This window comes from Haemophilus sp. UMB1048, from assembly GCF_030218125.1.
GTDB lineage: Bacteria > Pseudomonadota > Gammaproteobacteria > Enterobacterales > Pasteurellaceae > Haemophilus_D.
In genome coordinates this window covers 115,344-173,014 of sequence record NZ_JASOPB010000002.1, presented here as the reverse complement: position 1 = coordinate 173,014, position 57,671 = coordinate 115,344, and the positions used below count along the sequence as shown (strand labels likewise).

48 protein-coding genes (2 of these 48 cut by a window edge) are annotated in these 57,671 nt (G+C 38.7%); 22 read left to right on the top strand and 26 right to left on the bottom strand.

The genetic code is table 11. The features are described 5' to 3' along the window. The 3 genes in view from nirK to gltS are tightly spaced (at most 36 nt apart) and all read left to right on the top strand, a layout consistent with a single transcriptional unit that may run on beyond the window. Positions 1 to 1,179 carry the 3' portion of a copper-containing nitrite reductase gene (gene nirK / locus QP437_RS02575; RefSeq protein ID WP_285266848.1) on the top strand. 15 nt of this gene lie to the left of the window's left edge, so the window shows 1,179 of its 1,194 coding nt (coding positions 16–1,194); its start codon lies off the left edge, out of view; its stop codon occupies positions 1,177 to 1,179. A 10-nt stretch (positions 1,180 to 1,189) separates the two neighbouring features. Beyond that, a complete protein-coding gene (gene parC / locus QP437_RS02570; RefSeq protein ID WP_285266847.1) occupies positions 1,190 to 3,445 on the top strand; it encodes a DNA topoisomerase IV subunit A in 2,256 nt (751 codons plus the stop codon). A gap of 36 nt (positions 3,446 to 3,481) precedes the next feature. Then, positions 3,482 to 4,696: a sodium/glutamate symporter gene (gltS, locus tag QP437_RS02565; RefSeq protein ID WP_285266846.1), complete on the top strand. Its 1,215-nt coding sequence runs from the start codon at positions 3,482 to 3,484 to the stop codon at positions 4,694 to 4,696. Positions 4,697 to 4,751: 55 nt separating this feature from the next. On the opposite strand, the gene folC is transcribed toward gltS, so the two are convergent. The 4 genes from folC to rplY all read right to left on the bottom strand — a co-directional run bounded on the left by folC (position 4,752) and on the right by rplY (position 8,202). Beyond that, complete coding sequence (gene folC / locus QP437_RS02560) at positions 4,752 to 6,056, bottom strand: bifunctional tetrahydrofolate synthase/dihydrofolate synthase (RefSeq protein ID WP_285266922.1); 1,305 nt, start codon at positions 6,054 to 6,056, stop codon at positions 4,752 to 4,754. Positions 6,057 to 6,060: 4 nt separating this feature from the next. Next, positions 6,061 to 6,951, bottom strand: coding sequence for an acetyl-CoA carboxylase, carboxyltransferase subunit beta (accD, locus tag QP437_RS02555; RefSeq protein ID WP_285266845.1), 891 nt, complete (start codon positions 6,949 to 6,951; stop codon positions 6,061 to 6,063). A 65-nt stretch (positions 6,952 to 7,016) separates the two neighbouring features. Then, complete coding sequence (gene truA / locus QP437_RS02550) at positions 7,017 to 7,811, bottom strand: tRNA pseudouridine(38-40) synthase TruA (RefSeq protein WP_070635227.1); 795 nt, start codon at positions 7,809 to 7,811, stop codon at positions 7,017 to 7,019. Between the two features lie 103 nt (positions 7,812 to 7,914). Then, positions 7,915 to 8,202, bottom strand: coding sequence for a 50S ribosomal protein L25 (gene rplY, locus QP437_RS02545; RefSeq protein WP_014065570.1), 288 nt, complete (start codon positions 8,200 to 8,202; stop codon positions 7,915 to 7,917). 226 nt (positions 8,203 to 8,428) lie between these two features. On the opposite strand from rplY, the gene QP437_RS02540 reads away from it, so the two are divergent. Beyond that, positions 8,429 to 9,037: a DedA family protein gene (locus tag QP437_RS02540; protein WP_285266844.1), complete on the top strand. Its 609-nt coding sequence runs from the start codon at positions 8,429 to 8,431 to the stop codon at positions 9,035 to 9,037. A gap of 68 nt (positions 9,038 to 9,105) precedes the next feature. Here QP437_RS02540 and QP437_RS02535 read toward each other — a convergent pair whose 3' ends face one another. Beyond that, positions 9,106 to 9,717 carry a riboflavin synthase subunit alpha gene (locus QP437_RS02535; protein ID WP_285266843.1) on the bottom strand — a complete coding sequence of 204 codons (612 nt, stop codon included), beginning with the start codon at positions 9,715 to 9,717 and terminating at the stop codon, positions 9,106 to 9,108. Positions 9,718 to 9,762: 45 nt separating this feature from the next. On the opposite strand from QP437_RS02535, the gene QP437_RS02530 reads away from it, so the two are divergent. Beyond that, positions 9,763 to 11,160: an MATE family efflux transporter gene (locus QP437_RS02530; protein WP_285266842.1), complete on the top strand. Its 1,398-nt coding sequence runs from the start codon at positions 9,763 to 9,765 to the stop codon at positions 11,158 to 11,160. A 43-nt stretch (positions 11,161 to 11,203) separates the two neighbouring features. Here the strand turns inward: QP437_RS02530 and rng are convergent, their stop codons facing one another. Beyond that, complete coding sequence (rng, locus tag QP437_RS02525; RefSeq protein WP_285266841.1) at positions 11,204 to 12,679, bottom strand: ribonuclease G; 1,476 nt, start codon at positions 12,677 to 12,679, stop codon at positions 11,204 to 11,206. 117 nt (positions 12,680 to 12,796) lie between these two features. On the opposite strand from rng, the gene putP reads away from it, so the two are divergent. From putP to QP437_RS02495, 6 genes are all read left to right on the top strand, one after another. Continuing rightward, entirely contained in the window at positions 12,797 to 14,311 is a 1,515-nt protein-coding gene (putP, locus tag QP437_RS02520; protein WP_285266840.1) for a sodium/proline symporter PutP, read from the top strand. Then, entirely contained in the window at positions 14,311 to 15,276 is a 966-nt protein-coding gene (gene cmoB, locus QP437_RS02515; RefSeq protein WP_285266839.1) for a tRNA 5-methoxyuridine(34)/uridine 5-oxyacetic acid(34) synthase CmoB, read from the top strand. Before putP ends, cmoB begins: the two co-directional genes overlap by 1 nt. A gap of 416 nt (positions 15,277 to 15,692) precedes the next feature. Then, the gene (locus QP437_RS02510; RefSeq protein WP_285266838.1) at positions 15,693 to 17,084 is read left to right on the top strand and encodes a glycosyltransferase; all 1,392 of its coding nucleotides are present in this window, start codon (positions 15,693 to 15,695) and stop codon (positions 17,082 to 17,084) included. Continuing rightward, a complete protein-coding gene (locus tag QP437_RS02505) occupies positions 17,084 to 18,283 on the top strand; it encodes a hypothetical protein (protein WP_285266837.1) in 1,200 nt (399 codons plus the stop codon). Before QP437_RS02510 ends, QP437_RS02505 begins: the two co-directional genes overlap by 1 nt. 276 nt (positions 18,284 to 18,559) lie before the next feature. After that, complete coding sequence (locus QP437_RS02500; RefSeq protein ID WP_285266836.1) at positions 18,560 to 19,372, top strand: hypothetical protein; 813 nt, start codon at positions 18,560 to 18,562, stop codon at positions 19,370 to 19,372. Between the two features lie 119 nt (positions 19,373 to 19,491). Continuing rightward, a complete protein-coding gene (locus QP437_RS02495) occupies positions 19,492 to 19,887 on the top strand; it encodes an ankyrin repeat domain-containing protein (protein WP_232086600.1) in 396 nt (131 codons plus the stop codon). Between the two features lie 53 nt (positions 19,888 to 19,940). On the opposite strand, the gene rlmM is transcribed toward QP437_RS02495, so the two are convergent. Together rlmM and QP437_RS02485 are read right to left on the bottom strand one after the other, a co-directional pair. Further along, positions 19,941 to 21,029 (bottom strand): 23S rRNA (cytidine(2498)-2'-O)-methyltransferase RlmM, encoded by a 1,089-nt coding sequence (gene rlmM / locus QP437_RS02490; RefSeq protein ID WP_285266835.1) that lies wholly within the window; start codon positions 21,027 to 21,029, stop codon positions 19,941 to 19,943. Further along, entirely contained in the window at positions 21,022 to 21,915 is an 894-nt protein-coding gene (locus QP437_RS02485; protein WP_285266834.1) for a transcriptional regulator GcvA, read from the bottom strand. The genes rlmM and QP437_RS02485 overlap by 8 nt, the downstream gene beginning before the upstream one ends. 489 nt (positions 21,916 to 22,404) lie before the next feature. Between QP437_RS02485 and QP437_RS02480 the strand changes: the two genes are divergently transcribed. The 4 genes from QP437_RS02480 (at position 22,405) to QP437_RS02465 (ending at position 27,091) form a co-directional block, all read left to right on the top strand. After that, positions 22,405 to 23,436, top strand: a complete 1,032-nt coding sequence (locus tag QP437_RS02480) for a branched-chain amino acid aminotransferase (protein WP_197542181.1) — start codon at positions 22,405 to 22,407, stop codon at positions 23,434 to 23,436. A gap of 267 nt (positions 23,437 to 23,703) precedes the next feature. After that, complete coding sequence (locus tag QP437_RS02475; protein ID WP_054418730.1) at positions 23,704 to 23,970, top strand: oxaloacetate decarboxylase subunit gamma; 267 nt, start codon at positions 23,704 to 23,706, stop codon at positions 23,968 to 23,970. 15 nt (positions 23,971 to 23,985) lie between these two features. Then, entirely contained in the window at positions 23,986 to 25,776 is a 1,791-nt protein-coding gene (oadA, locus tag QP437_RS02470) for a sodium-extruding oxaloacetate decarboxylase subunit alpha (protein WP_285266833.1), read from the top strand. A 10-nt stretch (positions 25,777 to 25,786) separates the two neighbouring features. After that, complete coding sequence (locus QP437_RS02465; RefSeq protein WP_049365974.1) at positions 25,787 to 27,091, top strand: sodium ion-translocating decarboxylase subunit beta; 1,305 nt, start codon at positions 25,787 to 25,789, stop codon at positions 27,089 to 27,091. Positions 27,092 to 27,184: 93 nt separating this feature from the next. On the opposite strand, the gene QP437_RS02460 is transcribed toward QP437_RS02465, so the two are convergent. From QP437_RS02460 to QP437_RS02445, 4 genes are all read right to left on the bottom strand, one after another. Next, the gene (locus QP437_RS02460) at positions 27,185 to 30,634 is read right to left on the bottom strand and encodes an acyl-[ACP]--phospholipid O-acyltransferase (protein WP_285266832.1); all 3,450 of its coding nucleotides are present in this window, start codon (positions 30,632 to 30,634) and stop codon (positions 27,185 to 27,187) included. Beyond that, a complete protein-coding gene (locus tag QP437_RS02455; protein WP_197555779.1) occupies positions 30,631 to 31,272 on the bottom strand; it encodes a MerR family transcriptional regulator in 642 nt (213 codons plus the stop codon). Before QP437_RS02455 ends, QP437_RS02460 begins: the two co-directional genes overlap by 4 nt. A 136-nt stretch (positions 31,273 to 31,408) precedes the next feature. After that, a complete protein-coding gene (locus tag QP437_RS02450; RefSeq protein WP_285266831.1) occupies positions 31,409 to 32,971 on the bottom strand; it encodes a peptide ABC transporter substrate-binding protein in 1,563 nt (520 codons plus the stop codon). Further along, positions 32,964 to 33,326, bottom strand: coding sequence for a YbaN family protein (locus QP437_RS02445; protein ID WP_049367535.1), 363 nt, complete (start codon positions 33,324 to 33,326; stop codon positions 32,964 to 32,966). Before QP437_RS02445 ends, QP437_RS02450 begins: the two co-directional genes overlap by 8 nt. A 230-nt stretch (positions 33,327 to 33,556) precedes the next feature. Here QP437_RS02445 and prlC point away from each other — a divergent pair, with 230 nt between their 5' ends. Continuing rightward, positions 33,557 to 35,596, top strand: a complete 2,040-nt coding sequence (gene prlC, locus QP437_RS02440) for an oligopeptidase A (protein ID WP_285266830.1) — start codon at positions 33,557 to 33,559, stop codon at positions 35,594 to 35,596. A gap of 115 nt (positions 35,597 to 35,711) precedes the next feature. On the opposite strand, the gene rpsO is transcribed toward prlC, so the two are convergent. From rpsO to QP437_RS02395, 9 genes are all read right to left on the bottom strand, one after another. After that, entirely contained in the window at positions 35,712 to 35,981 is a 270-nt protein-coding gene (gene rpsO / locus QP437_RS02435; protein ID WP_005628925.1) for a 30S ribosomal protein S15, read from the bottom strand. 132 nt (positions 35,982 to 36,113) lie between these two features. Beyond that, complete coding sequence (locus QP437_RS02430; protein ID WP_285266829.1) at positions 36,114 to 36,830, bottom strand: substrate-binding domain-containing protein; 717 nt, start codon at positions 36,828 to 36,830, stop codon at positions 36,114 to 36,116. Next, positions 36,823 to 37,611 (bottom strand): ABC transporter ATP-binding protein, encoded by a 789-nt coding sequence (locus QP437_RS02425; RefSeq protein ID WP_336620756.1) that lies wholly within the window; start codon positions 37,609 to 37,611, stop codon positions 36,823 to 36,825. The genes QP437_RS02430 and QP437_RS02425 overlap by 8 nt, the downstream gene beginning before the upstream one ends. Next, entirely contained in the window at positions 37,592 to 38,605 is a 1,014-nt protein-coding gene (locus QP437_RS02420) for an iron ABC transporter permease (protein ID WP_285266827.1), read from the bottom strand. Before QP437_RS02420 ends, QP437_RS02425 begins: the two co-directional genes overlap by 20 nt. Beyond that, positions 38,595 to 39,635, bottom strand: a complete 1,041-nt coding sequence (locus tag QP437_RS02415) for an ABC transporter substrate-binding protein (protein ID WP_285266826.1) — start codon at positions 39,633 to 39,635, stop codon at positions 38,595 to 38,597. The genes QP437_RS02420 and QP437_RS02415 overlap by 11 nt, the downstream gene beginning before the upstream one ends. Before the next feature lie 89 nt (positions 39,636 to 39,724). Next, positions 39,725 to 40,570, bottom strand: a complete 846-nt coding sequence (gene modD / locus QP437_RS02410) for a ModD protein (RefSeq protein WP_285266825.1) — start codon at positions 40,568 to 40,570, stop codon at positions 39,725 to 39,727. Between the two features lie 9 nt (positions 40,571 to 40,579). After that, positions 40,580 to 41,329 (bottom strand): ABC transporter ATP-binding protein, encoded by a 750-nt coding sequence (locus tag QP437_RS02405; RefSeq protein WP_285266824.1) that lies wholly within the window; start codon positions 41,327 to 41,329, stop codon positions 40,580 to 40,582. Continuing rightward, positions 41,326 to 42,339, bottom strand: a complete 1,014-nt coding sequence (locus QP437_RS02400) for an iron ABC transporter permease (protein ID WP_285266823.1) — start codon at positions 42,337 to 42,339, stop codon at positions 41,326 to 41,328. The genes QP437_RS02405 and QP437_RS02400 overlap by 4 nt, the downstream gene beginning before the upstream one ends. 2 nt (positions 42,340 to 42,341) lie before the next feature. After that, positions 42,342 to 43,340, bottom strand: coding sequence for an iron ABC transporter substrate-binding protein (locus QP437_RS02395; protein ID WP_285266822.1), 999 nt, complete (start codon positions 43,338 to 43,340; stop codon positions 42,342 to 42,344). 146 nt (positions 43,341 to 43,486) lie between these two features. Between QP437_RS02395 and QP437_RS02390 the strand changes: the two genes are divergently transcribed. Together QP437_RS02390 and QP437_RS02385 are read left to right on the top strand one after the other, a co-directional pair. Next, positions 43,487 to 44,002 (top strand): hypothetical protein, encoded by a 516-nt coding sequence (locus QP437_RS02390; protein WP_285266821.1) that lies wholly within the window; start codon positions 43,487 to 43,489, stop codon positions 44,000 to 44,002. Then, the gene (locus QP437_RS02385) at positions 43,971 to 45,959 is read left to right on the top strand and encodes a TonB-dependent siderophore receptor (RefSeq protein WP_285266820.1); all 1,989 of its coding nucleotides are present in this window, start codon (positions 43,971 to 43,973) and stop codon (positions 45,957 to 45,959) included. The genes QP437_RS02390 and QP437_RS02385 overlap by 32 nt, the downstream gene beginning before the upstream one ends. A 56-nt stretch (positions 45,960 to 46,015) precedes the next feature. Here QP437_RS02385 and hldE read toward each other — a convergent pair whose 3' ends face one another. Beyond that, positions 46,016 to 47,446, bottom strand: a complete 1,431-nt coding sequence (gene hldE, locus QP437_RS02380; RefSeq protein ID WP_285266819.1) for a bifunctional D-glycero-beta-D-manno-heptose-7-phosphate kinase/D-glycero-beta-D-manno-heptose 1-phosphate adenylyltransferase HldE — start codon at positions 47,444 to 47,446, stop codon at positions 46,016 to 46,018. Between the two features lie 97 nt (positions 47,447 to 47,543). On the opposite strand from hldE, the gene QP437_RS02375 reads away from it, so the two are divergent. The 4 genes from QP437_RS02375 to rnb all read left to right on the top strand — a co-directional run bounded on the left by QP437_RS02375 (position 47,544) and on the right by rnb (position 52,401). Continuing rightward, a complete protein-coding gene (locus QP437_RS02375; protein WP_285266818.1) occupies positions 47,544 to 48,479 on the top strand; it encodes a Kdo(2)-lipid IV(A) acyltransferase in 936 nt (311 codons plus the stop codon). A gap of 242 nt (positions 48,480 to 48,721) precedes the next feature. After that, complete coding sequence (locus tag QP437_RS02370) at positions 48,722 to 49,477, top strand: Nif3-like dinuclear metal center hexameric protein (RefSeq protein ID WP_285266817.1); 756 nt, start codon at positions 48,722 to 48,724, stop codon at positions 49,475 to 49,477. An 89-nt stretch (positions 49,478 to 49,566) separates the two neighbouring features. Continuing rightward, a complete protein-coding gene (locus QP437_RS02365) occupies positions 49,567 to 50,355 on the top strand; it encodes an SDR family oxidoreductase (RefSeq protein ID WP_285266816.1) in 789 nt (262 codons plus the stop codon). Positions 50,356 to 50,421: 66 nt separating this feature from the next. After that, complete coding sequence (rnb, locus tag QP437_RS02360) at positions 50,422 to 52,401, top strand: exoribonuclease II (RefSeq protein ID WP_285266815.1); 1,980 nt, start codon at positions 50,422 to 50,424, stop codon at positions 52,399 to 52,401. 202 nt (positions 52,402 to 52,603) lie between these two features. Here rnb and QP437_RS02355 read toward each other — a convergent pair whose 3' ends face one another. The 4 genes in view from QP437_RS02355 to malQ are tightly spaced (at most 10 nt apart) and all read right to left on the bottom strand, a layout consistent with a single transcriptional unit that may run on beyond the window. Next, the gene (locus QP437_RS02355) at positions 52,604 to 54,268 is read right to left on the bottom strand and encodes a PTS transporter subunit IIBC (protein ID WP_285266814.1); all 1,665 of its coding nucleotides are present in this window, start codon (positions 54,266 to 54,268) and stop codon (positions 52,604 to 52,606) included. A 10-nt stretch (positions 54,269 to 54,278) separates the two neighbouring features. Next, entirely contained in the window at positions 54,279 to 55,070 is a 792-nt protein-coding gene (locus tag QP437_RS02350) for an endonuclease/exonuclease/phosphatase family protein (protein ID WP_285266813.1), read from the bottom strand. 10 nt (positions 55,071 to 55,080) lie between these two features. Continuing rightward, positions 55,081 to 57,348, bottom strand: a complete 2,268-nt coding sequence (gene glgP / locus QP437_RS02345; RefSeq protein WP_336620757.1) for a glycogen/starch/alpha-glucan family phosphorylase — start codon at positions 57,346 to 57,348, stop codon at positions 55,081 to 55,083. Then, a protein-coding gene (gene malQ / locus QP437_RS02340; protein WP_285266811.1) for a 4-alpha-glucanotransferase crosses the window boundary here: on the bottom strand, positions 57,335 to 57,671 show its final stretch. Its footprint extends 1,184 nt past the window's final position; the window shows 337 of its 1,521 coding nt (coding positions 1,185–1,521); its start codon lies off the right edge, out of view; the stop codon is at positions 57,335 to 57,337. Before malQ ends, glgP begins: the two co-directional genes overlap by 14 nt.

Genomic DNA, 57,671 nt, shown 5'->3' with positions numbered 1-57,671 from the left:
CGAGATTTTTTTAAGAATAGTGCACTAGGCCTAGCAACAATTACATTGGGTGCAGGTTTAAGCCTTGTTCCTTCTGCTAAAGCAGAGGAAAAGCCCTCTAATACGGCAACCACTGCGGTTGAAAATTTACCAGAAATTGAAGCTGAACTGACGCTTGCGCCCAATGTGCCAAAACCGATTGAACGTAATCACCCTGCAAAAGTCGTGGTAAAACTGACCGCACTTGAGCAAATTATGGATTTAATGGATGGTGTGCAATTTAAATTCTGGACATTAAACGGTAGCGTGCCTGCGCCATTCATTCGTGTACGTGAAGGCGATATGGTGGAAGTGCAACTTTCCAACTCAGCGAGTTCAATGATGCCGCACAGTATCGATTTCCATGCTGCCGCTGTGCCAATGGGCGGTGCTATCGCGAGTGAAACGCCACCAACACACACATCAACCTTCCAATTTAGGGCATTACGCTCTGGCATTTATTTATACCATTGTGGCAGTCAGCCTGTTGATATTCACCTTGCTAAAGGGATGTATGGTTTAGTTTTAGTTGAGCCAAAAGAAGGCTTACCAAAAGTGGATCGTGAATTTTACATTATGCAAAGTGAATTCTATACAAAAGGTGAATTTGGCGATCCTGGCTTGCAGCCGTTTAGTATGAAAAAAGCTATTGATGAGCGCCCAGAATATGTCCTCTTCAACGGCAAAGTCGGCGCAACTATGGATGAAAATGCCTTAAAAGCAAAAACTGGCGAAACAATTCGCCTATTTGTAGGAAATGCGGGGCCGAATTTATGCTCTTCTTTCCACTTAATCGGTGCGGTATTTGACAATGTGTATGTAGAAGGCGGCACACTTGTTAATCACAATGTTCAAACGACCTTGATTCCATCTGGCAGTGCCACCATGGTAGAAACTCGAATTGATGTACCGGGTACTTATGTCTTTATGGATCATTCCATTTTCCGCGCTGTAAACAAAGGCACAATGGGACATATTGTGGTTGAAGGCGAAAAAAATCCAAATATTTATTCCGGCAAATTAAAAGACGAAGCCTTTAAAGAAGCCAATCCACAAAAACCGCAACCTGTTCCTTATGAAATAGACAGTCATAAAGGAATAGATATGGGACATTCTCCTCACGAACATTCAGATACAAATTCTGGTGCAACAAGAAAATAGATAGAAAAATATGAGCAATATTAACTACGAAGGCATCGAGCAGATGCCTCTTCGCACCTTTACAGAAAAGGCTTACCTTAATTATTCAATGTACGTCATTATGGATCGTGCATTGCCTTTTATTGGCGATGGCTTAAAGCCTGTTCAACGTCGTATTGTCTATGCGATGTCTGAACTGGGTTTAAATGCCGCGGCAAAATTTAAAAAGTCCGCGCGTACCGTCGGTGATGTGTTAGGTAAATTCCACCCACACGGTGACTCTGCCTGTTATGAAGCCATGGTATTAATGGCTCAGCCCTTTTCTTACCGTTATCCTTTGGTAGATGGGCAAGGAAACTGGGGGGCACCAGATGATCCTAAATCATTCGCGGCAATGCGTTATACCGAATCTCGCTTATCCAAAATCGCTGAAATTCTATTATCTGAATTAGGGCAAGGCACTGTTGATTTCCAACCAAACTTTGATGGCACCTTAGAAGAACCACAATATTTGCCTGCACGTTTGCCTCATATTCTGTTGAATGGCACCACCGGGATTGCCGTTGGTATGGCAACAGATATTCCACCACACAATATTAATGAAGTAGCAGATGCAGCTGTCCTGTTATTAGATAATCCAAAAGCAGGATTAGATGATGTACTTAATATCATTCAAGGCCCTGATTTCCCAACGGAAGCGGAAATTATTTCTCCTAAAGATGATATTCGTAAAATGTATGAAACCGGCCGTGGTTCTATCAAAATGCGGGCAACATGGCATAAAGAAGACGGTGAAATCATCATTAGTGCACTTCCTCATCAATCTTCACCATCAAAAATCATTGCGCAAATTGCTGAGCAAATGACAGCAAAAAAATTGCCAATGGTGGAAGATATTCGTGATGAAGCAGATTACGAAAATCCTGTGCGTATTGTGCTTGTACCACGTTCAAATCGCGTTGACACAGATGCCTTGATGGCGCATTTATTTGCGACGACTGATCTTGAAAAAAGCTATCGTGTGAATATGAATATGATCGGGCTTGATCATAAACCAGCCGTAAAAGGCTTACTTCAAGTTCTCACTGAGTGGCTGACATTCCGTCGCACAACAGTAACACGTCGCTTACAGCATCGTTTAGATAAGGTACTCGCTCGTTTACATATTTTAGATGGTTTGATGATTGCCTTCCTCAATATTGACGAAGTGATTGAGATTATTCGTACTGAAGACGAACCTAAACAAGTTTTAATGGCTCGTTTTAACTTAAGTGATGAACAGGCAGAAGCCATTTTAAACTTACGTTTGCGCCATTTAGCCAAATTAGAAGAACATCAATTACAAGCTGAAAAAGATAAACTCGAAGAAGAGCGGTCAAATTTAGAGTTAATTTTAGGATCGGAACGTCGCTTAAATACCTTGATCAAAAAAGAAATTCAAGAAGACGCGAAAAAATACGCCAGCCCTAGAATGTCTCAATTAGTTGAACGTGAAGAAGCAAAAGCGATTTCTGAAAGTGAAATGACTCCGGCTGAACCTGTTACCGTCATCTTATCTGAAATGGGCTGGGTACGCTGTGCAAAAGGTCATGACATTGATCCGGCAGGATTAAGCTATAAAGCAGGCGATAAATATCTGGCGCACGCTTGTGGTAAAAGCAATCAACCCGTAATCTTTATTGATAGTACAGGTCGTAGCTACGCTTTAGATCCATTAAGCTTGCCTTCTGCGCGTTCACAAGGTGAACCGCTCACCGGTAAACTTACATTACCGGCAGGTGCGACGATTGAACAGGTTATTATGGAACCTGAAAAACAAGAATTATTGATGGCATCAGATGCAGGATATGGTTTTATTTGCAAATTTGAAGATTTAATTGCACGTAATAAAGCTGGAAAAGCCTTGATTTCTTTGCCAGAAAATGCGAAAGTCTTGAAACCTGAGACACTTTCCGAGTCGGCCTCACTTCTTGTGTCCCTCACTTCAGCGGGTCGAATGCTGATTTTTCCGGTACGGGATTTACCGGCATTATCAAAAGGGAAAGGCAACAAAATCATCAGTATTCCAGCAGCGAATGCAAAAGCGCGGTCAGAATTATTGGTGAAATTGTTCTTAATTTCAGAGCAAGCTAGCCTTGAGTTCCATTCCGGTAAACGAAAAATCACATTAAAACCGGAAGATCTGCAAAAATTCCGTGCGGAACGCGGCAGAAAAGGCTCCCAATTACCACGTGGATTACATAGCAATGTTGATATTGTGGTAGTTGAACCCGAACACAACTCATAAGAACTCTCGAAACCAAACTAAATAGGAGGATATTTCGTGAATATTGTTTTTGATACCTATCAAACGCTTGCTTTAGCAAGCTTTGTATTATTACTTGGTTATTTTCTAGTAAAACGTATTCGCGTTTTACAAGCATTCAACATCCCTGAGCCTGTTGTTGGTGGCTTTATTGTGGCTATTGCATTAACCATTTTATACAAAGTAAACGGCACCTCATTTACCTTTGAGGAAAGCTTAAAAACATCGATGATGTTAGTATTCTTCTCATCTGTCGGTTTAAGTGCAAACTTTGCCCGCTTAGTTAAAGGCGGAAAACCATTAGTTATCTTCCTACTTGTCGCTGCCCTTCTCATTGTTTTCCAAAATGCCATCGGTATTTTAGGTACTCAATTATTAGGCATTGATCCTGCTTACGGTTTACTTGCAGGTTCTGTTACCTTAACGGGTGGTCATGGTACAGGTGCAGCTTGGGCAGAAACATTCACTAAAGAATTTAACCTACCTGCTGCAACAGAAATTGCCATGGCATGTGCCACATTCGGTTTAGTCTTCGGTGGTATCTTAGGTGGTCCAGTATCTCGTTATTTATTAAATCGTCAAAAACAAGGGGAGAACCCAGAGAATGATGAAGTAGATGACGTACAAGAGGCATTTGAACACCCGACTTACAAACGTAAAATAAATGCGCGCTCAATCATTGAGACCATCGCAATGCTTTCTTTATGTTTACTCATCGGTCAATACTTAGATGGCTTAACAAAAGGTACACAAATGCAATTACCGACATTCGTATGGTGTTTGTTTACTGGGGTAATTATTCGTAACAGCTTAACCAATTTATTCAAATTCCAAGTGGCTGATTCAGCGATTGATGTATTAGGTAGTGTAGGTTTATCTATCTTCTTAGCCATCGCCTTAATGTCTCTCAAACTTTGGGAATTGGTAGGTCTTGCAGCAGATGTACTCATTATCTTAGCGGTTCAAGTTGCCTTCATGGCTTTCTTCGCCATCTACGTCACATACCGTATTATGGGTAAAGATTATGATGCGATTGTATTAAGTGCGGGTCACTGTGGTTTTGGTCTCGGTGCAACACCAACAGCCGTTGCTAACATGCAAGCGATTACTAGCCGTTTCGGACCTTCTCACAAAGCGTTCTTAATCGTACCAATGGTAGGGGCATTCTTTATCGACTTATTAAATAATGGTATTTTAAAAATGTTCTTAAACCTTGTTAAATACCTTCACTAATAAAATATAAAAAGAAAGGCTGACATTTTGTCAGCCTTTTTACTTTGCAAACCCATTATGCTAAATATTCTAAAAATTCCCCTACGGTGTGGAAAGATCCAAATACCAGCACAATGTCATTTTTATCTGCATTTTTAACCGCACTTTGCACACCTTCAACTACAGAATCTTCAGAAACACTTTTTGCTGATGGGTAAACTGATGTTAATTTTGCATGTAAGTCATCACCCGATTGACCACGGTAGCCGCCTAATGTGGCACAATGCCATTGTTCGATAATTGGCGTAAGTTGGGTAAACACCGACTCGGCATCTTTATCTTTTAACATACCGCAAACGGCAATAATACGCCCTGAAATTTGTGTTTTAAGTGCGGTCAATTTTTCGGCTAAATATTTTGCTGCATGAGGATTATGCCCAACATCGATGATCACTTTTGGCAACTGTGAATAAGATACATTCAAGCGTTCTGCCAATTTTTCTAATTGATTACCTTTTAATTGTTGGAAACGACCCACTAATTCCACTTCAATTAATGAACGTTTAATGGTATCGACAGAAATATCAAAAGGCAGCTGTTCAACAGCAGCCAAAGCTGTTGCCGCATTAGCTAATGGAATTTGGCAAAACGGCAGATTTTCTAACCGCACTTTATTGCTCTGCCACATCCAAGTTTGCTCATTGGCTTTAAACGACCAAGTGACATCTCGGCGTGAAACGTGGCAATGTAATTTCTCCGCTTGTTCTAACATAGGCTGCGGAACATTGGGTTCGCCAATCACAACCGGTTTATTCGCGCGGAAAATCCCCGCTTTTTCAAAACCAATTTCTTCGCGAGTTGAACCTAGAAAATCTGTATGATCAATATCAATACTGGTGATAACTGCCAGATCATTATCGACAATATTGGTTGCATCTAAGCGTCCACCAAGCCCTACTTCTAAAATGACGACATCAAGCTTCGCTTGTTTGAATAAATGCAAAGCTGATAAGGTGCTAAATTCAAAATAAGTGAGGGACTGCGTTTTATGCTTTTCGATGAAATCAAAAGAAACGGTATGCATTTCATCTGGCAAGTCTTGATTTTGAATACGAACACGTTCGTTATAACGCAATAAATGAGGTGAGGAATACACACCCACACGCAAACCGTGATTTAACAAAATGGTTTCAAGCAAACGACAAGTCGTGCCTTTGCCATTTGTCCCCCCCACCGTGATCACATAAGGTGCGGGATTCAAAAGGTCCAATTCTTCTGCCACGGATTTAATGCGTTCTAGCCCTAAATCAATCGCTTTAAAGTGACTGTTTTCCAAATAAGAAAGCCACTCAGTGAGTGGCGAAGTGGCTTTTAAATTCATTGTATTACTCATGTTCAACAACTTCTACTTCAACAAAAGGTGAAGGTTGATTGGTGAGTTTGCTTAAAAGGTTTCCAAGGGTTGAACGCATTTCTGAACGCTTCACGATCATATCAATCGCCCCTTTCTCGAGTAAGAATTCACTACGTTGGAAGCCTTCTGGTAATTTTTCACGTACAGTTTGTTCGATAACACGTGGGCCTGCAAAACCGATTAATGCTTTTGGTTCAGCAATATTCACATCACCTAACATCGCAAAACTTGCAGATACCCCACCTAATGTTGGGTCAGTTAATACAGAAATAAACGGTACGCCTTTTTCACGCATTTTTGCTAATACTGCACTAGTTTTTGCCATTTGCATTAAGGAGAAAAGTGCTTCTTGCATACGTGCACCACCACTTGCAGAGAAACAAACAAACGGACAGTTTAATTCAATGGCTTTTTCTGCCGCTTTTACAAATTTTGAACCCACAACAGAGCCCATTGAACCGCCCATAAAACTGAAGTTAGATGCGGCAACGACTACAGGCATATTGTAAAGTGTACCTGTCATTGTGATTAACGCATCTTTTTCGCCCGTTTCTTTTTGAGCTGCAGAAATACGATCTTTATATTTTTTTAAATCTTTAAATTTAAGAATATCTTTTGGTTCTAAATCAGCCGACAATTCTTGGCTTGAACCCTCATCTAATAAAGCTAAAAGGCGCTCACGAGCATCAATGCGCATATGATGGCCGCATTTTGGGCAAACATGTAAATTACGTTTTACTTCTTCGCCGTAAAGGACTTGTTCGCAAGAGGTACATTTTGTCCAAACCCCTTCTGGCACGTTTGCTTTACGTGATGTAGCGGAAGAGGTTCCTTTGCTAAAAATTTTATCAATCCAGCTCATTTTTTACCTTTTTTATTAACTAGAAAAGTTTGCGTATTTAATCATAATTTAGCGAAATTTGCTAGTCAGATGAGATTATCTTCTAAAAACAACGGCCCTAAATTTTTCTGTGGAATCGCAAATTTTTCAGGGTAAATGACATTTACTAAATATAAGCCTTCGGGTTTCGCTGTTGGAGCGGCTAATTTACGATCTTTTTGCTCTAACAACCATTTCATCCACTCAACAGGTTGATTGCCTGCGCCGACTTCTATCAAGCTTCCCACAATATTGCGTACCATATGATGCACAAAAGCATTGGCTTGAATATCCACAATAATGTACTGCCCTTTTCGCACCACATTTAAATGATGTACATTTCGCCAAGGGGTATTTGATTGACACTGTGCCGCACGAAAAGAGGAAAAATCATTTTCGCCCAATAAAAACTGCCCCGCTTGGTGCATTTTCTTTTCATCTAAATCTAAATGGCAATGGGTAATTCCTTCCGGCAAAATGGCTGAACGCAATTTATTACAATATAAAATATAACGATAACGACGAGCTGTTGCCGAAAAACGGGCATGAAATTCATCATTCACCACCTTTGCCCAACTCACAGAAATATCATCAGGCAAATTCGCATTGGTACCAAATGCCCAAGCTTTTTCAGGACGAACTGCTGTGGTTTCAAAATGCACGACTTGCCCCGTGCCATGCACACCAGAGTCTGTTCTACCCGCACAAAACACTTCAATTTTTTCATTTGCCACGAAAGATAACGCTTTTTCTAATTCTTCTTGTACGCTACGCACTTTCTCTTGTCGCTGCCAGCCACAATACTGTTTTCCGTTATATTCAATGCCTAAGGCTATCTTCATTGGAAAATACTCCTAAAACGATTTCAAATTTGACCGCTCTTTGCCCGAAAAGAAAAAACACCAATAACTCATCATTATTGGTGTTCTTATCACAAGCTAAAAATTAAGCACGTTTGAAGTCAATGTGAACCAATTTTGGTTTGAATGGGTGACGTTGCATTGCTTGAACTTTCACTGCAACTTCTTTACCTTCAACCACTAAAGTGATTACATCGCTATAGAAAGAATCGTGAACTTGTGCGTTGTTTAATTCATCGTGATTTAAGATGATTGAAACAGGTGCTTCGCTGCCACCATAAATGATTGCAGGGATTTGACCGTTGTGACGCAGGCGGCGGCTCGCACCCTTACCTTGCGCTTGACGAACTTCAGCGTTAAATTTAAATGCCATTTTAATGTTCTCTTGATTAAAAGTTTAAAATAAAAAATTGCAGGCGACCCAGCAACTTTCCTAAATTTGCTCAAAGACAAACTTTGAGAGCGACGGATTATAAAATATTCAGCCCCACAATGCAAATTTACGCAGCAAATTTTTTCTAGGCTTTTCAGGGCAAAGCGATTAAAATAAGCCCCAATTTTTAATTAATTTTAACTAACTGATTGTAAGTGGGTTTCAAATGGAATTTCTTATCAGCTTTTTTACCGATTACGGTTATTGGGCGGTGCTATTTGTTCTTATTATTTGTGGCTTTGGTGTACCCATTCCAGAAGATATCACGCTCGTATCCGGTGGCGTAATTGCTGGTCTTTATCCTGAAAGTGTAAACTCCCATTTAATGTTATTAGTCAGTATGATCGGCGTACTTGCTGGTGACTCTTGTATGTATTGGCTTGGTCGCATTTACGGCACCCGAATTCTTCGTTTCCGCCCAATGCGCAAAGTGCTTACCTTACAACGCTTAAAAATGGTGCGTGAAAAATTTGCCCAATACGGCAACCGTGTTTTATTTGTGGCTCGTTTCCTTCCTGGATTACGCGCACCAATTTATATGGTTTCAGGCATTACCCGCCGCGTCAGTTACACACGCTTTGTATTAATTGATTTCTGTGCTGCCATTATTTCCGTACCAATTTGGGTTTATCTTGGCGAATTAGGTGCTAAAAACTTAGATTGGTTACACGAACAAATTCAAAAAGGTCAGCTTATAATTTATATCCTTGTTGGCGCATTAGCGGTTTTCTTATTCTGGAAATGGAAAAAATCGAAGAAATCTAAAGTTAACTAATCTCATACAATCCAATAAAAAGTGCGGTAAAAAACAACATTGTTTTCTACTGCACTTTTTTATTCTCATTAAGCTTTAGCTGCTAAATATCGCTCCACCGTATCCACAATCGCTTGTGTTTGCGGATCGATTTCGATATTTACTAAATCGCCAATTTGGCGCTTGCCGATCAAGGTTCTGTGTAAAGTTTCAGGAATTAAATTCACGCAGAATTCATCACCTTTCACTTCACCGATGGTAAGGCTTATGCCGTCAATCGCTATAAATCCTTTGGTGAGTATATATTTCATCACATCTTTGTTAGGTAATTTAAACCAAACCTGACGATTGTTTTCGCTTTCGATAATTTGTGAAACACTTGCGGTACAATAAACGTGGCCAGATAAAATATGCCCACCTATTTCTGCGCCCATTTGCATTGCACGTTCGATATTCACAAAATCCCCTGCTTTTAAGTTGCCAAGATTGGTGATGCGCAAGGTTTCCTGCATTAAGTCAAAGCTTACAAGATCATCATGAATTTCAGTCACTGTTAAGCACACGCCGTTATTCGCCACTGATGCACCGACATCTAAGCCTTTTCTCATTTCAGCTGGTAATTTTACGATCTGTGTTCTAAAATTATCGCTATCTTTAATTGCATGAATTTGGGCGATGCCCTGTACAATACCTGTAAACATTATTATTCCTTCATTAAAAATTTTTCCAATATTATAGCAAAATTTATGAATTCTCGTCTTTTTTCTCAATACCGTATTGATATTCAAAAACTTATCCGAATTGCAACACCTATCGGGCTTGCCCAGTTAGCACAAACAGGCATGGGTACCGTGGATGTGATTATGGCGGGGCGTGTGAGCTCGGCTGATGTAGGCGGTGTCGGTATTGGTGCCTCCATTTGGCTACCTTTGGTACTTTTCGGGCAGGGATTATTACTCGCCTTACCTCCAACAATTTCCTATTTAAACGGCTCAGGGCAGCGCCATCGCATTGCTCACCAAGTGAGACAAGGCCTTTGGATTTCATTTTTAGTGATGATTCCCCTTGCACTCATCATCTATCATAATGATTTCATATTACAGTTTATGAATATGGATGCCCATATGGCAGATGTGACGATGAATTATTTGCGTGCGATGGTGTGGGGATTACCTGCCTATTTATTGCTGATTAATTTCCGCTGTTTGAATGATGGTATTGCTAAGACCAAACCTGCAATGGTGATTACCTTCATGGGGTTAATGCTGAATATTCCGCTGAATTATATGTTTATTTACGGCAAATTTGGTGCACCTGCATTGGGTGGTGTCGGTTGTGGTGTGGCAACGGCTATTGTCAACTGGGCGATGGCAATCTTGATGATTACCTATTCTGCCAAAAACTATAACGAACGTAGTTTGAAAGTCTTTGAAAAGATTATTGAAAAGCCAGACATCAAAACACTGAAAAAATTGACCGCACTTGGCTTGCCGATCGCGATTGCACTATGTAGTGAAGTGTCACTATTTGCCTTGAGTAGTTTATTACTTTCCCCATTAGGCGCAGATGTGGTCGCGAGTCATCAAATTGCCTTAAACACCAGTGCCGTAGCCTTTATGTTCCCCATGTCTATTGCGATGGCGGCAACCATTTTAGTGGCGCAAGAGCTCGGTAATCACGCACCACAAAAAGCCAAAATCATGGCTCACGCCGCTATTATTCTTGGCTTGATCGCGGCAAGTGTATTGGCGTTGGTGATTTGGGTATTTAGTGCAGAAATCGCCGCATTAATTGTAGGCGATAATGCCACCGTTATTGCCCTTTCAGGCAGCTTATTAGCGATGGCGGCGATTTATCAATTTTCAGACTCAGTGCAAGTCGTTGTGAGCGGTATTTTACGTGGCTATAAAGACACTAAAATTATCCTTTATATCACGTTACTTGCTTATTGGGGCGTAGGTATCCCTGTTGGTTATATTCTTTCCCGCACGGATTGGATTATTCCAAGCATCGGCGCAAAAGGTTTCTGGGTAGCATTTATCATTGCCTTAACCATTGCCGCTGCTTTACTCTTTATGCGTATGCGAAAAATCCAATCACAACCTGATGAAGCCATTATTCAACAGTTAGAAAGATTGAAATAGTTAAAATAAAAAGTGCGGTCAATTTTGACCGCACTTTTGTCTTTTACATCACCACCACATCGAACTGTTCTTGGTTGTAGTACAGCTCTGTTTTAACTTGAACCTGTTTGCTGATGAACATTTCGATCTCTGGCAATAAACCGTGCGATTCTTCTTTGATTAAGTAATCCGCTACGGCTGGAGAGGCATAAACCACAAATTGTTCACTCGAGAATAAGTGGTTGACGCGAATGATCTCACGCATAATTTCATAACATACCGTTTCGACGGTTTTCACGCGTCCACGACCTTGACAAGTTGGGCATTCATCACACAAAACGTGCTCTAAACTTTCGCGAGTGCGTTTACGCGTCATTTCCACTAAACCAAGTTGAGTAAAACCATTTACATTCGTTTTTACTCGATCTTTTGATAGGGCTTCTTCCAAGGATTCAATCACTCGATTGCGATGATCATCGGTTTGCATATCAATAAAATCAATAATGATAATACCGCCTAAATTACGCAGTTGTAACTGCTGAGCAATGGCTTTAGTGGCTTCAATATTGGTGTTAAAAATCGTTTCATCTAAATTTCGATGGCCAACGAAAGCGCCTGTATTGATATCAATGGTCGTCATGGCTTCAGTTTGCTCAATAATGAGATAGCCGCCCGATTTTAAATTCACGCGTTTTTCAAGTGCATTTTGAATGCCTCGTTCTACGCCGTAAATATCAAAAATCGGCTGACTGCCTGTATAAAGCATTAATTTTTCACTTAACTCAGGCATAAATTCATCGGTAAATTCTTTCACTTCGTTAAAACAAAGTTTGGAATCGATATGAATTTTCTCTAAATTAGCACCGATAAAATCACGTAAAATACGCTGTGGTAATGCAGGCTCGCCATAAATTTTAGAACGGGTTGGATATTTGCCTTTACGCTCAAGCACTTTACGCCATAAACGTTTTAAAAATTCTGCATCTTGGCGTAATTCTTCTTCCGTTGCCCCTTCGGTGGCAGTACGAATAATAAAGCCGCCTAACTCATCACAAAAAGGCTCAACTAACGCTTTTAATCTTGCGCGTTCTTCTTCGCTTTCAATACGTTGCGATACACCAACATGGCTATTTTCTGGCATAAAGACGAGATAACGAGAAGGTAATGTAATATCCGTGGTTAATCTTGCGCCTTTGGTACCCAAAGGATCTTTTACCACTTGTACTACGATATCCTGTCCTTCGCGTACGAGTTCAGAAATGCTTTTTGCTCGGAATTGCTTTTGCTCGTTCACATCCACACATTCGGTATGTGAAACAATATCGGAAGCGTGTAAAAATGCGGCTTTTTCTAAACCGATATCCACAAATGCGGACTGCATCCCCGGTAAAACACGGGTTACTAGCCCTTTATAGATATTCCCCACGATACCACGTTTGGCTTGACGTTCAATATGAACTTCTTTTAAAACGCCCGTTTCCACCAACGCAACGCGGGTTTCATTGGGCGTAACATTCATTAATAATTCAACAGAATTCATTTTTTCGACCTTAGTTTTAATAATATAAGTCTATCGAAAAGGAAAATAGAATAATAGACCCAAATAAGGTAAAATGTGACCTTTCTCAAATTTTCATGACTTTTTTTGGGGTAGTTAATGTTTGGTTTAGACCCAACACTTATTACTTTTAGTATTTATATTTTCGGCATGATTTTAATCGGTGTCCTTGCTTATTATTACACAAACAACTTATCCGATTACATTTTAGGTGGCCGTAAACTCGGAAGTTTTGTGACAGCCATGTCTGCTGGCGCATCTGATATGTCAGGCTGGCTATTAATGGGCTTGCCAGGTGCAGTATATGTATCCGGTTTAGTAGAAGGTTGGATCGCCATTGGTTTAATCTTCGGGGCTTATTTTAACTGGCTACTCGTGGCTGGTCGTTTACGGATCTATACCGAATTTAACAACAATGCGCTCACATTACCGGAATATTTCCACCATCGCTTTGGCACATCACATAATCTCTTAAAAATTGTGTCTGCGACAATCATCTTGGCATTCTTCACTATTTATTGTGCTTCAGGTGTGGTTGCGGGTGCTAAATTATTCCAAAACCTATTTTCTGTCGAATACTCTACGGCGATTTGGTACGGTGCATTAGCGACGATTATTTATACCTTTATCGGTGGATTTTTAGCGGTGAGTTGGACTGATACCATTCAAGCTACTTTGATGATTTTTGCCTTAATTTTAACGCCACTCTTCATCTTTTTAAGCTTGGGCGATACATCACAATTTACTGAAGTACTCCATCAAGCTGAAATTGCTGCAAGTAAAGACCTCACCGATTTATTCACGGCAACCACACCATTAGGTTTATTAAGTTTAGCCGCTTGGGGGTTAGGTTATTTCGGCCAACCACATATTCTTGCTCGTTTTATGGCGGCTTATTCGGTGAAATCGTTAATCAAAGCACGCCGTATTAGTATGACGTGGATGGTGATTTGCTTAGTAGGTGCAATTAGTATCGGTTTCTTCGGTATCCCTTATTTCTTTGCGAATCCGGGTGTTGCAAGCGTAGTAAATAATGAACCGGAACAAGTATTTATTGAACTGGCTAAATTGCTCTTTAATCCATGGATTGCCGGTATTCTACTGTCTGCAATTTTAGCGGCTGTGATGAGTACACTTTCTGCACAATTATTAATTTCTTCAAGCTCTATCACTGAAGATTTTTATAAAGGTTTTATTCGTCCAAAAGCGTCAGAAAAAGAATTAGTATGGTTAGGCCGCGCGATGGTTTTAGTTATTGCCGCTATCGCCATTTGGATTGCTCAAGATGAAAAAAGCAAAGTATTAAAACTCGTTGAATTTGCGTGGGCAGGATTTGGTTCAGCATTTGGTCCTGTGGTGCTTTTCTCCTTATTCTGGAAACGTATGACTTCATCAGCGGCGATGGCGGGCATGGTTGTTGGCGCAGTGGTTGTCTTTGCTTGGAAATCCGTGATTCCTCAAACCAGTGAATGGTTTAATGTGTATGAGATGATCCCAGGATTCATCCTTGCTAGCCTGGCAATTATTGTGGTTTCTCTCCTTTCTGCCGAACCAGAAAATGAAGTTAAAGAAACCTTTGAGAAAGCCGAAAAAGCCTATAAGGAAGCAAAATAATGATTGATTTTCGTCCTTTTTATCAGCAAATTGCCACCGCCAATTTATCTGCTTGGCTAGAAACGTTGCCTTTGCAGTTAAAAGAATGGGAAAAACAAACCCATGGTGATTATGCAAAATGGTCAAAAATCGTAGATTTTCTCCCTGATTTGCAGGCAGATACTATTGATTTAAAAAATGCCGTGAAATCTGACCGCACTTCCCCACTTTCGGAAGGCGAAAAACAACGTATTATTCATCATTTGAAGCAATTGATGCCGTGGCGAAAAGGGCCTTATCATTTATTTGATATTCACGTGGATTGTGAATGGCGTTCTGATTTCAAATGGGATCGTGTTTTGCCTCATCTTGCACCATTAAAAGATCGTACTATTTTAGATGTAGGCTGTGGTAGTGGCTACCATATGTGGCGCATGGTTGGTGAAGGTGCAAAAATGGTGGTGGGTATAGATCCAACCGAACTTTTCCTTTGCCAATTTGAAGCCGTTCGAAAACTATTAAACAACGATCGTCGAGCCAACTTAATTCCATTAGGCATTGAAGAAATGCAACCACTTGCCGCATTTGATACCGTATTCTCAATGGGTGTGCTTTATCATCGTAAATCACCGCTCGATCACCTCACACAGCTAAAAAATCAATTAGTAAAAGGTGGCGAACTCGTCTTAGAAACCTTAGTAGTGGATGGCGATGTCAATACGGTATTAGTACCTTCAGATCGCTATGCAAAAATGAAGAACGTATATTTTATTCCTTCTGTTGCTGCGCTCATTAATTGGTTGGAAAAAGTCGGCTTTACTAATGTGCGTTGTGTGGATGTCGCCACCACAACATTAGAAGAACAGCGTAAAACTGATTGGTTAGAAAATGAAAGTTTGATTGATTTCTTAGATCCAAACGATCACAGTAAAACCATCGAAGGCTATCAGGCCCCAACTCGCGCTGTGATTTTAGCCAATAAATAATTGCTTAAATAAAAAGAAGTTTAATCTATTTGAAACCTCTATAGATAATAATTTTGTTAAATATACATAAAAATGATATGTTAATATAAAATACACAAATAAATAAAAGTAAAAGACACAAAAATATAATAAAGATAAAACAATTTAACCTAAAAATCTTTTCTAAACAAGTTGATATACCTTATCAAATACTACACTCTTAGTGACTGTAAGGCGAATGCCGAATCTTTAATGATATTACATTGATGAGTGATATTTATATCAATTCGTTAGTTAGTAATAATGGAAAATGTTTATAAGTAATACAAAAATACTTGATTTAACCAAATTCTAATAAGTTATTAATTACTTATCTTCATAATAACTTAACCCAAAGTAAAATAAATCTTGCTATTTCAGTCATTGCTAAAGAAAAAATGAAAAAACCACTTTTAGATAAAATAACTCAGCTAGTTGAAGTTGATAAGAAAATATCATTTAATTCTCAAAACCCTAATATTTATCGTCAACGAGCTTTATTATTACAGGAATTAGGTTGTAATTTTCTTGCTATGGACGACAATCGCATTTGTGCTTTATTGGAGAATAGAGAAGATATTGAATATTATAATCATCAATATCAATCTTTACTAACTGAAGAACAGTTTATAAAAAAATTTCAACAAGAAAATCATACTCATTATTATGAATTCTTATCCTATATTATTATGGCAGAAAAATTTCTATCAGCTGAGAAAATAGATCCTGTTCACTTTGACTTACTTGCTGGAAATTTACTTTGTCTTGGATTATTAAATTTATCATTACGTTGTAGTAATGATGCGATTAAATATCTCAAAAATTATCCAAAAGAACTCTCATCAGCATATTTAAACAAGGCATTATTATTAAATCTTGTTGGTGAATATAACGAAGGATGGAAATTATATGAGCATCGCTGGGAAACTAATTATGAATCCTTTGCCAATTCTCTACTTTCATCTTTCCCTAAATGGAATGGAGAGCAGTTAAAAAATAAAGATATTTTGCTAATCCGCTCGGAACAAGGCATTGGTGATAACATTCAATTTGTTCGCTATGCGATCTATCTAAAACATCAAGGTATAAATGTTTTAGTTTGGAATAATACATACATTGATGATTTTCTTTCCTTTAATCTTACTAGATATGGTATTCCAACAGTTAAACATGGGGATATGGTAAACTTTACTTATTGGGTCCCAATGATGAGTTTACCCTATTTCTGCGGTACTACATTGCAAAATATTCCGTTAAAAGATGCTTATTTAACAACATCTCCTGAATCAATAGAAAAATGGAAATCATACTTTCCAGTCACATTTAAAAGAAAAATAGGAGTCGTATGGCAAGGGGGACGAGGAGCACCTAATGATAAAATTCGTAGTATTCCATTAGAAATTTTCTCAAAGCTTTTTTCTGTTGACGCCGAATTTCATGTTTTGCAAAAAGATGTTAATGAGAAAGAAGTTAATTACCTTGCTAAATATAAAAATGTTCATCTTTGGCATTCTAAATTAGAAACTTTTTTTGATACAGCAGCTATCGCAAGCCAATTAGATTTAATTATTTGCGTAGATACTTCTGTTGCTCATCTTACCGCAGCACTGGGAATGCCAACATGGATTTTGATTAACTATAAACCAGATTTCCGTTGGCTGCTTTATCGAAATGATAGTGTTTGGTATAACAGTGTCAAATTATTCCGGCAAAATTTAAATTATGACTGGGAAAGTGTAGTACAAAATGTCATTTTTGCTTTAAATGAATTTATTACAGGTAAAAAATAATGAAGAAACTCATTCTTGTTGCATTAAATGATAATGATGATATTTGGTTTAATTGTTTTATCCCATTTACTATTACGCTTAAAAATACAAACTATGATGGAGAAATTGGCGTTATCTCTTATAACTTATCAGATAATAAAAAAGAAATACTAATTAAGAATCAAATACAGGTGTTTGAAGCCTTTAATATATGCCATAATTTATTACTAGATCGATTTATTTCAACATCAAAAATTGCAAAACACTATGACATTGTTGCTTTATATGATGTAGATATTTGGTTTCCTAAACACGATTTAACCTTATTTGAACAAATTCAAGACCCCTCATTATTGTATTGTTGTTATGACGTAATTATTCCGCCTTTTATATTAAGCTGCGTAAAAGATAAAACTGAGGTTAAAAGTAAATTAGATAATTTACTAACTAAACAAAATTATTATTGGCAAGCAGGACTTACCGTTGCACATCGTCAAGCTTGGATAAAGTATAGAGAATATATTCTTAACTATCTAAATAAAGGAAACTATCAGTTGGAATATGGTATTGATGCAACAATATTAAATTTATATTCAGCTGAAATAAATAATGTCTCTCTTCTAAATAAGAAATACAACTGCTTGCCGTTTTGGGGAATTAATATTGATAAAGTTAATTTCTTTCCACTTCGTGTTGATAATGAAGAAATTGAAGGTATTCATATTACTCGCTACCACAGAGAGACAAGCGATTTTTCATTCTTAAAAACAAACATCGACTTATATCTAGAAAAAGGAGAAAATTTCTTACCAGAGAAATCATCACTATATCATTATCAAAACTGTAATAATTTATTTCATAATATAAATAATAAACATGGTAATCCATTCTATTGTAATGAAATATTCTGTCATTCTTTTTCATATCAATGGCTCAATGAAAACTTGTTAACTATTGATGCTATTGATACTTTTGAAATGAAGTTGACATATACAGGGAAAGATCCTTGTCAAATAGCAATTGGTTATCAAGCTATTTTAAATAAACATCAGCCTGTTAAATTTAAAGTTTATCTAAATGGAAGAGACATTATGGCATTAAAAGACACAATGCTTCCTATTACAATTAATTTGAATGATGAATTAATAATACAATCTCTACATCTTAGAGAAGATTTTGGCATTAGGATTTTGTTAAGCCAAGTCAACTTTCCAAACTAACTAAATAAACTTATATAAGCAGCAATAGGCTTTAATAGCAATTATTAGTTTATCTCAATAACCACTGGGGAAATTAGCTATATCTTAGATTTAGAAAAGGTAAAAATGAAATAAAAATCTCTCTTTTACTAAGAAAAACATTTATATTTTATGTGATTTTAATAAATCTTAGGCCTTTATGTATTTGTTACATAATACCATTTTGACCGCTCTTTGCTTTTCTATTTAAGGCTGTTACTCTAAGCAATGATAAAGATAAATGTACTAGGAAATGACATGGTAAGCGAAAATTTTTCAAATTTTGATGCTTTTTTAGCATGTAAAAATTTATCAAAGACAGAGTTATTGAACAAAGTACTAAATTCTAATTCGGTTTTTCAATATGAAGCCGCCCGAAAACTACAATTTTTTCAGTATAATGAAATTAGAGATATAATTAAGGATATTCTTTTAGCCAGTCGATATAGCCGACACAGAGAAATTGCAGTTTTTATCTTGGGGCAAATACAGGTACAGCTTAATGATGTTGAACTAAATGAGATTTTATCTATATTAGTTTATTCTATTTGTCATGATAAAAGTATAAGTGTAAAGTCATCAGCAATATTTTCCTTGGGGCATCTATTTCGACATTATAATTTAGGAGAAAAAGCGTTTTACGAAATAGAAAAGGATATTAACTTAATTTGGGATATAAACAGATATTCTATCATTTTAGCTGTTGCATTTAGTTCTGCATACTTCCCCCACAGAAACTATATAAAAAAACACCTAATAAAAAACTTAAATAGCAAAAAATCAAAAGTTATTTCATGGATTTTATATTCATTAAGAGAAAAACACTATAAATCAAAATCAATTGAGCTATTATTAATTAACAGACTAAATCAAACCAATATAAATCCTTACATATATAATGAGATAATTGCATTCTTGATTTCAATTAACTCTGTGAAAGTTATACCTTATATTGAAAACATGCTATTAACTCAAAATAGAGTTGACAATGAAATTTATCTAGCACTTAAAAATAATTCATCAAAAAATCTTACAAAATTAAGAAAAATGATGCTAGAAAAATTTGAATAATCATTAATTAGTTGTGACCTCAACAAACTATCAAAATTACGAATAGCATTTACATTAAAACGATGAGTAAAGCAGGATTTATCCTACTTTGACCTGATTAGATAATTTAGAGAACAATTATGAATGACGATTTAACAAAACTTTTTTTAAAATATCAAGATCACCCAACTTTTTTCAGTTACTCGCCTATTACTTCTGTACATGATTTAGGATGCATGGGGGAAACATTATTAAACTTAGCAGTTAACTCTCAAAATAAAAAAGATGTTATCTTATTAATAGAAAATGGCGCAAACGTGAATCAACAAGGTGAGCTGAACTTTACTCCGATTCAAAATGCCTGTTTTTATGGAAATCTTGATATTATTGAAGTTCTTTTAGAGAATGGCGCCAAGCCAAACATAAAAAATGAATTCGGATATGATGCGTACCATTATGCAACAGAAGAACATCATGATAAAAAAAGATCTAAGGAAATAATGAGCTTACTAAAAAGTTATAAATATTATAGATAGCATTAAACTCAATATTAAACGGAGACTGTCCCAAATACCTAGGACTGTCTCTTCTATTTTAAGGCAATATGTACCGTAATCTCTTCGCGATCGTGATACAAATGCTTCGCCTGAATATCAAATTCCAGTTCTTTTTCTGCCAACATCACTGCAAGATTTTCTAGGCACAACATCACTTCTTGATAGCGTTTTTTCATTGGTAATTTCAAATTGAAAATAGTTTCTCGGCACCAGCCGTTAATCAACCATTTTCCAATTAAATTCGCAATTCGACTTGGTTGCTCCACCATATCACACACAAGCCAATCAATATGCTTACGTTTTGGTGGTTGGAATTTAAATCCATCTTCCGGACAGTGCTCAATTCTGCCGGTATCATGCAAACTTGCCGCCATTTTGCCGTGATCAACTGCATACACAAATAAACCACGTTTCACTAATTGATAGGTCCAGCCGCCAGGGCATGCACCGAGATCAACGCCCACCATATTTTCATTTAAGCGTTTACTTTCTTCATTTCGAGGAATAAAGGTTAAAATCGCTTCTTCCAATTTTAAAGTTGAACGGCTTGGCGCATCGGCTGGGAATTTCAAACGTGGTATCCCCATAAAATGGGTAGAGTTATTGCCAAGATAGGAATACCCTACATAGCAGCAATTCGGCTGAGTGAAAAAACAATGTAAAATCTGACCGCGCTTTGCATTCGGCTTACCTTGTAACCAACCTTGTTTTTTCAACGCTTGGCGTAACGGCACGGTAAATTTTCGGCAAAATGTCGAAAGCTCTTTGGCTTCATTGGTATCTGCTGTTTCGACAAATAGCTCTACCGCTTGCTTAAGATTAATATCTTCTGCAATGCGTTTATATTGAGCCAGAATTGGCGAGATACGATCTTGAGGATCGAGATTCTCTAAGAAATCTGACACAACGATCATTTGACGCGCAAAAATCAAGCGATTAAAAGGGATTTCTCGCGCTAAACGATCCGCATCACCCGGTTGATAACATTCAAAAATGACATAGCCGCTGTTTTCTACTACGCGAGCAAAACCAAATACACCACGCTCAGAGGCTCGGTCGGTAATTTCTGCAGCGACTTCTTTTTCAAAGCCAATTCGACAATATAAGGCTAATTTATTCATGTTTTCCTAATTTAATTGAATCTTTAATCCATTTTCTAAAGGCTTGAATTTGTTCATCATCTAAACGATCTAAATGATTGACCACATAGAATGATTTTGGATCCCGCAATTCGGCTGGTAACACAATTTGCAAATGACCGTTTTCAATTTCTTGCTGAGCCAAAATACGATTAGCTAACGCAATACCCTGCCCATGAACGGCCGCTTGCAATGCCATAAAGGTGTGGCTAAATAACGGGCCTTGCTGAATATTTAAATCATCTAATTTGAGATAATCCGCCATCGCTTGCCAGTTATCTCGGGTATGCGTGTGAATCAGCGTATGCTTTTTCAAATCATTAGGGTAACTTACTGGTATTTTCTCAAGCAATGAAGGCGCGGCCAAAATCACGAGGTTTTCTTCGCCCAAACGATCGACCTGTAAATTTTCCCAATCACCTTTTCCATAATAAATGGCAATATCAATTTCTTTATTCAATAAACCTTCATCTTGATCGACGCCCTTCAAGCGTACTTCAATTTCAGGATGTTGCTTATTAAAATCACTCAAATGAGGCACAAGCCATTGAATACCAAAGGTTTGTGGCACGCTAATTGCCAAATGTGGTTCAGCTTTAAGCGTTAATAAACGTTCAGTCGCTTCATTTAATTTTCGTAAAACTTTATTAATATCAACAAAGTAGGCTTTCCCAAATTCAGTCAATTCGAGCGAACGATTTTTACGTATAAAAAGATCGACACCTAAAAAATCTTCTAATAATTTTATTTGATGGCTCACTGCAGCCTGTGTCACAAAAAGCTCATCCGCTGCTTTTGTGAAGCTTAAATGTCGTGCAGCAGACTCGAAAGACTTCAATGAATTAAGGGGAGGCAAACGTTTATACATAATTCTTCCCAATGGCTAATTTTTAGTTTATAATGGTTAAGATTTATATCGGATTAGTTTTTTTAATGCATCAAATAAAAAAACATCATTTGTCCTTTCATGACCTTCTACCTACAATACCCCCATACTTAATGATTGGTAATTCCTTACAAGTTAATGAGTTTCAGACTTAAGTATGATGTTGTGTTTGCATATAGTTCGGTTCTCCGAACTGGAGTAACAATTAAGTTACTCATTTACTTCCTGTATATATTAAACCATTCTGGTTAAGCGCTGCTCATTTCGAGCGGCGTTTTTTTATTCCTGTCATTCTAGCATAAGCAAAATTTTATTTCCTAACCGAGTTCACAAATTTGAAAATCCACACAAAATTTTTGAAAAATCACAATATTTTTACGCTTAAATGTTTTCATGCTCCCCATTATGGTGTAGATTAATCAGCATTTTCATTCATAATTTATTTATACAAAAACGTATTAAGGAAGCAAAATGAAAGACTTAGACTGGAACAACCTTGGATTTAGTTATATCAAAACAGATTACCGTTTCATCGCACATTGGAAAGATGGAAAATGGGATGAAGGTAAACTGACCACTGATAATATGCTACATATCCACGAAGGCTCAACTGCAATTCACTACGGTCAACAATGCTTTGAAGGCTTAAAAGCCTATCGTTGTAAAGACGGTTCAATCAACTTATTCCGTCCAGATCAAAATGCAAAACGCATGCAACACACATCTGATCGCTTATTAATGCCACGAGTACCAACCGAATTATTTATCCGCGCTTGTAAAGAAGTGGTGAAAGCAAACCAAGAATGGTTAGGCCCTTACGGTTCTGGTGCAACGTTATATTTACGTCCTTTCCTATTTGGTACTGGTGAAAATATCGGTGTGAAAACTGCACCTGAATTTATTTTCTCTGTGTTCTGCTGCCCTGTTGGCGCATACTTCAAAGGTGGCTTAGCACCATCTAACTTCATTACTACTGATTACGACCGTGCAGCCCCTATGGGTACGGGTGGCGTAAAAGTGGGTGGTAACTATGCTGCAAGCTTACTTCCACATGAATTAGCGGCAGAAGCTGGCACACCAGAGCGTAAATTTGCAGATGCGATTTATCTTGATCCAAAAACTCACACGAAAATTGAAGAAGTGGGTGCGGCAAACTTCTTTGGTATTACCAAGGATAATAAATTTATCACTCCTGCATCTGAATCCATTTTACCAAGTATCACCAAATACTCTTTGCTTTACATTGCAAAAGAGCGTTTAGGTATGGAAGCTATCGAAGGTGATGTGTATATCGATCAACTTGATCAATTTGCAGAAGCGGGAGCTTGTGGTACTGCCGCTGTGATTACGCCAGTAGGCGGTATTCAACACAAAGGTAAATTCCACGTGTTCTATTCAGAAACTGAAGTGGGCCCTGTTACACGTAAACTTTACAATGAATTAACCGGTATTCAATTCGGTGATGTTGAAGCGCCAGAAGGCTGGATTGTAAAAGTAGAATAATCTCTTCCTTTCTATAAAAAAGTGAGACTCACGTAATTTAAGGACTGAGTTCTGTCATCTACAGAGCTTAGTCCTTTTAGTTTTACGCGTAGAGATATCCCTTATTAATAATATTTTGACTCAACAAAAATATCTTCCAAATTGACCGCACTTTTCCCCTTTTCTTGTGTGCCTATCGTTCAAATTATGATCTTCATCACAGTTTTATTTAAACAGAACGATTAGAATAAAATTGTCCATTTTTTCAAACAAATAAGGAAGAAAATGATGACTCCCTCAGAGCTTATAGGCGAAGGAATTAATCTGATGTTTTCAGGGATGGGTTTTGTGTTGGTCTTTTTGCTCATTTTAATTTGGGCAATTGGAGTGATGTCTAAACTTATCAATCGATTCTTTCCTGAACCACAACCCGAACCAAAAACTTCCCCAAATTCAACCGCACTTTCTGCGGCACCAACTGACGATTTTGAGCGTTTACGTCCTGTGATTGCAGCGGCTATCGCACACCATCGCCGTACCCAACAGTTCAAATAACATAAGGATTTTACTATGACTAAAAAAATTAAAATGACAGAACTGGTGCTTCGTGATGCCCACCAATCACTTTTCGCAACTCGCTTGCGTCTTGATGATATGTTGCCAATTGCTCATGAATTAGATGATATAGGCTATTGGTCATTGGAAGCTTGGGGCGGTGCTACATTTGATAGCTGTATTCGCTTCTTGGGTGAAGATCCGTGGGTTCGTTTGCGTGAATTGAAAAAAGCCTGTCCAAAAACCCCATTACAAATGTTATTACGTGGTCAAAACCTATTAGGCTATCGTCACTATGCTGATGACGTTGTAGAACGTTTCGTAGAACGTTGTGTAGCGAATGGTATGGATGTTTTCCGCGTATTCGATGCACTCAATGACCCGCGTAACATGAAAGCAGCGTTGCAAGCAGTACGTAAATTTGGTGGTCATGCTCAAGGGACATTAAGTTATACCACAAGCCCAGTTCATACGATGCAAACCTGGCTCGACACCACAGAACAATTACTTGAAATCGGTATCGACAGCTTGGTCATCAAAGACATGTCAGGTATTTTAAATCCAATGGCGGCGGCAGACTTAGTACGCGAAATCAAAAAACGTTTTGACGTAGAATTGCATTTACACTGCCACTCAACCACTGGTATGGCAGAAATGGCGTTATTAAAAGCGGTTGAAGCTGGTGTAGATGGTATTGATACGGCAATTTCTTCTATGTCAGGTACTTATGGTCACCCTGCAACTGAATCCCTAGTTGCCACCTTGCAAGGCACTGAGTGTGACACTGGTTTAGATATTCCTCGTTTGGAAAAAATTGCTGCCCATTTCCGTAATGTACGTAAAAAATACGCTAAATTTGAAGGTCAATTACGCGGTGTCGATAGCCGTATTTTAGTGGCACAAGTGCCAGGCGGCATGCTCACTAACTTGGAAAACCAATTAAAACAACAAAATGCGTCCGATAAATTAGATTTAGTATTAGAAGAAATCCCACGCGTACGCAAAGATTTGGGTTATATTCCTCTTGTTACACCAACCTCTCAAATTGTTGGTACACAATCGGTTATTAACGTACTTACAGGCGAACGCTACAAAACTATCGCCAAAGAAACGGCCGGTATTTTAAAAGGTGAATACGGTAAAACGCCTGCACCGGTAGATAGTGCGTTGCAAGCTCGCGTATTAGAAGGTGCTGCGCCAGTAACTGACCGTCCTGCCGATCACATTGCGCCTGAAATGGCGAAGATTGAAGCTGAAGTGGCTGAACAAGCTAAAGCGAAAGGCGTAAAATTGGCAGACAACGCCGTAGATGATGCTTTAATCGTGGCGCTCTTCCCTCAAATTGCATGGAAATTCTTAGAAAACCGCAATAATCCTGCTGCCTTTGAACCAGCCCCAACTGGCAATGAAAGTGTGGTGGAAAATAAACCAGTTTCTAAAGCTGCACCAAATGCTTCTGGCTCCGCTGTTTATACCGTGGAATTGGAAGGTAAAGCTTTTGTGGTGAAAGTAAGCGAAGGCGGTGATATTTCTCATGTCGCGACTACAGCTCCGCAAGCTGCGCCACAATCGGCTCCTGCTCCAGCAACGGGTGGTACACCAGTAACAGCGCCGATGGCGGGTAATATTTGGAAAGTTGTTGCAACAGAAGGTCAAACTGTAGCAGCTGGCGATGTATTATTCATTCTCGAAGCCATGAAAATGGAAACCGAAGTGAAAGCTGCACAAGCTGGTACCGTACGCGGCATTTGCGTCAAAGCTGGTGATGCTGTCGCGGTAGGTGATACCGTGATGACCTTAGCATAAGGAATGGTCTATGGAGAGTATTATTGCGTTAATTAAAGGGATGGGCATATTCCATCTGCAATGGGGGCAAGCAGTAATGATCGCTGTGAGCCTGCTGTTGCTGTGGCTTGCCATTTCGCGCAAATTTGAACCTTTGCTGTTGCTACCAATTGGTTTCGGCGGATTATTGTCAAATATCCCTGAAGCGGGTCTAGCTATGACAGCATTAGAGAATTTACTTCATCTCGGCTCACCAGAGCAAATTGCGGTAATCGCTGCACAGCTGGGTGTTTCACCCGATCTTGCTGCGATTAAAACAGCGATGACTTCCGCGCCAATATCCATGATAAATCAATTAGAAGCTTTGTCTGTGGATATGGGTTATAGCGCCGGTATTTTGGCATTGTTCTATAAAGTTGCAATTGGATACGGCATTGCACCATTGGTTATTTTTATGGGCGTGGGTGCTATGACAGACTTTGGCCCGTTATTAGCCAATCCAAAAACGTTGCTACTTGGTGCGGCTGCACAATTCGGTATTTTCGCTACCGTGCTCGGTGCGTTAGCCTTAAATTATTTCGGCATTATCGAATTTACGCTACCTCAAGCTGCGTCTATCGGTATTATCGGTGGTGCGGATGGTCCGACTGCGATTTATCTAACCAGTAAGCTGGCGCCTGAATTGCTTGGTGCTATTGCGGTGGCGGCTTATTCCTATATGGCGTTAGTACCGTTGATTCAACCGCCGATTATGAAAGCATTAACCACCGAAGAAGAACGCAAAATTCGCATGACACAGATGCGACATGTGAGTAATCGTGAAAAAGTCTTGTTCCCGGTGATTTTGCTGTTGCTCGTTGGTTTACTCCTACCGGATGCTGCCCCATTGCTCGGGATGTTCTGTTTCGGTAATCTCATGCGCGTAAGTGGCGTAGTTGAACGTTTAAGCGACACCACACAAAACGCCTTGATTAATATCGTAACCATTGTGCTTGGCTTGTCTGTGGGATCTAAACTTATCGCCGATAAATTCTTACAACCGCAAACGTTAGGCATTTTAATTCTTGGTGTAATTGCTTTCGGAATCGGTACAGGTAGCGGTGTATTAATGGCAAAATTGATGAATAAATTCAGCAAAAACAAAATTAACCCGCTTATTGGTTCTGCTGGTGTATCTGCCGTTCCTATGGCAGCTCGTGTTTCTAACAAAATCGGATTGGAAGCGGATAACCAAAACTTCCTCCTGATGCACGCGATGGGGCCGAACGTTGCTGGTGTAATTGGCTCGGCTATTGCTGCTGGGGTCATGTTAAAATATGTCGGTACGTTGATGTAAGGTGAAAGATGCTGAAAAACACCTAAATGAGGTTCATTAAAATAACAAAAAGAGCGGTCAAATTGACCGCTCTTTTATTTATTACGATTTTCTTTACTTAACCAAACTCATCGCTAAGTTCTTCGCCCCCTTGAAATCCACTTTACCACTTCCGAGCATCGGGATTTCATCCACTAAGAAGACTTGGCTTGGTAGCATAATCGGCGGTACATTTAATCCTTTAATACGTTCATTGATCTCATCTAAAGAAAGTGCAGATTTAATTAAAAGCACAATGGTCTCGCCTTTTTTATCATCGCTCAAGGCAACGGCAACAAATTGATTTTCTTCATCAAATACTTGTGAAAGTTTCTCTTCCACGCTGCCGAGACTGATCATTTCGCCGCCGACTTTAGCAAATCGAGAATAACGATCCACAATGGTAATAAAGCCGTTATGATCGATATGGCCTTTATCGCCAGTTTTGTAATAACGTACACCGTCAATTTCAACAATCACTTCTGCTGTTTTTTCTGGTGCATTCAAATAACCTTTCATGACTTGTCCACCACCAATCAAGATCAAACCATCTTCGCCAACTGGTAATTCCTGTAAGCTTTCTGGATCCACAATTTTGATAATGGTGCCCGGTAATGGCATACCTACCGTACCAGCTTGATTGAAGGTAAATTCTTGTAAGGTTTCCGGATCAAGTAAATTAGGCATATTGACACTAGCTACCGGTGCTGTTTCAGTTGCGCCATAACCTTCGTAAATTTCCAAGCCAAATTTAAGTTTGAAGGCTTCTTTTATATCCGCTTTCAATTTTTCGGCGCCCGCAATAACCATACGTACGTTTTGTAGCATTAACGGATGGAATTTCTTATTGCGTACATACAATCTAAAGAAAGTTGAAGTACCAAATAAAATACTCACCCGATGTCGAGCACACATTTTTCCTACTGTCGCCCCATCTGTCGGATCCGCTACACTTACCATTTTAATGCCTTCACACAATGGCAATAAAGTTGTCACTGTTAAGCCGAATGAGTGGAAAATGGGTAAGGAATTCAAAATCACATCATCTTTGTGGAAGTTTAATAATTCACCGATCTGTTTAATATTTGTCAGTAGGTTTTTATGGCTTAATTCAATGCCTTTTGGATCACCTTCACTACCACTACTGAATAAGATGGTTGCATTATCTTCCAAGCTTACATCTGCAAAGTAACGTAATTTAATCCACCATTGTGGCGCCAAAAACGCGGTTAAAAATGACCGCACTTTATTAGCCTTAGTGATCGATTTTCCTAAATTTTCCATAAAGAGGGCTTTATCAGCCACCACTTGGCTAAAGTCAAAACCTTTTGCGTTCAACTTATCCAAGAATTTTTCAGAGGTAATGACTTGTGAAATGTTGGCTTTTTTCAATGCTTTTTCCATCACTTCTGGGCTTAGCGTGTAGTTTAAATTTACCGGTACTTTGCCCATCACCATTAGGGTCATATTAATAATTGCCCCGATTGATGAACTTGGTAATAACACACCAATATTTTTTTCATTCCCTAAAGCAGTTTTTAAGGTTTTCACAAACATTAGCACTGCAGCAATAAATTTCAGGTTATTCAGTTTAGTGCCTTGCGCATCTACGGTAGCTTCTTTGAATAAATTCGATTTTGCTGAACTCAACCAATGATGCATCAGTGGTTTACGTTTACTCATGACTTTTTCCCATACAGAGAAAGAAAGTTCGAGTACTTTTTGCTTCATTGCTGTCGCATCAATAAAGCCATGAATTGGTTTACCAAATGCCACTAAAATTTCACGTTTTCCTTGGCGTTTAGTTAAATTCTTATAGAAAGAATCGGCACGGGAGAAGCTGCTGCCCCATAATCCACGTAAATAGAAAGGAACAGTCGTCACATTCTCTAAATCTTTTAATACGTGCTCAAAGCCTTTTTGGAACTCATTAATTTGACCGTTATAGCTGATATGGCCTTCTGGGAATAAAGCCACCACTTCGCCACGCGCTAAATATTCACGAATGGTTTCAATAGATTCTCGGCTTGAACCGCCACCAATTGGGATCACTTTGAAAATACGGAAGAACCAAGTGAGATACCATTTGTTGTAAATCGGACGATACATCACAAATTTAATCGCACGCGGGCTAGCCGCTTGTAACACTAACCAGTCAATCCAGCTAATATGGTTACCTAATAACAACACGCCACCACTTTGTGGAAGATTTTTTAAACCATCCACATGAAAACGGTAATTCGCTTTTAACGCAAAGAGCAAGAATAAACGCGTAAATAAATGTGGCACTTTCGACATGGTATATAAACTTGCAGCAAAACATGCCGCCGAAGTCACTAAGAATAAACCTTGAGTCGAAACATTAAGTTGTACAAAAACAATGCTTAATAGCAAAAAGACCACCATAAACACGTTTTGCACAAAGTTGTTACCTGCCATGATTTTGCCGCTGATTTTCTCAGGTGCGAAATACTGAATAGTCGCATTCAATGGCACGATCAATAAACCGCCAGAGAAACCAAAGACAAAAGAACAAAGAGCTAATACTACTCCACTTTGGGCTAGGGTTAAGAAGAATAACGACACACAAATACCCAGCGCACCAAGCGGAACAATACCTAACTCAATATGCAAACGAGAAGCGCGTCCTGCAAGATATGAACCAAGCGCAAGCCCTATGCCACTCACCGCAAGAATCGCTTGAATGACAATAGCATTATCTTCATTGAACATCGCTTTATAATGTGCAGGGAATGCCGCCACAATAATTTGTGACACGCCCCAAAACAGGCTTAATCCAATAACACTCAACCAAATATTTTGATCTGTTTTTAATGTGCGAACGTTATCTTTTAAATACCCTAAAGAAAGGTATTTTCTCATATCAAACTGACCTTCTGTATTTTCAGCTTCTTGCTTAAAGAATGGGATTTTAAACGCAAAATAGGCTTCGAGTGCACTCAGTAATACTAATGCTACACCTATCACCCAAACACTTTGTAATACTTCATTCGGATCATCTGATGCTACATAATGCGCTTCAAAGAAGAAAGAAAATGTAAAAGAACTAAATAGAATGGCCACAATAGTAAGCGCTTGAATGACACCGTTTGCCATACCGATATTTTCAGTGCCCACAATTGATTTAATAATGCTATATTTGGCCGGAGAATAGACCGCACTTTGCGCTGCCAAAATCAATGTCAGTACAAAGGAAATAGCAAACATCCCCGTCATATAACTCAATAAAACCCCAGCACTGATCACCACAGCCGCTAAACTGCTATAACGAATCACATTGGTGCGAGAAAATTTATCGTTAATAAATGCCGAAGGCGAAAATAAGAAAATAAATGGCAATAAAATCATCGCATTAATTAATGCCGTTAAAACAACCAAACTCTCACCAGAAAAACTTTTCAGCAACACATTTTGAATGGTAATTTTATGTGCCAAATCCACACTGGCATTAATAAAGGCAATGGCTAAATACGGTACAAAGCCAGCATATTTTAAGAGTTTCATTTCGCACTCTCCGCTTGATAAAGATTAAAGGTTTTCATATTCAAGAGATAAGGTTTTAACACCAACAATAAATCAAATAAATGTTTTAATTTTTCATCTTTTTGTTCGCTATTGGCTAATGCCGCTAAAGTCACATTCACCTCTTTTTCTGCTAACATTTTTGCTGCAGCTAAATAAGCTTTCACCACATCCATTTCAGCTTCATCACAACGAGCCAAGATCGCCAAAATATCACGTTCTTTTGCTGTAAAAATGCCTTCACGAGGATTCAATAAGCCTTCCGCTACCATGTCTTCGATTTGTTTAGTGGAAAGATGAAATTCTGCACATAATTGCTCAATGGTGAACACTTCATTTTCTGCCCCCATGATGATATCCAATAATCCAATAAGGCTTTCATAAGGATTATTCCAATCAAAATGAGGATGAGCAAAAAGTGCTTTAATTTGTGAAATCGTCGCATTGAAATTGCTTTGTAGATATTTAATAAAACTGAGCAACTCTACACAATATTCATCATAGAGATGAAAATTCGGTTTATCTTTTACTGGTTCTGGCAACAAACCTTCTTTCACATAGTACAGCACCGTAGATTTTGGCGTCTGACTAAGCTTAACCAAATCATTCATTTTTAACATAAGGATTTCCCTCTAGGTTGATTTGTTGTGTATTGTATCGTATAAAAATAAAAAGTAAATAGTGTTACTCTACGCTTTTATTGAATTTAATAAAAAAAGTTGTTCACCACATCCTGAACAACTTTCTTAATCAGCTTTAGCTTTCAACTTTTCGCCATAGATCCTTACTGTAAATGACACCCACTGGATTTTTCTTCGCTCCCATAATAGTTGGAGAAAGATAAACTGGCATGGTGTATTGGAAAAGCGGTAAAGCAAGGTTTTCCTGTTGGATCTTCTCACTTAATTTTAAGTAAATTTCTGACCGCTCTTTTTCATTTAAGCTTTTCAATGCTTGCTCAAAAAGTTGGTCATATTCCGCATTGGCATAGCCATTTTTATTATCAGGGCTTCTAGAATAGAACAACCCCAAGAATGCCATCGGATGATTAAAGTCCGCACACCAACCAGAACGAATGACTTGGAAATCACCTTTTTGACGTTTAGTCTGTAATGTTTGCCAACTGACTGGTTGTGCATCCACACGCAACATATCTGATTGCGTTAATTGCCCTACTAAACGTTGCGCGATATTTACATGCAATGGCGTCTCATCATAAAGCACATTTAAGTGTAGCGGATGCCTTTCATTAATTTTATTTTGAGCCAATAGCTGCTCGGCAACAACAGGCTCCCATCTTGAATCTTGTCCATTTAACATGGCTTTTGGTAAAAAATATGAACTCGGAATTGCCGCTGGAATTTCATTATTCACGATATTGGTGACAGAGACCAACGAAGCAATCGCCTTGCGCACATCGGCCTTAGCAACTTTAGGATCGTTGAGATTAAATTCATAAAAATAACTGCAAAGCTGTGGGAAATGTTGAAGGTCCGCGTGTACTTCTGGTACATCAAGCACCACATCAAAGTCAGATAATTTAGTGGCGATAAAAGGCAAATATTCTACACGCTCAAAAGCCACATTATTTTTCTGCCAATAATAGGGATTTTTAGTTAAGTGTATGCTTTTCACACTTTCGCTTTCGATCATATAAGCCCCGTTTGTCACTGGGTAATCTGGATCGCGATATTGAGGCACAAGGCTGATATGCGCCAACATTTCCGGTAAATAAGGCGTTGCTTTATCGAGCTCAATGCGTAAAGTGCGGTCATTTTCCGCATAAATTCCTAAGCTCCTAAAAGGTTTATTTTTTTCTAAAACGCCTTTCGCATTTTTTAGGTTGAGATAAGCCAAATAAGATCTTAATGGGCTATTTGATTGAGACAGTGCTTGCCAAGAAAGCATGACATCTTGGGCAACTAAGGGATCACCATTTGACCAACGAAGCCCTTCACGTAAGGTAAAGATCCAGGTTTTGTTGTCTTTTGTTTCCCAACTTTCTGCGATACCCGGCACGATTCTCCCTTCCGGATCATAAGCGGTTAAGCCTTCATACAAATCACGTAATAAGCCCTCTTGTTCTGGATAACGAACAGACCAAGGCTCAAAAGAAGGAGGATGAGTAAACGCCCGAGCCAGTAATGTACGATTCGGTTTTGAAGTATTCTCTTGTTTGATAGACTGGCTTTGTGTTGGTTGCTCTTCCGTTGCCGTATTTGTAGATTTAGGGCTGTTTAATTTATCACAAGCACTCAATCCAAAAACGATACCGAAAATGACCGCACTTTTAAGCCAATTAAGGAAAGAATTATCCATTTTTAACGTCTTCTGTTTTAATCCAAAAGAAAAAGAACCAATATTTTACCGCAATTAAAATGGCAATAATCGTTCGACCCACAACGCTTGGGGTAAAGTAAAAGCCAATTAAAAGCATTGTGGTTGAAAACGTTAGAATAGAAATTTTTGCTTTTTTCGTCAATGCACGACGTTCATTAAAGGATTTTAGGTGCTTTTGATAAAGCTTCGTCCCTAAAAACCATTGCTCTAAACGAGAAGAACCTTTCGCAAAAGAATAAAGTGTAAGCAGTAAAAAAGGTGTGGTCGGAAGAATAGGTAAAAAAATACCAATAACACCTAATATTAAAGAAATGCATCCAAGAGCAACATACATAGCCTTGGTTAAAGAAGTTTTTGGGAAAAACTTAAGTGAAACAACACCTACAACGATCGCAAGAGCAATGATGCCAGAAAAAATGATAATAGAAAAAAAGGAAGTGCCGTCCATCATAAATCCTAAATAAAAGTGATACGCAATTATCACTGATTTTTTAGATTTTTCAACCTTGATATTATAGAATTTGCCGCAATTTATTAAAGAAACTATTAGCAAAAGGAATATTTATGTCTAATCCATTACTTCATATTGAAGGCTTACCTTCGTTTTCTCAAATCAAACCGGAGCATATTCAACCAGCAATCCAAAAACTCATCGAAGAAAATCGTCAAGCCATTGAACAAGTTTTAAAACAACCGCACTTTACTTGGGAAAACTTTATTGAACCGCTTTCTGAAGCAGGCGAGCACTTAAGTCGTGCTTGGTCACCGATCTCCCATTTAAATTCAGTTAAAAACAGCCCTGAATTACGTGATGCGTACCAAGCTTGCTTACCACTACTTTCTGAATACAGCACCTGGGTTGGCCAACACGAAGGGTTATACAATGCCTATTTATCCTTAAAAAATAGCCCTGAATTTGCGACTTATTCCGTCGCACAAAAGAAAGCCATTGAAAATGCACTACGTGATTTTGAGCTTTCAGGTATCGGTTTATCCGAAGAAAAACAAAAACGTTATGGTGAGATTGTTACTCGCTTATCTGAATTAAGCTCACAATTTAGCAATAATGTACTCGATGCCACTATGGGCTGGGAAAAAGTCATTGAAGATGAAAGTGAATTAGCAGGTCTTCCTGAATCTGCATTACTTGCGGCAAAACAATCTGCAGAAAGTAAGGGCTTGAAAGGCTATCGCTTTACGTTAGAAATCCCAAGTTATTTACCCATTATGACCTATTGTGAAAATGCAGCATTACGCGAAGAAATGTATCGAGCTTATGCGACTCGCGCTTCTGATCAAGGTCCAAATGCCGGTAAATGGGATAATACGACGATTATTGAAGAAATCATGACGTTACGCGTGGAATTAGCTAAATTGCTAGGTTTTAATACCTATACTGAACGCTCACTTGCGACCAAAATGGCAGAAAATCCACAACAAGTGTTAGACTTCTTAAATAACCTTGCGGATCGTTCAAAAGCACAAGGTGAGAAAGAATTAGCTGAACTTAAAGCTTATTGTGAAAAAGAATTTGGTGTCACTGAACTTGCGCCTTGGGATATCAGTTTCTATTCCGAAAAACAAAAACAACATTTATATGCGATCAATGATGAAGAACTTCGTCCTTATTTCCCTGAAGATCGCGTTATTTCCGGCTTATTTGAATTAATTAAACGTATTTTTAATATTCGTGCAGTTGAACGTTTTGGTGTAGATACTTGGCACAAAGATGTGCGTTTCTTTGATTTAATTGATGAAACCGATGAAGTACGCGGCAGTTTCTATCTCGATCTTTATGCACGCGAAAATAAACGTGGCGGCGCATGGATGGATGATTGTATTGGTAGAAAACGCAATGTCGACGGTTCAATTCAAAAACCTGTTGCCTATTTAACTTGTAACTTCAATGCGCCTATTGGTGATAAACCTGCGCTATTCACCCATGATGAAGTCACGACTCTCTTCCACGAATTTGGTCATGGTATTCACCATATGCTCACCAAAGTTGATGTGCCAGATGTCGCGGGTATCAATGGTGTACCTTGGGATGCGGTAGAGCTTCCAAGTCAATTTATGGAAAACTGGTGTTGGGAAAAAGAAGCCCTTGATTTTATTTCGGGTCACTTTGAAACGCACGAACCATTGCCAGAAGAAAAATTAAATCAACTTCTCAAAGCGAAAAACTATCAAGCGGCAATGTTTGTGTTACGTCAGCTTGAATTTGGCTTGTTTGATTTTACCCTTCATCATATTTTTGAAGTGGGTAAAGCTAACCAAGTGCTTGATACCTTAAAAGCTGTGAAAGATAAAGTTGCCGTGATTAAAGGTGTTGAATGGGCAAGAGCGCCACATAGCTTTAGCCATATTTTTGCGGGCGGTTATGCGGCCGGTTATTACAGCTATTTATGGGCTGAAGTACTATCTGCTGATGCCTTCTCTCGTTTTGAAGAAGAAGGGATTTTCAATCCAGTTACGGGTAAATCCTTCTTAGATGAAATTCTCACTCGCGGTGGCTCTGAAGAACCAATGGTATTATTCAAACGCTTCCGTGGACGTGAACCTCAACTAGACGCATTGCTTCGTCATAAAGGTATTGCAAACTAATGAACTAAAAAAGAGCGGTCAAATTTTTGACCGTTTTTTTATTTTTTCTAATATGTAGAAAATAAAAAAGCCCTCGATAATCCGAAGGCTTTTATTTTTACTATCGTAATAAAAATTAGCGACGTAAACCTAAACGAGCGATAGTGCTTTGGTATAAAGCAAGATCAGTACGTTTTAAGTAGTCTAAAAGTTTACGACGACGAGAAACCATACGTAATAAACCACGACGACCATGGTGGTCTTTTTTGTGCTCAGCAAAGTGAGCTTGTAAGTGGTTGATTTGTGCAGTTAATAATGCGATTTGAACTTCAGAAGAACCAGTATCTTTCGCATCGCGACCAAATTCAGCAACGATTGCTGCTTTTTTTTCAGTACTTAGAGACATTTTTTACTCCTAAAAGGTAGTGTTATTAATACATCATTCGCCGATCTCTAACTCAGCGATGACAAGGAGCCTGAATTTTAACGATTGAATCCAATAAAAGCAAGGAATTATTACTCTGTTCCCCCTAAATGTTTAATCATTTTTAAATCCATTCTTACGAATAATCTCTTGCGCATGCTTGCTCAATAAAAATTGATACAATCGTTGCGTCAATTCGGTATCATTCAGCATAGCGAGGACATACTCTGCGCGAATATCATATTCGGATGGTAATGTATGACAAAGCATCCCCACATTTTCTAATCTTGTCTGGTAATGCGCATAGCCCAACATCATATCCGCATAATCGTTTTTCAAGAGATAATGTGAAGCCATTTCACCTGGCGGTATAACAACTTGATTTTCTGTTCCTCCAACTAATTTCAATGCCTTCGATTTTAACCTTTTACCTTGTTCTGGATAATCTTTTTCAATGAGGTCAAAAAGCTGCCAAGTATAATCACCGCAAGGATCACAAACCGGCGTTGACGTGACTAACCGATATTGTTCATCAAAAAGTAACTCAAGGGTATCTCGCTGAAATTCTGGCTTATTTTTTGTTGTTAGCATAAGTTGATTATAAGTGAGCACCTGTTGCTGAAAAACTCGACTCCCTAGTGCCGATACATTTTCTGAATTCGCACTAATAAAAACATCAGCTAACTCCCCTTCCATTATGCGCGTTTTCAACAAACCAGCAGGACCAAATATGCATTCAATTTCTACTTCATTACATTGCTTAAATGCACCAGTAATCTCCAATAAGGCATATCGAAAGCTTCCTGCGCTATAAATAGTGAGTTTATTCATCTCTCTTTCCTTCTAACAACACCTCATAAACTGGCACAAAATGGCTAAACTGTTGCTGTTGATATTGCGATTGTTCAACAATCATGGGTAAATGAAAGAGTGCGGTCAGATTCTCAGAAGTTAATATTTCATCCGTTTGCCCAAAGCGAATAAAATCTCGATTGATCAAAAGTGTTTTATCCGCAATCGCTAGTGCATGGTTAGGTTGATGCGTGGTGAAAATAATTCCCAAGCCGTGCTTTTTCGTTAATTGTCTTAAAAGTGATAACACAGCATCCTGATTGGCTAAATCAAGTGCTGAAGTTGGTTCATCCAACAGCATTAAACGACATTCGGATGCTATGGCACGCGCAATCAAGATCAACTGGCGCTGCCCTCCTGAAAGTGAAGAAAAATCTTGTTCAGCTAAATGTTGCAAGCCTAAATCCGTTAATGCCTGTAGAGCCACTTCAATATCTTTGGGTTTGGGCTTACTAAAGGTGGCAATATGGTTTGAACGCCCCATTAGCACAATATCCAATACCGAATAGGCAAAAGGTGCACTGAAAAATTGCGGGACAAAACCAATTGAGTCATTCAGCTGAATATTACCTTGTAAGGGGCGATGAATGCCAAGTAACAGATCTAACAAGGTACTTTTGCCACAACCATTTTGTCCTAAAATGGCAAGAATCTCTCCTTTCAGTAAAGCAAAATTGAGATGTTGAAAAAGCAGATTATTTTTTTCATAAGCAAATGCAAGCTCACTTACTTTAATCAAATCAGTCACGCATCGCTCCATTTCGTTTTAAACGATAAACTAATATACCAAACAGAGGTGCGCCAATAAGTGCGGTTAAAATACTGATTGGAATTTCATTATCAGTTAAGGCACGGGCGGCATTGTCCACCCACAGCATATAAATCGCGCCCACTAACATCGTACAAGGTAGTAAACGTTGGTGATTTGCACCAACCAACATTCGGCTAATATGTGGAATAATCAAACCTACCCAGCCAATGCTACCGCTAATTGCTACTTGGCACGCCACTAAAGTCCCGCTGAGCCCAATGACCAACCAACGTAATCGTCCGACTTTCACACCTAACGCTTTTGCCTCTTTATCCTCTAAAGAAAGTAAATTCAAGCGCCAACTCAGTTTTAACAACAATATTGAACAACAGACAAAAGGTATAAAGAAAAACAGCCATTTTTCCGTATTGGCGGTGGCAAAGCTGCCCATCAACCAAAACACAATACTAGGTAATTTTTCTTCGGTGTCGGAAACATACTGCAACAGACTCACTAATGCAGAAAATAGCCCACTTAAAATCATCCCGATTAAAATCAACATCAGTAAACTTCTTCGACCAAACTTTAAGCTAAACAAAAAAACGAGTACTAATGTACTTAAACCGAAAAAAATCGTACTGGCAAATAAGCCATACAGACTCAAACTAAAAAAAATGGCCAACGTGCCGCCAAATGCTGAACCTGAGGTAACACCAATAATATGCGGATCCACCAACGGATTACGAAAAATGCCCTGTAATGTGGCGCCGCTTAAGGCTAATCCGGCCCCCACACAAAGGGCAGATAAAATACGCGGTAAACGAACTTGGAAAATAACTTGCTGATGGATTGGATCAATAGGAAGTGCGGTCAATTCTGCCGTTAAAATTTGCAAAATCTGCTCTAGGGATAAAGCATAACGCCCGATTCCTAAAGAAATCAGGGCGCTAGCGACCAAGACAATGAACAATAAGCCCATCAATTTAGAATGTTTATTTACCATTGTTATACGGCTGACGATAGAATTTTAAATAATAGTCGTTCACCATTTTATCTAAATCGATATCTTGGAATTTTTGCGGATATAGCGATTTTGCTAACCAAACTTCACCTAATGCCAAAGCTTCTGGCATCGGATACCCCCACGCTTTCGCATATTCTGGCATTAAAAATACTTGGTTATTTTTCACTGCATCAATATTAGCCCAAGCCGCATCTTCTTTAATTTGTGATACCACTTTAGGATAACGATCTTGTACCAAAATCACTGCTGGATTCCACTCAAGCACATTTTCCATAGATACCTGTTTAAAGCCTTTCACTGTCGCCGCCGCGACGTTATAAGCACCTGCATGTTCCAACATTAAACCGGTATATTTACCCGAACCATAGGTATTTAAATCAGGGTTAGCCATATAAGTACGCACTCGTTTATCCGTAGGAATGACTCCCAAACGATCCGCCAACATTTTACGATTCGCAAATGCTGCTTTAACTAATTCTTTGCCTTGTTGTTCTTTTTCAAACACTTGAGCAATCAACTCAATACCTTGGGTTAAACCTTCGTTATAAGCGTTATCTTCATCGGCCAAGGTTGGATTAAGTTTATCTTTATCGCTGCCAGTTCGTAGAGAAATGGCAATCACCGGAATACCAGTATCAGCAATTTGCTTAATCATTTCTGGTGGTGCATAGTTGGTAACAAATACCACATCCGGTTTTAGTTCCAACAAACTTTCAATATTCACCGAATTCAAATCACCCGGCATAGCCATTTTTTCTAATTCCGGCGCTAAACGTACATAATTTTGCCCCAGTTGTTTTTTCCAATTTGATAACACTCCAACAATTTGTTTAGTGGCATCTAATTGCACGGCAATATTAAGGGTTTGATGCTGTAATACTACAGCACGCTGAATATGATCGGGAATCGTCACTTGACGATCCAATTGATCAGTTACAACACGAGCAGCTAATGCCGATGTGGAAAAAATGCCGAACAAAGCTGCAGCAAATAAACGATTAAATTTCATAAATTATCCTTAAAATGAAAACGGACCTTGATTATACAACAAAATATATAGCGATATATACAAAATAATCGATATTCTAATCAAAACGACTATGCTTTACTGATCACCACCTTAATATCCTCTGGCGCCGCATAATAAGGTGCAGAAGTGATAAACAAATTAATACCAAGCTTGGCATAATTCGCCACATTGTTTTTATTCACTCCACCCGCGACAGAAAGCGTAATATTTTTGTCTTGCGCATTGATGAGATCCAGGGCGGCTTTCACGTCTTCAACCGACCATTTATCTAGCTGAATAATATCGGGAGAGGCTGTAATCATTTGTTCGAATTGAGCAAAATTGTCTGCTTCGAGAGTAATCTTATTTTCTGGTGCTTCACGCTTTAAGGTTTCCACAAGATGCACCCAGTTATTCGGTTCAGCCAATAAATTACGGTGGTTAGTGAAAACCAATACAGTTTCACTCACGCCTTGACGATGGATATGTCCACCAGCAGCCAGCACCGCATTAGTCGCCAGTTTTCGGGTATTCGGGATACTTTTACGGGTACAAGCCACCACCGCATTCGGGTTAATGGCTTTGGCATTAGCAATCATCTCTGCCGTGTATTGTGCCACGCCACAAGACCATTCCAATACAAGCTGCACGACTTTCCATGCCTGCTGTAATTTGTCCGCAGAATCGACCGCACTTAGCAACACAGCACCTGCTTCAACTGATTCCCCTTCATTCACATAAATCTGTGGAGTAATGTCTAATTTTTTCAGTAATCGTTCTGCTACCGAAATCCCTGCCACTACACCGGCATTTTTACGTTTGAATTCAATTTTTGCTGGGACTTTTTCCACTCCTAATGCGCGCGTGGTTAAGTCTCCGCGATAAATATCTTCTAATAAAAGATCATCGAGTTCTTTGTCTGAAAAATAAATCATCGTTTGTCCTTAAATGTTGAGATGTTTTTGCAATTCCTGAACTGAAGTGCGGTAAATTTTGGCGAGGTTTTCAAGCGTCATTAATTCACTTTTCTCACCTTGTTGGAAACCAAATTCTTGATCGAGCATAGCAATATTCTCGGCTAAATAGGCCGCTTGTTGAGGGTTGTGAGTCGTAATCAGCAAGGCGATGTTTTGATGCTGTAGTTGCTTAATTTTTTCCAATACTCGAATTTGATTACCGAAATCAAGACTAGCTGTCGGTTCGTCCATAATCAATAATTTCGCCTGTTGAGCGATAGCTCGTGCAATGAGTACAAGTTGTTTTTCGCCACCACTAAGTTCGTGATAATAGCGTTTGGCAAGGTGCGTTATTTGTAATTCCTCTAAAGCCGCAAGGGCAAGATCTTTATCTTCAGCTTTCGGCGTTTGATACCATTTCAAATAAGCAGAACGCCCCATCAATACCATATCTTGCACAAGAAATGGGAAAAGTTGCGCATGTGCTTGCGGCACATAGGCAATTTCACGTGCTAATTCAGCGGCTGAATATGTAGCAAGCGGTCGATTTTGAAAGAGAATTTGCCCATTGAGTGCAGGTTGCAAGCCTAACAAGGTTTTTAAGAAAGTACTTTTCCCCGCTCCATTCGCGCCAAGCAAACAACAAATTTGCTGAGGTTTGAGAGCAAAATTGATTTTGTCTAACAACGGTTTATTGCCATAGCCAATCGTGAGCTGTTGGGTTTCAATTAAATTCATTTTCGCCCTCTCAACAATAAATAGAGGAAAAATGGTGCGCCACAAGCGGAGGTTAAAATCCCTATTGGGAGTTCAATGCTCGCAACCGTGCGAGCAAGCGTGTCGGTTAAAAGTAAGAAACTCGCGCCAAGCAATAATGAGGTGGGTAATAACAAAATAAAATTGGCTCCCACCAATAATCGCGCAATATGGGGAACGAGCAAACCTACCCAGCCAATAATGCCTGTAATTGAGACCGAACTTGCAGTGCAAAGCGTGGTGAAAATGATCAAAATATAGCGTGTGCGTTGAATAGGAATACCGAGACTTTTGGCTTCATCTTCTTCTAAAGCAAGTAGATTTAAGCGCCAGCGTAATAAGAAAAGCGGCAAAATACCGAAGATTAAAATTGGGGCTAGTTGGCTTAATTCTTTCACACCAACCGCGGTAAAACTGCCTAAGAGCCAAAAAGTAATGGAAGGTAGCTGGGTAAAAGGATCAGCTAAAATTTTTAACAGTGAAATACCTGCGCCAAGTAATGAACCAATAGCAATCCCCGAAAGCACTAAGACCAAAATGGGATCTTGATTACGGCTTCTTGATGCGACCATCGATACACATAACACAGCCAAAATACCGCCACCAAAGGCAAAGAGCTGCACATAAAACATCGGTAAATTGTAGAAAATGGCTAATGATGCACCTAGTCCTGCGCCGCTTGAAACACCTAAGATATCAGGAGAAACCAACGGATTTTTAAACATCCCCTGATAAGTCGCCCCCGCTGCAGCCAGCGCGGCTCCCACTAAACACGCCACTAAAATACGTGGTGTGCGAATATGCCAAAGCACCGTTTCAACGGAAGATGGGGTTTGACATTCGGTTTCAAATACACAACGAATTGCTTGCCCAAGTTGAACTGGAGAGATCGGAAATTTCCCCACATTCAACGAGAGCAAAATGGTGCCGACTAGCAAAATCACCAGCGAAGTAAAAAATACTTTCGGGTTACGCTGAACAAAATACGGCATAGCTATTTCACATCATGTAGCAATTGAGCCGCTTGTTCTGCGGTTAATTCAATCTGATAGAACAAGTGATAAAACGTTTGTACTTCTTTTGCAAATTCAGCAATAGGTTTACCGCTGACTAAATGAGAGACCCAACGTACTCCAAGCAAACGGTTCACACTAGGTGGCGAATCTAACCAACCAAATGGATTATTCGGAATTAAAAAAACTTGTCCATTTTTGACCGCACTTAATTGTTGCCATTGCGGATTCTCTTTTAAGGTTTTCAAAAACTCTGGGGATTGGCTGAAAATCACATCAGGATTCCATAATAAAAGCTGCTCCATTGAAACCTGTGTGAGCCCTTTATGATCGCCTTCTACCACGTTTTTTAAACCGACTCTTTCAATAGCTTCTGTATGAATGGAGTCTTTTTGTCCTGTTTGCAAGCCATCAGCACTACGAGCTAAATAGAAGGTTTTGGTAAATTTAGAGGCGTTTTCGACCGCTTGTTTAAGTGTTTCTTCTGCATACTTAGCCTGAGGTTCAGTTACGTTCTCTACCCCTAATACTTTGCCTAAATAACGTAAGGTATGAGGTGTTTCACTGAGTTTGCCATCTAGCAACAAATAAGGCACGCCCGTTTGTTCAAAAGTACGTTTTGCTTGATCGATATAGTTTGGGGTGACATTGCCTACATCTATAATTAAATTCGGTTGTAATGCCACAATTTTCTCTGGTGAGAGTGTACTGCCTTTTCCAGCTATTTTCCCTAAGGTTGGTAAAGTTTGTTGCACAGCAGGGAAAAGTTTTCCGCGTTTTTCCATATTAAATCCCGCCAATCCCAGCAATTTATTCGGTGCACTTGAAAGCAATAATACATCGGCTGGATTACCTGCACTTAAGACTTTTTCAATTTTAGCTGGCGGAGGTAATTCCCCTGCTAAATAAGACACTTCCTCGGTTGCTAATGCTGCGGTTCCTACACAGACTGAAAGTACAATGGTTATCCATTTTTTCATGTTTTCTCCCTCTTTTAGCCATTCAACTGATACAACTTAATTTTAACGCTATATATTTTTCAACATAACAAATAAATTTTGTTATAATAACATCGTTATATTTTTAATTATATAATATTTATTGTTCATAGCTAAAGGTGAAAAAAATGAAATGGGATGTAATTTATAAGTTTTGCTTACTTTGTATGCTCATTGCAGGATTGGCTGGGATATTGTTCAGCGGCTTAGGGATTTACTTCCAGTGGCCCATTCAAGGCATCTTTCAGTTGCATTTAGGTTCTGCTTTACTGTTTATTTTGGGTGTGGCTTTACACTTCTTCAATCGTAAAAATAAAGCGGTCAAAATTGTTCAACAATTTAACGATTTGGTGACATATAGTCGCTACCCAACCTATTGCAATTTAGATCGTTTGATCATGACGTTTGAGCACTTTTCAATTCTACAAATTGCGGAGCAACTTCAACTTACCCCTTCCATTTTACTCACAGAATTAGCTAACGGAAAAATAAACTTCAGCGATTCTAACCGCACTTTACGAGAAAATTTTCCCCATAATGATGAGAAAATTTTCGCCGCGATCACCATTGCATTGAAGTTACGTTTCACCCCCAACCTAAAAGGATGTTCCAATGGAAAAGAAACTGCTTTGCATCTCCATTAGTTTGGCTTGCTTGCCTGCTTATGCCGAGAATGTATTTACTCTTGGTCAAATTGAAGTCATCGGTGAAAAAGCGAGTGATCTCAGCACCGCGCGTATTGATCAAGCTGAATTACAAAAAAACAACCAAGAGCGTGTGTCTGATATAGCAAAAAGCACACCGGGTGTGTTTGTCGAACATGGTGGTGCACGCAACGAATATAACTTATTAGTACGTGGTTTTAATGCTCGCCGCGTACCCGTATTTATGGATGGTATTCCTGTTTATGTCCCTTATGATGGCGAAATGGACTTAGGTCGTTTTACCACTTTTGACTTATCTCGTATTGATATTTCTAAAGGCGCAAGCTCTGTGCTTTATGGTGCAAATACCATGGGTGGTGCAGTGAATTTAATTTCCAAAAAACCAACTAAACCTTTCGAAGGTTCTATTGGCTATGGTTTTTCACATGGTAAAAGTGGCGGTACAGCAACCAATAAAACTGATTTTAATTTAGGGACTAAACAAGAATTATTTTATGTGCAAATAAATGGTTCTTTTGTTGAAAAACAAGGCTTACAACTTTCTCATCATTATCAACAAATCAATCCTAAAGGTGATGATGGTAGCCGAGCAGAAAATTCTAAACAACGTGATAAAAAATTAAGTTTAAAAGTCGCTTATACACCAAATGAGCATGATGAATACGCACTTGCGTTCTCCACACAAAAAGGCACCAAAGAATCGCCGTTCTATTCTGGCACTGATAGCTTTGAACGCTACTGGCGCTGGCCGATATGGGATAAAGACAGTATCTATTTCCTTTCACATACTGAATTTGGCGCCCATAATCTCACGCTGAACACGAAAGCATTTTACGACACCTTTAAAAATGACTTACGCGCTTTTGATGACGCAACATTTAGTACTCAAAAGAAAAAATCGAGCTTTAATAGCTATTACCGTGATTATTCCTACGGTGCGGGCTTTGATTTAGGTGGTGATTTAACCTCCAAAGACTACTTAAAATTCTCTACCCTCATTAAATATGACGTGCATCGCGAACATAATGATGATGAACCTACTGCAGTAGATAAAGATCGTACCTACAGCTTTGGTTTAGAAAATACTCATCGTTTTAATGAGAAAACCGCTCTGATTACAGGTATCAGCTACGACAAACGCGATTCAAACCGTGCAGAGAAATTTGAAAAACAATGTGCATCAACTCATCAAAAAAATGCGATTTGTCCGTTTGATATCGGTAATAAACATGCCTTTAATTACCAAATCAAACTTGCCCATCATTTCACTGAACATGATGAATTTGCGCTGAGTTTTGCGAAGAAAACTCGCTTTGCCACAATGAAAGAACGTTATTCTCGTCGCTTTGGGCGTACTGAGCCGAATCCGTTTTTAAGCCCAGAAACTGCCTATCACTACGAAGCCAGCTATATGTATACCTTTGGCGATTGGTTAAGAGTGGATAGCGCACTTTTCTATTCTGAAGTGAAAGATGCCATTGAAGAAGTCGCAATTAGCAAAAAACTCAATCAATATCAAAATGTAGGCAAAGAAGCCTTTAAAGGTGTTGAGCTAGCTATAAATCTTTTTGCAACAAATAATTTAACGTTAGGTGCAAACTACACCTATACCCATGCAAAAAATAAAACCCAAGATCTCATTGTGAAGAATGTGCCAAAACATAAATTCTTTGCATTTATTGATTGGAAAATGTTACCAAATCTTTCACTTTATGTGAGCCAAGAAGCGGAACATGGGCGTTATTATTTAGATGGCGGTAACACTGGGAAACTCTCTGGTTTTGGAAACAGTAATGCGAAATTGATCTATGAACCTGTTTCAGGGTTAAGTTTAGAAGCGGGTGTATCGAACCTCTTTGATAAAAACTACTACTATCAAGCTGGCTACCCAGAAGAAGGACGCATTTATTTCGGCAATATCCGATATAAATTCTAAAATAAAAAACGGGCAACTTGTAAAACAGGTTACCCGTCGTTTTTATTATAAAGCCATTAATCTTTCAGCGCTTTGATTTTCTCAATCACGTTTGTAGTTGAACAGCCATTTTCGAAATTCAATACACGAACATCGCCGCCGTTCGCCCACACTTCTTTACTGCCTGCAATCTCTTCTGGTTTATAATCGCCGCCTTTCACCAATAAATCCGGTAAAATATCGCCGATTAAACGTTGTGGTGTATCTTCATCAAAAGAAACCACCCAATCCACAGAGGCTAAACCAGCCAATACTGCCATACGTGCATTTAGATTGTTAATTGGACGACTTTCACCTTTTAAGCGTTTTACTGAGTCATCCGTATTCACGGCAACAATTAAACGATCGCCAAGTTTGCGAGCATTTTCTAAATAAGACACATGGCCAGGGTGAAGAATATCGAAACAACCGTTTGTCATCACAATTTTCTCACCGCGCGCTTTAGCATGAGCTACTGCAGTTTTTAATTGGATTTCTGACATAATACCGAAGCCTGTTTCAGAACGGCCATGGATTGCATTCTCTAATTCCACAGTAGAAACGGTTGATGTACCCAATTTACCAACCACAATACCTGCCGCCACATTGGCTAAGTAGCAAGATTCTTCAAAAGAACGACCATCTGCAAGTGCGGTTGCTAATACGCTGATTACGGTATCGCCCGCACCAGTCACATCAAATACTTCTTTTGCAAGCGTTGGTAAATGGAATGGCTCTTGATTTGGTCGAAGTAATGTCATGCCTTTTTCAGAACGCGTCACTAAAAGTGCGGTCAATTCGATGTCTGAAATTAATTTTAAACCTTTCTCAATGATTTCTTCTTCAGAATCACACTTACCTACCACCGCTTCAAATTCTGACATATTTGGTGTCAGTAAAGTCGCACCACGATAACGTTCAAAATCTGTACCTTTTGGATCGATCAACACGGGTACGTTCGCTTTGCGTGCAATTTGGATCATCTTTTGCACATCTTTTAACGTGCCTTTGCCGTAATCCGAAAGCACTAATGCACCGAAATTTTTCACTTCAACTTCTAATTTCGCTAGCAACTCTTGGCATTCTACGTTTTGGAAATCTTCTTCGAAATCCAAACGAAGTAATTGTTGATGGCGAGATAAAATACGTAATTTCGTAATCGTTGGATGAGTATCCAATGCCACAAAATTACAATCAATTTTTTGATGCTGTAATAAATTCGTTAAAGCAGAACCTGTTTCATCCTGACCAATTAAGCCTAAAATTTGTACGGGTACATTAAGAGAAGCAATATTCATCGCCACGTTTGCTGCACCACCTGCTCGTTCTTCGTTATTTTGTACGCGAACAACAGGAACCGGTGCTTCTGGCGAAATACGATTAGTTGCACCAAACCAGTAACGGTCAAGCATGACATCGCCTAACACTAATACTTTCGCTTGATTAAAATTGGCAGAATATTGAGCCATTTTGAAATCTCTCTGTTGGAATAATAAAAATTTGGTGCAATTTTACCACAACTCAAATTTGCGATAAACTACACGCCGAACTAACCAGAAAAGAATTATGAAAAACGAAAAACTCCCTCAATTTCAACCGCACTTTCTTGCACCTAAATACTGGGGCTTTTGGCTTGGTGTGGCGATTTGGCGAAGCCTTTTGTTACTTCCCTATCCAATTTTACGTCACATCGGCAACGGCTTAGGCTGGCTTTTCTCAAAACTAAAAGTGGGAAAACGTCGTGCAGCGATTGCTCGCCGAAATCTTGAGCTCTGCTTCCCAGAAATGCCCGAGCAAGAACGTGAAGCCATTTTGCAAGAAAACTTACGCGCCGTTGGCATGGCGATTATTGAAACCGGCATGGCGTGGTTTTGGTCTGATGCGCGCATTAAAAAATGGTCAAAGGTTGAAGGCTTAAATTATTTAAAAGAAAATGCTCAAGACGGCATTGTCTTTGTGGGTGTTCATTTCCTCACTCTTGAGTTAGGCGCGCGTATTGTGGGCTTACATCATCCTGGAATAGGTGTTTATCGTCCAAATGACAATCCAGTACTCGATTGGTTACAAATTAAAGGTCGCTTACGTTCAAATAAAGATATGCTGAACCGAAAAGATCTACGTGGAATGTTTAAAGCTTTACGCAAAGGTGAAACTATTTGGTATGCCCCTGATCATGATTACGGCAGAAAAAATGCCGTATTTGTACCTTTCTTTGCTGTACAAGAAGCGGCAACTACTACGGGGAGTTATTATCTACTTAAATCCGCACCAAATTGTAAAGTCGTGCCTTTTGCCCCATTACGTAATAAAGATGGTTCAGGCTATACAGTCAGTATTTCGCCACCAGTGGATTTTTCTGATCTTTCAGATGAAACGGCGATCGCTGCAAGAATGAATAAAGTCGTGGAAAAAGAAATCTTAAAAGGTGTGGAACAATACATGTGGCTACACCGCCGATTTAAAACCCGTCCAACGGAAGATGAGCCAAGTTTATATTCATAAGTGCGGTTGATTTTTCATCTGTTTTTGAATACTAAAACGACATATCGAAAAATAAGGAAAATTTTCCTTATTTTTTTCTTGATCTTTATATAATTAAATATATAATGAATCTCGTTTTAGATAGTAAACTTGTGTTATGACAGACACTCTACTGGCTAGTGCATTCCCCCACTCCTTTTGCACTAGCCATTTTTTTTGAAATCTCTTACCATATCTCACCCTTTTCTTTTTTCTTAGAAATCATGAACAATCTAGAACTTGAACGTTTACTAAACGAAAAACTTAGCACATATAGAATTAACGATTACGCGCCTAACGGTTTGCAAGTAGAAGGCAAAGCGGAGATCAAAAAGATCATTACGGGAGTCACCGCAAGCCAAGCACTAATTGATTATGCTGTTGCACAACAAGCTGATGCGGTACTTGTCCACCATGGCTATTTTTGGAAAAGTGAAAATCCATGTATTCGCGGCATGAAAGGCAAACGCATCAAAACCTTACTTGTAAATGATATTAATTTATACGGCTACCACTTGCCTCTGGATGTTCACCCAGAATTAGGCAACAATGCAAAACTTGCTCAGTTATTAGGGATTAGCGATCTCCAACCTTTAGAAAATAGCGCAACCAGCATTCCTGTTTGGGGAACGTTAAAAGATTCTGTTACCGCTGAAGAGTTTGCACAAAGTATTGAACAAGTGCTTCAACGCAAACCGTTAATTTGCATCGAAAATGGACCGCACTTAATCCATAAAATTGGCATTTGTACCGGTGGCGGACAAGGCTATATTGATTTAGCTGCAGCACAAGGTTGTGATGCCTTTATTACCGGTGAGGTTTCGGAGCAAACAATTCACTCTGCTCGTGAGCAAGGTATTCATTTCTTTGCGGCGGGTCATCATGCGACTGAACGCTATGGTATCAAAGCATTAGGTGAATGGTTGGCAACGGAATATGGTCTGGATGTAGAATTTAAAGATATTGATAATCCGGCCTAACTGGTACAAAGTGTGATTGATTGATTGCCGAAAGCACACAAAACAAGTATAATCTCGTCGATTTTTTTAACTCAAACATAGGAAAAAATATGGGTTTCTTAACTGGTAAACGTATTTTAGTAACAGGTCTTGCAAGCAACCGTTCTATCGCTTACGGGATCGCAAAAGCAATGAAAGAACAAGGTGCTGAACTTGCTTTCACTTATTTAAACGATAAATTACAACCACGCGTAGAAGAATTTGCAAAAGAATTTGGTTCTGACATCGTCCTTCCTTTAGACGTAGCGACCGATGAAAGCATCCAAAATTGCTTTGCAGAATTAAGCAAACGTTGGGAAAAATTTGATGGTTTCGTACACGCTATCGCATTCGCACCAGGCGATCAATTAGATGGTGATTATGTAAATGCTGCAACTCGTGAAGGCTACCGTATCGCTCACGACATCAGTGCATTCAGCTTTGTTGCTATGGCACAAGCGGCACGTCCTTACTTAAATCCAAATGCAGCGTTATTAACCCTTTCTTACTTAGGTGCAGAGCGCGCAATTCCTAACTACAACGTGATGTGTTTAGCGAAAGCATCTCTTGAAGCGGCTACTCGCGTAATGGCTGCTGACTTAGGTAAAGAAGGTATTCGTGTAAATGCAATTTCTGCAGGTCCAATCCGTACTTTAGCGGCATCAGGTGTTAAAAACTTAAAGAAAATGCTTGCTACCTTCGAGAAAACCGCAGCATTACGCCGTACTGTCACTATCGAAGATGTGGGTAACTCTGCAGCATTCTTATGCTCCGATTTAGCATCTGGTATTACTGGTGAAATCGTTCACGTAGATGCCGGTTTCAGCATCACCGCAATGGGCGAATTAGGCGAAGAATAATTTTTCGTACAATCTATTTTTAGGCAGGCTTTTCAGTCTGCCTTTTCTCTTTTTTTAAATATAACTATGTTCCAAGATAATCCATTACTCGCACAACTTAAGCAACAAATCCACGACAGCAAAGAACACGTTGAAGGCGTGGTAAAAAGTACAGATAAAGCTTATGGTTTTTTAGAGTGCGATAAAAAAAGCTACTTTATTGCCCCGCCTGCTATGAAAAAAGTAATGCACGGTGACAAAATCAAAGCCACCATTGAAAAGCAAGGCGATAAAGAACAAGCTGAACCTGAAGAATTAATTGAACCAATGCTCACGCGCTTTATTGCCAAAGTGCGGTTCAATAAAGACAAGAAATTGCAAGTTTTAGTTGATCATCCAAGTATCAACCAACCTATTGGTGCTCAACAAGCCAAATCCGTCAAAGAAGAATTACAAGAAGGCGACTGGGTTGTAGCAAATTTGAAAACACACCCATTGCGTGATGATCGCTTTTTCTATGCCACCATCAATCAATTTATCTGCCGTGCTGATGATGAATTAGCCCCTTGGTGGGTGACATTAGCACGTCATGAGCAATCTCGTCATCCTGTGCAAGGTGCTGAAAGTTATGAAATGTTAGATCAACAAACACGTGAAGATCTGACTGCACTTCATTTTGTCACCATTGACTCTGAAAGTACTCAGGATATGGACGATGCCCTTTATATCGAACCTATCGAGCAAAATAGTACACAAATCGGCTGGCGATTAGTCGTTGCCATTGCGGATCCAACAGCTTACATTGCATTAGATTCACAAATTGAAAAAGATGCGAAACAGCGTTGTTTCACCAATTATTTACCAGGCTTCAACATCCCAATGTTGCCGCGTGAATTGTCTGATGAATTATGCTCATTAATGGCAAATGAAACTCGCCCTGCATTAGTATGTTACATCGAAACGGATCTTGCGGGTAACATCACAGCTAAACCGAATTTTGTGTCTGCTTATGTGCAATCTAAAGCGAAATTAGTCTATAACAAGATCTCAGATTATTTAGAACAAATGTCTGATGCATGGCAACCGGAAACACCAGAAATTGTACAGCAAATTGATTGGCTACATCAATTTACCAAAGCACGTATTCAATGGCGTAAAACGCATTCTCTTTTATTTAAAGAGAAACCGGATTACTCCTTTATTCTCGCTGAAAATGGCAAAGTAAAAGAAATTAAGGCGGAATATCGTCGTATTGCAAATCAAATCGTGGAAGAATCCATGATCATTGCCAATATCTGTGCTGCACAATTCTTAGCTGAACAAGCACAAACTGGTATTTTTAATACACATTCTGGGTTTGATAAGAAATTCTTAGAAAACGCGCATAATTTCTTAATGGCAAATTTAGCTAATGAAGAAAATCAAGCCGAGCTTGCTGAGCGTTATTCGGTAGAAAATTTGGCAACCTTAAAGGGTTATTGCCAAATGCGTCATGATATTGAACCGATTGAAGGTGACTATTTAGAATTCCGTTTACGTCGTTATTTAACCTTTGCGGAATTTAAATCAGAACTTGCTCCACATTTTGGGCTTGGATTAGAAGGTTATGCAACTTGGACATCGCCTATCCGTAAATATTCCGATATGGTGAACCATCGTTTAATTAAAGCCGTGCTCACACAGCAAGCTTGTGAAAAACCACAAGATGAGGTGCTTGCTCGCTTGCAAGAAGCACGTCGTCAAAATCGCTTGGTTGAGCGTGATATTGCAGATTGGTTATATTGTCGCTATCTTGCTGATAAAGTCGCTGAAAATGCTGAATTTGATGCAGAAGTGCAAGATGTGATGCGTGGTGGTTTACGGGTTCAATTATTGGAAAATGGCGCATCCATGTTCGTACCGGCCTCCACATTGCATCCAAATAAAGATGAAATGCAAGTGAATGCTGATGAATTAGCACTGTATATTCAAGGGGAACGCCGTTACAAAATTGGTGATTTAGTGAAAGTAAAACTTACCGAGGTTCGAGAGGAAACTCGCAGTATTATCGGTCAGTTAATCATTTAATGACCACTTCCCTTCTAACACTAGAAATACCGCTCGTTACACAATGGGCGGTATTTTTTCTAGCGCCGAAGTTGTGACAATATTTTATAGATGGTATCAAATAAAGGAATTTTGGAGATATATTGAAGATATTCAATATCTAGGAGAGGTATATGATATCCCCGCCTTGAAGAGCGGGGATAAAATTAGCATTTAGGCTGAATTACATTTTAGGAATTTCAACGCCAGATGAAAGCACGTCTTGAATATCAGATTTTAAGACATCTGCTTTTGGCCCATAAATCGCTTGGATACCAGAGCCTTTCACGATAAAGCCCATTGCGCCCGCTTGTTTCCAACTTGCTTCATCACCCACTAAATCTGGATTATGTACGGTGATACGTAAACGTGTCATACAAGCATCAACATCTGCAATGTTATTACGTCCACCAAGTAAGTTGATGATTTGAATAACTTGCGTGCTAGCATTCGCCACTTTTGGCTCATCGCTAGAAGCTTCATCTGAACCTTTCGCATCATAGTTACCATTACGGCCTGCTGTTGCAAGATTAAATTTCTTAATCATAAAGTTCGCGATAAAGAACATAGCAACAGCAAATAAGATCGATACCCAGATAAAGTTGATCACATCCATACCAATGCCTGCTTTAATCGCCATTGGTGTACGCGTTAAGAACTCAATGTTACCGAATGAATGCACACGTAAGTCCACAATATCTGCCATGGCGAAAGCACAACCTTGTACTAAAGCATAAACAATATAGAGCGGTAATGCGACAAACATAAACATGTATTCGATTGGCTCTGTTACCCCTGTTAAGAACACCGCAAGTGCTGATGAAAGGAAAATACCTTTATAGAGTTTTTTCTTGTCTTCATCTACATTGATATACATAGCAAGCGTCAAGCCCATTAAGATACCGCTTGAACCAATCATTTGCCCTACTTTGAATCGAGCTGGTGTCACGGTTGAAAGTAGCTCGTTATATTGGGTTACATTACCCGCATCTTTAAGGTTAATTAAGTCAGAAATCCATGCAAGCCATAGTGGGTCTTGACCAAATACTTGTTTACCTTGTTGTACACCTGTTAAGAATTCATAAGTACCGCCTAATGACGTATAGTTCATTGGGATAGTCAACATGTGGTGTAAACCAAACGGAAGTAATAAACGCTCTAAGGTACCATAAATAAATGGTGCTAAAATTGGCGCTGAGTTTTGTGAGTTCGCAATCCATTGACCGAAATGGTTAATTCCAGTTTGAACTAAAGGCCAGAATAGCGATAAAACGATAGCGACTAATACAGAACGATAAATGACAACGAAAGGAACAAAACGTTTACCATTAAAGAAAGTGAGTACTTCAGGTAATTTACGGAAATTGTAGTAACTATTGAAGGTTGTTGCCCCCACAAAACCCGCAATAATACCGACGAATACCCCCATATTCAACGCAGGCTGTCCTAGAATATTCACAAAGTAATGTGCAACTGGGATTTCTCCTGCAAATACGGTACTTACGTGAGCATTTGGATCGGCTAGCATTTCAATTTTTACACCGAAGAAGTGACCAGTGATTAAGTTAATTAAAATGAAAGCAAGACCCGCTGCAAATGCGCCACCTGCACGCTCATTTGCCCAGCTACCACCAATCGCTAAAGCAAATAATAAATGAAGATTACCGATAATCCCCCAACCAATTTGAGCAATAATGTTTCCGACACGCGCTAGCCATTCTGCGTCACTAATCAAAGGCAGTGAGTTACCAATACTCACCATTAAACCCGCTGCAGGCATAACGGCAATTACAACCATTAGGCATTTACCGAATTTTTGCCAAAACTCAAAACTGAGTAGTTTTTTCATATCAATCCTCCTACAAGATGAGATCTACTTCTACGCCAAAATGGTCGGAAACAATCGGTTTATTTTTCCCATTAAAAATAACCTGACTGGATAAAACCTTTTTTGCCTGATTTAAAAAAATATAATCTAATCGCTTTTCTTGACTATGGCCTTTCCAGCCGTCAATCGCTTTCTCTACAGTGATGCCGCTATCCTTCTGTTCTGCCATTTCAAATGTATCGAATAAGCCTAAGGATTTAATTTGTTGGTAAGCTTGTTGGTCGCTTATTGCATCGGTATTGAAATCGCCCATCAAGATTTTCAGATTCGCACTTTGACTTCGCTCTACAATATAACGAACATTATCAAGTTGGTTTTCCCCATCACAATTTGGCAAATTGATGTGGCAAGAATAACATTCAATCAATTGGCCTTGATATTCCACTGTCAAGCCAATGATTTTACGCGAAAGAATCGAGTCAAGACGTTGGTGTTGGCTACAATAAAACGCATCAACATCATAAACAGGCAAACGGGTTAAGAACGCAATACCTTCATCATATTTATCATAACCAATATGCGAATTGCTCCAAAAAAGCGAATATTTTTGTGCAACGCGTTGATTGATTTTATTCAACAGAATGACACCATAGTTATCTTGCTTTAATGTTGGCGAAATAGCAGAAGCAGACATCAATTGATTAACCTCTTGTAAGGCAATGATGTCATAACTCTTTTCCACAATAGTGTCAGCAAGAATCTCTATTTTTTCCGCTTGGTTAGCTTCTAACCAAGCGTGTACATTCAGGGTAAGTAGTTTCATTGCCTCCCCCTTAGTCCTCACTATGCCAAATATCTGCATTATATTGAGCGATAGTGCGGTCAGATGAGAAGAAGCCCGCTTTTGCGATATTATGAACCACTTTCTCATTCCAACTATCTTGATCTTCATAATCAGCTAAGATTTGTTCTTTCGCTTCGACATAGGCATTAAAGTCAATTAACGTCATAAACCAGTCTTTATTCAATAATTCGTTATAAAGACGTTCTAAACGTGTTTTATTCCCTAATTTCACCACGGCAGGATTAAGAATAAAATCAACCGCTCTTTTAATCTCTTTGTCGTTTTCGTAATATTCTTTTGAAACATAACCTGCTGTTTCATAAAGTTTAATAATGCTTTCTGAGTCTTTACCGAATGTATAGATATTTTCAGCACCAGCTAATTCTGCAATTTCAACATTAGCCCCATCCATTGTGCCTAACGTTAATGCGCCATTCAGCATAAATTTCATATTCCCTGTACCAGAAGCTTCTTTAGAGGCAAGTGAAATTTGTTCTGAAATATCGGTTGCTGGAATCAGTTTTTCCGCCACACTCACATTATAGTTTTCCACCAAATGCACGTTTAAATACTTATTCACTTTAGGATCATTATTGATTAACTCAGATAAGCAAAGAATTAAGTGAATAATATCCTGTGCAATCACATAAGCGGGTGCGGCTTTTCCGCCGAAAATCACGGTAATTTTACGTTTGGGTAATTTACCCGCTTTAATTTCTAAGTATTTATGAATCACATAAAGCGCATTCATTTGTTGGCGTTTATATTCATGGAAACGCTTAATTTGCGTATCAATGATTGAATTTTCATCTAAATCAATGCCTTTATTTTCTTTAAGGTACGCTTTTAGTGCTAATTTGTTTTCAAACTTAATTTTCGCTAATTGTTGATGAACCTTTTTATCATCTTTAAAGGCTAACAATTTTTCTAATTTCGTTGCATCATGCAAATACTCATCGCCAATCAATTCTTTAATGTAAGCCGCTAATGGTTGGTTAGAAAACTCTAACCAACGGCGGAAGGTAATGCCGTTTGTCTTATTATTGAATTTTTCAGGATATAACGCATAGAACGCTTTAAGCTCTGAATTTTTCAAAATCTCCGTATGTAATGCCGCCACACCATTCACAGAATTTGAAAAGTGGATGTCCATGTGCGCCATATGCACACGTTTTTGTTTATCAATAATTTGTACGGCAGGATCTTTATACTCGGCACGCACTAATTTATCTAATTTTTTAATGATCACCACTAAATGAGGCACCACTTCATCTAAATAAGCGAGTGGCCATTTTTCTAATGCTTCAGCCAAAATTGTATGGTTGGTATAGCCCACCATATTACGTACAATTTCAACCGCTTCTGCAAATTTAATCTGATGTTTTTCCGTTAATAAGCGAATTAATTCAGGAATCACCATTGAAGGGTGAGTATCGTTGATCTGAACATACGCATAATCGGCTAAATCATGTAAATTACTGCCACGTGCAATCGCTTCATCAATTAATAACTGTGCCGCATTTGATACCATGAAGTATTGTTGATAAATACGCAGTAATTCCCCATTTTTATCTGAATCATCTGGATAAAGGAATAATGTTAGATTTTCTTCAATCGCAGTTTTATCAAACTCGATACCTTTTTTAATCAGTTTAGGATTCACTGATTTGATATCAAATAAATTGAGATAGTTTTTTGTTTCTTTCTTATAACCTAAAATATCAATGCGATCTAATTTAGAGGTTAACGTAAATTTCTTAAATGGCACCTCATAGCTAATATCGGTTGGAATCAACCAAGAACTATCTTCAATCCAGTCATTAGGTTCCGCATGTTGTTCATTCTTTTTAAAGACTTGCTTAAATAGGCCATAATGATAATTTAAGCCGACCCCTTCCGCATTTAAGCCAAGGGTAGACATTGAATCAATAAAACAAGAAGCCAAACGACCTAACCCACCATTTCCTAAAGACGGTTCTGGCTCAATATCTTCAATATGGCTTAATGATTTACCCGCACTTTCTAATTCCGTTTTGATGTCTTGATATACACCAAGGTTAATCAGGTTATTAGAAAGTAATTTACCAATTAAGAATTCTGCAGAAATATAATAAATCTTACGTTTACCTGTGTTTTTAAGTTTATCTGCTGAGAATGTTTTTACGTAATTTAATAATTGAATATAAGTTTCTTTATCGCTTAATTGTTCAAGCGGTTTATTTATTTTATTTTTTACAAATTCACTAAATTTCATTATTATGTTTTTCCTGATTCGCACGTTGATATAACGTGGTCATTTTTGCTAAAAAGTCTTTTTTATCTTGCGTTAAATCAGATTGCTGCATTCTCCATTGCCAGTTTCCACCAATTGTTGAAGGAACGTTCATTCTTGAACGGGCTGGCAAATCTAAAACATCTTGCATTGTTGCAATCGCAGTATTGCTAACCGTCGCAAAAAGCTGACGAATCATCGCTTGGCAAATCGATTCATCCTCACGGCGGTGGGTATAATCATTGATATATTGCTGCTGTTGTTCAGTTAAGCTGTTATACCAACCATTAGTCACATCATTATCATGT

What these genes read in the sequence shown, in the direction of transcription:
- hldE (WP_285266819.1), bottom strand. Translation starts at nt 47,446, where the DNA reads ATGGCTCAATATTCTGCCAATTTTAATCAAGCGAAAGTATTAGTGTTA.
- QP437_RS02455 (WP_197555779.1), bottom strand. Translation starts at nt 31,272, where the DNA reads ATGTTAAAAATGAATGATTTGGTTAAGCTTAGTCAGACGCCAAAATCT.
- QP437_RS02375 (WP_285266818.1), top strand. Translation starts at nt 47,544, where the DNA reads ATGAAAAACGAAAAACTCCCTCAATTTCAACCGCACTTTCTTGCACCT.
- rng (WP_285266841.1), bottom strand. Translation starts at nt 12,679, where the DNA reads ATGAATTCTGTTGAATTATTAATGAATGTTACGCCCAATGAAACCCGC.
- QP437_RS02420 (WP_285266827.1), bottom strand. Translation starts at nt 38,605, where the DNA reads ATGGTAAATAAACATTCTAAATTGATGGGCTTATTGTTCATTGTCTTG.
- QP437_RS02370 (WP_285266817.1), top strand. Translation starts at nt 48,722, where the DNA reads ATGAACAATCTAGAACTTGAACGTTTACTAAACGAAAAACTTAGCACA.
- QP437_RS02425 (WP_336620756.1), bottom strand. Translation starts at nt 37,611, where the DNA reads ATGGAGCGATGCGTGACTGATTTGATTAAAGTAAGTGAGCTTGCATTT.
- QP437_RS02450 (WP_285266831.1), bottom strand. Translation starts at nt 32,971, where the DNA reads ATGGATAATTCTTTCCTTAATTGGCTTAAAAGTGCGGTCATTTTCGGT.
- cmoB (WP_285266839.1), top strand. Translation starts at nt 14,311, where the DNA reads ATGATTGATTTTCGTCCTTTTTATCAGCAAATTGCCACCGCCAATTTA.
- rplY (WP_014065570.1), bottom strand. Translation starts at nt 8,202, where the DNA reads ATGGCATTTAAATTTAACGCTGAAGTTCGTCAAGCGCAAGGTAAGGGT.
- QP437_RS02415 (WP_285266826.1), bottom strand. Translation starts at nt 39,635, where the DNA reads ATGAAATTTAATCGTTTATTTGCTGCAGCTTTGTTCGGCATTTTTTCC.
- QP437_RS02540 (WP_285266844.1), top strand. Translation starts at nt 8,429, where the DNA reads ATGGAATTTCTTATCAGCTTTTTTACCGATTACGGTTATTGGGCGGTG.
- QP437_RS02390 (WP_285266821.1), top strand. Translation starts at nt 43,487, where the DNA reads ATGAAATGGGATGTAATTTATAAGTTTTGCTTACTTTGTATGCTCATT.
- QP437_RS02385 (WP_285266820.1), top strand. Translation starts at nt 43,971, where the DNA reads ATGGAAAAGAAACTGCTTTGCATCTCCATTAGTTTGGCTTGCTTGCCT.
- oadA (WP_285266833.1), top strand. Translation starts at nt 23,986, where the DNA reads ATGACTAAAAAAATTAAAATGACAGAACTGGTGCTTCGTGATGCCCAC.
- truA (WP_070635227.1), bottom strand. Translation starts at nt 7,811, where the DNA reads ATGAAGATAGCCTTAGGCATTGAATATAACGGAAAACAGTATTGTGGC.
- QP437_RS02510 (WP_285266838.1), top strand. Translation starts at nt 15,693, where the DNA reads ATGAAAAAACCACTTTTAGATAAAATAACTCAGCTAGTTGAAGTTGAT.
- QP437_RS02460 (WP_285266832.1), bottom strand. Translation starts at nt 30,634, where the DNA reads ATGAAACTCTTAAAATATGCTGGCTTTGTACCGTATTTAGCCATTGCC.
- QP437_RS02480 (WP_197542181.1), top strand. Translation starts at nt 22,405, where the DNA reads ATGAAAGACTTAGACTGGAACAACCTTGGATTTAGTTATATCAAAACA.
- QP437_RS02505 (WP_285266837.1), top strand. Translation starts at nt 17,084, where the DNA reads ATGAAGAAACTCATTCTTGTTGCATTAAATGATAATGATGATATTTGG.
- accD (WP_285266845.1), bottom strand. Translation starts at nt 6,951, where the DNA reads ATGAGCTGGATTGATAAAATTTTTAGCAAAGGAACCTCTTCCGCTACA.
- QP437_RS02365 (WP_285266816.1), top strand. Translation starts at nt 49,567, where the DNA reads ATGGGTTTCTTAACTGGTAAACGTATTTTAGTAACAGGTCTTGCAAGC.
- QP437_RS02445 (WP_049367535.1), bottom strand. Translation starts at nt 33,326, where the DNA reads ATGTATGTTGCTCTTGGATGCATTTCTTTAATATTAGGTGTTATTGGT.
- QP437_RS02475 (WP_054418730.1), top strand. Translation starts at nt 23,704, where the DNA reads ATGACTCCCTCAGAGCTTATAGGCGAAGGAATTAATCTGATGTTTTCA.
- QP437_RS02530 (WP_285266842.1), top strand. Translation starts at nt 9,763, where the DNA reads ATGAATTCTCGTCTTTTTTCTCAATACCGTATTGATATTCAAAAACTT.
- QP437_RS02350 (WP_285266813.1), bottom strand. Translation starts at nt 55,070, where the DNA reads ATGAAACTACTTACCCTGAATGTACACGCTTGGTTAGAAGCTAACCAA.
- rnb (WP_285266815.1), top strand. Translation starts at nt 50,422, where the DNA reads ATGTTCCAAGATAATCCATTACTCGCACAACTTAAGCAACAAATCCAC.
- QP437_RS02355 (WP_285266814.1), bottom strand. Translation starts at nt 54,268, where the DNA reads ATGAAAAAACTACTCAGTTTTGAGTTTTGGCAAAAATTCGGTAAATGC.
- rlmM (WP_285266835.1), bottom strand. Translation starts at nt 21,029, where the DNA reads ATGAATAAATTAGCCTTATATTGTCGAATTGGCTTTGAAAAAGAAGTC.
- folC (WP_285266922.1), bottom strand. Translation starts at nt 6,056, where the DNA reads ATGAATTTAAAAGCCACTTCGCCACTCACTGAGTGGCTTTCTTATTTG.
- QP437_RS02535 (WP_285266843.1), bottom strand. Translation starts at nt 9,717, where the DNA reads ATGTTTACAGGTATTGTACAGGGCATCGCCCAAATTCATGCAATTAAA.
- QP437_RS02500 (WP_285266836.1), top strand. Translation starts at nt 18,560, where the DNA reads ATGGTAAGCGAAAATTTTTCAAATTTTGATGCTTTTTTAGCATGTAAA.
- QP437_RS02495 (WP_232086600.1), top strand. Translation starts at nt 19,492, where the DNA reads ATGAATGACGATTTAACAAAACTTTTTTTAAAATATCAAGATCACCCA.
- QP437_RS02485 (WP_285266834.1), bottom strand. Translation starts at nt 21,915, where the DNA reads ATGTATAAACGTTTGCCTCCCCTTAATTCATTGAAGTCTTTCGAGTCT.
- QP437_RS02400 (WP_285266823.1), bottom strand. Translation starts at nt 42,339, where the DNA reads ATGCCGTATTTTGTTCAGCGTAACCCGAAAGTATTTTTTACTTCGCTG.
- parC (WP_285266847.1), top strand. Translation starts at nt 1,190, where the DNA reads ATGAGCAATATTAACTACGAAGGCATCGAGCAGATGCCTCTTCGCACC.
- prlC (WP_285266830.1), top strand. Translation starts at nt 33,557, where the DNA reads ATGTCTAATCCATTACTTCATATTGAAGGCTTACCTTCGTTTTCTCAA.
- modD (WP_285266825.1), bottom strand. Translation starts at nt 40,570, where the DNA reads ATGATTTATTTTTCAGACAAAGAACTCGATGATCTTTTATTAGAAGAT.
- QP437_RS02405 (WP_285266824.1), bottom strand. Translation starts at nt 41,329, where the DNA reads ATGAATTTAATTGAAACCCAACAGCTCACGATTGGCTATGGCAATAAA.
- QP437_RS02430 (WP_285266829.1), bottom strand. Translation starts at nt 36,830, where the DNA reads ATGAATAAACTCACTATTTATAGCGCAGGAAGCTTTCGATATGCCTTA.
- rpsO (WP_005628925.1), bottom strand. Translation starts at nt 35,981, where the DNA reads ATGTCTCTAAGTACTGAAAAAAAAGCAGCAATCGTTGCTGAATTTGGT.
- QP437_RS02395 (WP_285266822.1), bottom strand. Translation starts at nt 43,340, where the DNA reads ATGAAAAAATGGATAACCATTGTACTTTCAGTCTGTGTAGGAACCGCA.
- QP437_RS02465 (WP_049365974.1), top strand. Translation starts at nt 25,787, where the DNA reads ATGGAGAGTATTATTGCGTTAATTAAAGGGATGGGCATATTCCATCTG.
- putP (WP_285266840.1), top strand. Translation starts at nt 12,797, where the DNA reads ATGTTTGGTTTAGACCCAACACTTATTACTTTTAGTATTTATATTTTC.